This is a genomic window from Allobosea sp. 2RAB26, assembly GCF_052115465.1.
Lineage (GTDB): Bacteria > Pseudomonadota > Alphaproteobacteria > Rhizobiales > Beijerinckiaceae > Allobosea.
The window spans coordinates 1-45,729 of record NZ_JBFRGS010000031.1 but is presented as its reverse complement, the minus strand read 5'-3'; the positions used below and the strand labels follow the sequence as shown (position 1 = coordinate 45,729).

The following is a 45,729-nucleotide window of genomic DNA, read 5'->3' as shown; positions in this document are numbered from 1 at the left end:
AGGCAATGATGAGATGGACGAGGTCTCGGGCGACGGATGGGCCAAACTTCAAACGGACGGCTCCCTCAAGGGCGAAATCCGCGTCCACAACGGTGACGATTCCACCTTCATCGCCCGCCCTAGGACGACTTCTTCAACAGCCTGCTAAATACTGCGCTACGCCATCAGGAGATCATAGGCGAGGAACGGTACGAGGGTTCCCGCCTCGATACGTGTCAGCTCCTCCGCGAACTCCACCAGCCCCTCCGTGCGCGTCAGCGAGGTCATGACCCCGGCCCCGTCTCGTAGATGCTTGGACGCGATCATGACACCGTCCGCTCCAGCAGCGAGCGAAACACCGACATACTCACGCCGCCCAGGCTTCTTTCGATAGGGGAAGCCGAGCCTTACAGGCAGCGGCACCGGAGCAACATGGGCCGAGCCGGCAAGCCGTGCCATGACCGGGCGTGCGACAAAGGCGAAGGTGACGAACACGGCAACCGGATTTCCCGGCAGGCCAATGAACGGCACGCCTTCGATGACGCCCATGGCCACCGGCCGGCCGGGCTTGATGCCGATACGCCAGAAGACCAGCGCGCCGACCTGTTCGACCGCCGCCTTGACGTGATCCTCCTCTCCGGTCGAGACGCCGCCGGAAGTCAGGATCAGGTCGCAACTCCGGGCCGCGTCGCGCAGCCGCGCAGCCAGGCTGCGCGGCTCGTCACCCAGGATGCCGAGATCGACCACATCCGCCCCCGCCCGCGCCACCATGGCACGCAGCGCAGCGCGGTTGGCGTCGTAGATCGCGGCCGGCGGCAGGGGCAGGCCCGGCTCCGCCAGCTCATCGCCTGTCGAAAAGATCGCGACACGCGGCCGGCGGCGAACGTCGACCGAGGCATGACCGAGCGCAGCCAGCAGCGCGAGATCCTGCGGCCGCAGGCGCCGGCCTGCCGACAGGGCGGTCTCTCCGCGCGCGATATCCTCGCCGGCCGGTCGGGCATTGGCTCCGTGTTTGAGGCCCACGGGCAAACGGACGAAGCCTTCTTCCGCCGTTACATCCTCCTGCATGAAGACGGTATCGGCTCCTTCCGGTATCGGCGCGCCCGTAAAGACCCGGACGGCCACGCCTGCGGTTGCAATGCCCGCCGCGTCAGTGCCGGCGGCGACCCGGCCTGAGAGTGCGAGGCGGGTCTCTCCTGCCGACGCCAGATCGACGAAGCGGACCGCATAGCCATCCACGGCAGAATTGGCGAAGGGCGGGAGATCGAGGCCGGCCACGACATCGCTGGCGAGAACCCGACCATCGGCGTCGGCCAGGGCGACCTGCTCCGTGCCCTCCACCGGCCGAATCCGCTGGCCCGCAAGCTCAGCCGCTTGCTCGATGCTCATCAAGGGGCCACCGAAGGCGAAAGTATCCTCGCTGAGTTGCGCCATTCTGCCCTCAACCCTGTTGCTGCACGCGAGCCAGAATGGCGGTGAGCGGCTCGGCGCAAGAAAGCACAATCTCTGCGATTGCGCCGATGTCGTCGAGATCCACGACAGGGCAGCCCGCCTCGGGAAATGCGCTGTCGCAGGCGATCGCGACGATCATGGGGTCGCCCGGGTGCAGCGGCGGCTTGCCGTTGGCTGCGCGATGCACCTCGATCTTGAGATGCGGCTCGCGCTTGAACCCCTCGATGATCACCAGATCGACCGGGGATAGTCGCCGGAGCAGATCCGGCAGATGCGCTTCCGGCTCGCCGCGCAGTTCATGCATCAGCGCCCAGCGGCGCTCGGACGAGATCAGCACCTCATGCGCGCCCGCCTGACGGTGTTCGTAGGAATCCTTGCCGGGCTTATCGAGGTCAAAGCCATGGTGCGCGTGCTTGACCGTGGAGACCGAGACACCGCGGCGTGCAAGTTCCGGGATCAGGCGCGTCAGCAAGGTCGTCTTGCCGGCACCGCTCCACCCTGCCAGGCCGATCACACGCATCAAAGCTGAATCCCCCAAAACACGATCGGGCACAAAGGCACCCTGTTGTCATCTGGCACGCCCCCTCCCCGGTCAAGCCAAGTGGATGGGACCGCCACGGCTCATGCCCGCGATCATCGCGCCCCGTGCGATGCCGACAGGGCAGCAAGGCCTCTCGCGCTCCGCTGCGGCGAAGGGCCGGTGGTTGCTCCCGCGCAAGAAGCCATCATATGAAGCACTGCGTATTCGACAGGCTCGGCCCATGATCTCGATCCCCCTCAATCTGCGCGGCTTGAAATGCCCCTTGCCGACACTGCGCGTGCGCAAGGCGCTGAGGAGCGCCGACGCCGGAGCCTTGTTCGTCGTCGAGTGCACCGATCCCATGGCGGCGATCGACATTCCCAACCTGATGCGCGAGACGGGCGACGCAATCGAGCTCAGCCGTTCCGAGGGCGAACTTCTCGTCTTCCACATTCGCAAAGCTGCGGCCTGACGCCGCGCCAGCCGGAGTACGCCTTCGTGGCCCTGACCGAATCCGACATTCTGCGCGCGCTCGAGCTGGTGAAACTGCCCGCGAGCGGCCAATCGCTGCGCGCTTCCGGCCGTATCGCGGAAATCCTGATCGACGGCGGCAAGGTGATCTTTGCGATCGGCATCGACCCGACCGAGGCTGAAGCGATGGAACCCGTGCGAAGGGCCGCGGAAAGCGCGGTCGGCGGTATTCCGGGCGTCACCCAGGTTCTGGTCGGGCTCACGGCAGACAAGGCGCCGTCGCGACCGGCGCCCTCTGCCGCCGCGCAGGCACGCCAGCAGGCGCACGGCCAGCCAGGTCCCGGCGGGCCGATGCCAAAGGCCGCCGGCGTGCCCGGCGTGAAGCAGATCATCGCGGTGGCCAGCGGCAAGGGCGGCGTCGGCAAGTCGACGACCACGGCCAATCTCGCGGTCGCGCTCGCGATGCTCGGCCTCAAGGTCGGCGTACTCGACGCCGATATCTACGGTCCCTCCGTGCCCAAGATCTTCGGCATCACCGGTAAGCCGCGCCTGGTCTCCGGCCGGACGCTGGCACCGATGGAGGCCTATGGGCTGAAGATCATGTCGATCGGCTTCCTGATCGACGAGGAGACGCCGATGATCTGGCGTGGGCCGATGGTGATCTCGGCCATCACCCAGATGTTGCGCGAGGTCGCCTGGGGCGAACTCGACGTGCTGGTCGTCGACATGCCGCCCGGCACGGGTGACGCGCAGCTCACCATGGCGCAGCAGACACCGCTCGCGGGCGCAGTGATCGTCTCGACGCCTCAGGACCTGGCTCTGCTCGATGCCCGTCGCGGCGTCGCCATGTTCAAGCGCGTCGAGGTGCCGATCCTCGGTATCGTTGAGAACATGAGCTATTTCGTCTGCCCGGAATGCGGCCACCGCTCCGACATCTTCGCCCATGGCGGGGCGCGGCACGAGGCAGAGCGGCTGGGCGTGCCCTTCCTTGGCGAGATCCCGCTTGCCATGCCGATCCGCGAGACCTCGGACGCCGGCCGGCCGATCGTGGCAAGCGACCCAGAAAGCGCCCATGCCAAGGCCTATCTGGCCATTGCGCGGCAGGTTCAGGCGGGCCTGAGTGGCAAGACCCGGGCCGCGCCGCGCATCGTCATCGAATAGAGACGCCGCCCCCGGCCCGAAATCAGAACTCGGCGGCGAGCGGACACTCGCCTCCGGCCTCATGCCGCGAGCGTGGAGGCGGCCAGACATCGCGAGCACGTGGTTGACCCGGCCCCTGGGACCGCCCCGATAAGGGCAGCGGTCAGCCGGCAACGAGGTGATTCGTGAGCTCTTGCACTCCATTCCTGAACCCAGCCGAGGCGGCCAGGCGGCTTGGTGTTTCCGCCAAGGCGTTGCGCATCTACGAGCAGCGCGGACTGGTCGCCCCGGTCCGCACCATGGCCGGGTGGCGCGCCTATGGTCCCGCTGAGATGGCCCGTGCCGCCGAGATTGCCGCATTGCGCGCGCTTGGGCTGAGTCTCGTCCAGGTGGCGCGCGTGCTTGGAGGCGATGCCCAGGAGCTGGAACCGGCCCTGGCTGCTCACCAGGCTTCGCTCGAGGAGCGTGCCCGTCAGCTCGCAGGAACGCTGGAGAAGGTCCGCAGCCTGCGGGCTGACCTTGCCAGAGGTCAGGCTCCCGCGGCCGGAGAACTGGTGCGCCTGCTGGAGCCCGCAATCGAACGCGGCGTCGCCTTCGATCTGCCCTGGCCCTGGGGCGGCGAACGGTTTGAGCTGCGCGAAATCCTGCCGCTGACCTACATTGTCGGCCCGCTCGGCAGCGGCAAGACGCGGCTGGCCCGGCGCCTGGCCGAAGTCTTGCCCGATACGGCCTTCCTCGGGCTCGATCGGATCGCGGCTGACGGCGCAATCGGCCGGGCAGACATGGATTCCGATCCGGCATTGAAGTCTCGGGTCGCCAGGACCCTGGCCCGGCTCGTCGACGACGGCGCCCGGATGTCTGGTGCGCTGGCCGCCCTGGTCGCCGAACTGGAAGCGGAGGGTCCCGCGGTCCTGGTCGTCGACATGATCGAGGACGGGTTGGATCAGGCCACCCAGCAAGCCTTGATCGCCCATTTGCGCGGCCGCGGGCCGCATGGACGGCCGCTCTTCATGCTCACGCGCTCCTGCGCGATTCTGGATCTGGCAGCCGTGGGGTCCGACGAGGCAATCATCCTCTGCCCTGCCAATCACAGCCCGCCGGTCCGTGTCGCCCCCTATCCCGGCGCTCCCGGCTACGAGGCCGTCGCCACCTGCCTCGCCTCACCCCAGGTGCGTGCCCGGGTCGCATGCCCACCCCGGCAGGCGTAATCAATCGGCCCTCCGCACCGGCGCCCAACCGCCCCGGCCGGATACGGGGGCGGCTCGAGGCATTTGCCAATGTTCTTCTTTTGTTCTAGTTTGACTGAAAGGAGGTCATTCCATGCCCGTTCAGCCCGCGCGCCATATCAGCATCTCGATCGGCAGGCCGATCGAGCAGGTCTACGGCTTTCTGGCAGAGCCCAGGAACTTCCCGAAATGGGCCGAAGGGCTGGGCCATAGTTTCAGGCATATCGAAGGCATGACCTGGGCTGCCGAGACCCCATTGGGCCTGATGCGCATCCTGTTCAGCGAACCCAATCCTTACGGTGTGCTCGACCATGCCGTGATCCCCGATCACGGGGAGCCGATGCACAACCCGATGCGCGCCCTCGCCAATGGCGATGGCAGCGAGGTGATCTTCACTCTCTACAAGCGGGCCGAGATGAGCGACGACGATTTCGCCCGCGATGCCGACTGGGTCACGAGCGATCTGGGGCGTCTCAAAGCGCTGCTGGAAGGCTGACGAGAGCGATTGGCCCGTGCCGACGCCATCGGGCGCAGAAACCTGAGATCCATGCCCGGCCCCGCCTGATTGACGCTGTTCGATGGTTTCCAATGCACCTTCGCGCTTCCGTCGCGAAGCCGGCACGCGCCTTCAGAGCCGTGTTCTGCGGCAAGCTGGGATAGCGGGCGCCCCAACCACCATCACGCATCGCTCAGCCGCGCGTGAAGCTGCTCGGCCTCAACCAGGTCATCAGGGCGATTGGCATTGAAGAAGGGGTCAACCGGATCGACCGGCCACTCCGCCGCCGCAACACCATGGCGCGCCGTCCAGCGGCCGATCTTTCGCTCATCCTCGACCGTGAGTGCATGCCGCAAGTCGTCACGCAGCGCGACCGGCCACAGCCCGATCACCGGATGGTCCCAGCCGCCCGATGCAGCGCAGGCCAGCGGAACATTGCCCGCTGCGCGCGCCACATGGAGCCGTTGCACAAGATCACGCGGGATGAAGGGGGTGTCTGCCGCAACGCTGACCATCCAGGCATGTCCGGGGCGGTTCGCGGCCATCCAGTCGAGCCCGGCCAGGATGCCGGCCAGCGGCCCGGCGAAACCGGGCACGCTGTCGGCGACCACCGGCAGGCCGAATTCAGCGAAGCGCGACAGGTCGCCATTGGCATTGATCAGAAGTCCGTCGCATTGCGGCCCCAGGCGATCGACGACATGGGCGAGAATGCTGCGCCCGGCGATCAGCCGAAGCGGCTTGTCGCCACCGCCCATGCGGCGCGCGAGCCCGCCGGCGAGGAGGAGACCAAGCGTTGGAGGGATGGTCATGCCATGGCCTGCAAGCGTCGCATCTCGCGTTCGCGATCGGCGGCGCCGGGCCTCACGCCGGCACACCGAGCCGATCCGCAGCCCAGGTCTCCACCGCTCGGCCCTCAGGCGGCAATGGGGTCCAGTCATCGCCGGCAAACTCACGCCAGGCCGAAACGAAATCCTCGCGAACGGCGATCAGCACCGGCAGGCCCGATAGCGCCGCGGCCGCTATCTCCTGGCGCAGGCCCTGACCAAGCTGCTCCTGCCGCCCGAACTTGTTGACGATCACGAGATCGATGTTTCCCGTCAGAGCGGCCGCGACCGCTCCTCCCGCTGCCGCAAGGCCGGCGACGTCGAGCCGGCAACCCGACGCGCCCGCGCCGCGATCCTCGCTGATCGGAAAGCGCCGGCCATTCGCGAGGTCCTCCAACGCCATGGAGTGACACCCATCCCCGCAATCATCGCCGTTGTGCTGGACGACACCGCCGAGCTTCAGCCCCTGCCGCTTCATCTGGCTGGCAAGGCCAGCCATGAATGCATCGATCTGGAAACCGGAGGAATAGACGATTGCGGCAAGCGTGTTCATCGTCCCTCCATCCCACGAAACATCATCCGCAGCCAGAACCGTGACAGCAAGGTGCTATGATGGCGTCATGGCCCTGCGTCAGATGCCGGCTCACTGTTGCAGCGCACCTACAGTCGCGCGGGCTGCCACAAGCTAGGGTGCTGCGGGGCTGACGTCCGGCGTGTTCTCCGGTCAAAGCCGTTTGTTCGGTTGCCGTCCATGATCCGCCACAACGCCAATGCCCCGATTGACCCCGCCGCGGACGCAGCCTTGCTGCTGCGTCGCATCGGCTTCGCCACGCTTGCGCTGGCGCTACCGATAGCGTCGCTGGTGTCGCGTCGCGCGGCCGTCGTGCTCGCGCCGATCGGGGTTGCGTTGCTCATCATTTCCTCGCTGATCGAGGAGCGTGGCCAGTTCGGCAGGAATCTGAGGGATTCCCTGCTGAGCCGGCCGGGCATGATCCTGATGGGGCTCGTGGCCTGGGCCCTGCTCTCGCTGGTCTGGAGCCCCTACACGCTTTCGGCGACCGAGAAGGCCACCAATCTGGTTCTTGCCGTCGCGCTCGGCTTTTGCGGTGCCGCGGCGCTCCCGGAACGCATGCGCGCCTCGAACCTCAATCTCGTGCCGCTCGGCACCGGCATCGCCGCGCTGTTTGCTCTCGCGCTGCTGGTCGCCGGGAACATGAGCGCCGCTGGCGTCTCTCCGGGCGTCGAACGCGGCGTCAGCGTCGTGCTGATCATGTCGTGGCCCGCCTTCGCCTGGCTCCTCTCGCGTGCGCGCGGCTTGAGCGCGCTGGGCCTCGCTCTCGCCGTCGGCCTGCTTGCCATGACCCGCTTCGAGGATGGCGAGGCGGTGGCGATGATCTGCGGCACGGTGGCCTTCGGAGCGATCAGCGCCAATCGTGCCGTCGCCGCTCGCGCCATCGCCATCATCGTTGCCGGGCTGATGTTGCTGGCGCCGCTCCTGCCCTTCCTGCTGATGCCGATCGCCTCGCGCTTGCCCGACGATCTCGCCCTCACCCTCGGCATCTGGGCCGACATCGTCAGCCGCGAACCTGTTCAGCTGATCACCGGGCACGGCCTCGACACCGTGCTGCGCGGCCGCCTGACGGGTGGCCTGCCTCAAGACACGCCGACGACCATTCTGTTCGAGTTCTGGTACGAGCTCGGCCTTGTCGGAGCCGCTTCGGCCGCGATCTGCCTGTACTTTGCGATCAAGGCCGCGGGCCAGATGGCGGGAGCGCTCGCCGCCGGCGTCACTGCTGCCTATGTCACGGCCTTCGCGCTTGCCGTTCTGGGCTTTGCCACCTTCCAGACCTGGTGGCTGATGACGCTCGCCTCCGTCGCCCTGATGTTCACGGCGATTGCCCGCGGGCAATACCGGACCGAGCGACCGCTCGCGCCATTGATGCCGCAGCCTGCAGCGAACAGCAGGCCAAAGGCCGGCGGGCCTACTTCCTCCTGATCGCCCCCTGAGCGGCGCGGCTCAGGCCGCTGCCGCCCGGTCGCCGTTCACGGCATGGCAGGCGACACCGTCGATCACCGGCGGATTCTCGATCTTGCAGCGGTCGAACGCCAGCGGACAGCGCGGATGGAAGGTGCAGCCGGAGGGCGGGTTGATCGGGTTCGGGATTTCCCCCTTCACGCCCTCGCGCGCCATGCCGACCATGGCGAGATCCGGAACCGCATCGAGCAGCATGCGGGTATAGGGATGGCGCGGGGCTGAGAAGAGCTGCTTGCCCTCCGAAACTTCCACAAGCCGGCCGAGATACATCACGCCGATGCGCGTCGCCATATGCCGGACCACGGCGAGGTTGTGCGAGATGAAGAGATAGGTCAGCCCGAATTTCTGCTGCAGATCGCGCATCAGGTTGAGGATTTGCGCCTGCACGGAGACATCAAGCGCCGATGTCGGCTCGTCGCAGACGATGAACTCGGCATTCGAGGCGAGCGCGCGTGCGATCGCGATGCGCTGGCGCTGCCCCCCGGAGAACTCGTGCGGGAACTTCTTGGCGTCATCGGGATGCAGGCCGACCAGCGTCAGCAATTCGCCGATGCGGGCATTGATGTCGCCTTCGCCCTCGATGATGTCGAAGGCGCGGATCGGCTCGGCGATGATCCGGCCGACACGCCAGCGCGGATTCAGGCTGGCATAGGGATCCTGGAAGATCATCTGGATGCGCCGACGCATCCGCTGACGCTCCTGCGCGACCGCAACGTCGTTCATCGAGATGCCGGCGATGCTGACAGTACCGCCCGAGGGTGGCAGCAGGCCGACCACCATGCGCGCGACGGTGGACTTGCCCGAGCCGGATTCACCGACGAGCGCGAAGGTCTCGCCCTTGCGGATATCGAAGGAAACCCCGTCGACGGCCTTCAGATATTGCTTCGGCGCGTGTTCGAGCATGCGGTTGAGCCAGGGCTTCGACACGTCGAAGACGCGCTTCAGGTCGCGGACCTGGACGAAGGCGGCGTCAGGCGGAGGGAGCTGGCTCACGCTGCGATCTCCGCATTGGGCTGGTCGTAGAGATGGCAGGCGACCTGCCGGTCGCCGACCCTGGTCAGCTCGGGCCGCTCGACATGGCAGCGGGCGAAGGCATGAGCGCAGCGCGGATTGAAGGCACATCCCCGCGGAATGGCCGAAAGCCGGGGCATCGCGCCGGGAATCTGCACGAGGCGGTCGGCATCACCCTCGATCGACGGGATCGCGCCCATCAGCCCCTTCGCATAGGGGTGGAGCGGGTCCTTGACGACATCGCGGACCGGGCCGATCTCGGCGATCCGGCCGGCATACATCACCGCGACCCGGTCGGCCGTTTCGGCGATGACGCCCATATCATGGGTCACCAGCATCACCGAAGTGCCGCGCTCACTGCAGAGGCGTTTGATCAGCGCGATGATCTGGGCCTGGACCGAGACGTCGAGCGCAGTCGTCGGCTCGTCGGCGATAATGAACTCGGGCTCGGCGCAGAGCGCGAGCGCGATCACGACACGCTGGCGCATGCCGCCGGAGAATTCGTGCGGATAGCCGTCGATCCGCCGCTCCGGCGCCGGGATGCCGACCTCGTCGAGCAGGGCGATGGCGCGCGCGCGGGCATCCGCTGCGCTCAGGCTCGTATGAGTCCGGATCGTCTCGATCAACTGCTCGCCGACCCGGTAGAGCGGGTTCAGGCTGGTCAGCGGATCCTGGAAGATCATGCCGATCCGCTTGCCGCGGATCCTGCGCATCGCCTCGGGCGGCAGATTGTCGACGCGTTCGCCCGACAGCACGACCTCGCCACCGGCGATGCGCCCCGGCGGATCGATCAGGCCGATGATCGCGGAACCGGTGACGGACTTGCCCGCGCCGGATTCGCCGACGACACCGAGCACTTCGCCGCGTGCGATATCGAAGGAGATCTTGTCGAGCGCGCGCAAGGTTCCGCGCCGCGTCACGAACTCGACGGTCAGGTCACGGACGGAAAGAACGGGGACGGTCATCGGGTCACCTCAGCCGCGGATTGAGCGCATCGCGCAGCCAGTCGCCGAGCAGGTTCACCGCCAGCACCAGGATCGCCAGGGTCACGCCGGGAAAGGCGACGATCCACCAGTCGCCGGAGAACAGGTAGCGGTTGCCGATGCTGATCAGAGTGCCGAGCGAGGGCTGCGTCGGCGGCAGGCCGACACCCAGGAAGGAAAGCGTCGCCTCGGTGATGACGGCGAGCGCCAGATTGATCGTCAGGATGACGAGTACCGGGCCGATCACGTTGGGCAGGACATGGCGCAGCATGATCAGCGGCGCCGGCAGGCCGACGAGGCGTGCCGCCTGAACATAATCCTTATTGCGCTCGACCAGCGTCGAGCCCCGCACGGTGCGGGCATATTGCACCCAGAAGGACAGGCCGATCGAGATGACCAGAACATAGATCGCGGTGTCCTCGCGCGAGGCACTCTTGAAGATACCGCGGACGACGCCATCGATCAGAAGCGCGATCAGGATCGCCGGGAAGGTGAGCTGGACATCGGCGATGCGCATGATCAGCGAATCGACACGTCCGCCGAGATAGCCCGCGAGCAGGCCGAGCGTGATGCCGATCGAGGCGGCGAGGATCACTCCGAGGCCGCCCACCACCAGCGAGACGCGCAGGCCGTAGAGAATGGCCGAATAGAGATCCCGCCCCTGGTCGTCGGTGCCGAAGATGAAGCGGGCCTCCCCGCCCTGCTGCCAGGCCGGCGGGATGTTGGCGTCGGCGAGGAAGACGGAGGCAGGGTCGAAGGGATTGGTCGGTGCGATCCAGGGTGAGAAGGCCGCGCCGATGAACAGCAGCAGCACGACGAAGGAAGCGACCATCGTCACCTTGGAGCGCAGGAAGCTGGCCAGAATGTCGCTGTCGAGGAAGCGTTCCCAGCGGGTCGGGATCTTCTCGGGCGAAGCGGGCGGCTGAGTGGTCATGCTCATGGTTTCAACTCTCCGCCAGCTCAGTGCGCACCGATCGTCGCGCGCAGGCGCGGATCGACGGCGGCATAAAGCAGGTCGACGACCAGGTTGATGCTGACGAACAGGAAGGAGATCAGCATCAGATAGGCAGCCATGATCGGGATATCGACGTTCTGGACGGCCCGCAGGAAGAGCAGGCCCATACCCGGCCACTGGAACACCGTCTCGGTGATGATCGCGAAGGCGATGATCGAGCCGAGCTGCAGTCCGGCGATGGTGATGACCGGAACCAGCGTGTTCTTGAGCGCATGGCCGAAATTGACCGTCCGGGTGCGCAACCCACGCGCCCGGGCGAACTTGATGTAATCGGCCCGCAGCACTTCGAGCATCTCGGCGCGGACGAGGCGCATGATCAGCGTCATCTGGAACAGGCCGAGCGTGATCGAGGGCAGGATCAACGCCTTGAGGCCGGACACGGTCAGCAGGCCCGTCGTCCACCAGCTGCCGATCTTCACGACCTCTCCGCGCCCGAAGGATGGCAGCAGGCCGAGCGTGACCGAGAACAGGTAGATCAGGAGGATGCCGATCAGGAAGGTCGGCAGACTGATACCGATCAGCGACACGGCCTGGAAGATCTTGGCGAGCCAGCTGTCACGCTTCAGCGCGGTGTAGACACCCATCGGGATGCCGACGAGGAGCGAGAACAGGGCCGACATGAAGGCGAGTTCGAGCGTCGCCGGCGCGCGGTCACCCAGCAGCGAAATCACCGGAAGCCGGAACTGGTAGGACACGCCGAATTCGAGCCGGGCGGCGTTGTAGATATAACGGAAGAACTGGACGATGACGGGGTCGTCGAGGCCGAGCGAGCGCCGGATCTGCTCGACCTGCGCCTGTGGCGTGTCGAGGCTGACGAGTTGGTTCACCGGATCACCGACGAAACGGAACATCGCGAAGGCGATCAGCGCCACGCTCAGCATGACGAGAAGCGACTGAAACAGCCGACGCAGAATGAAAGCTAACATGGCCGCCTTGAATCCCCGGTTTGCCGAGGTCGGATAAACACGCGGCCATCCCAGGCCGGGGGACGCGGAGATCCGGAATCCAGCAGGAGCGCCATGCGCTGCAACGATCCTGGGTCCGGCGGCTGCACCAACTGTCCGGGATGACGATGAGGATGAAAGAAGGCGCGCGGATCGCTCCGCGCGCCCCTCACGTCACTCCTTGGTGGCGTAATAGAGCAGGACCGAGTTGTCGGCGCGCTGGGTCAGCTTGACCTTCTTCGAGACACCCCAGGCGAGAGCCTGCTGGTGCAGCGGGATATAGGCGAACTCATCCACCGTGATCTTGAAGGCTTCCTTGATCATGGCGTCGCGCTTGGCCCTATCGGGCTCGACCAGGATCTTGTCGGTCAGCGCGTCGACCTTCTTGTTGCAGTAGCCGCCGAGATTCGACTCTCCGCGCGACGAGCCGGCGACATCGCGGCAACCCAGGATGTCGTTGAGCACGTTGTGGCTGTCGAACGTCCCGGGGGTCCAGCCGAGCAGGTAGAACGAGGTCTTGTAGCCGCCCGACTTCAGCACCTTGGCGAAGTACTGGCCCTTCGGCTGGGCGTTCAGGTTCACCTTGATGCCGGCGCGAGCCAGCATGCCGACCACGGCCTGGCAGATCTGGCCGTCATTGACATAGCGGTCGTTCGGGCAATCCATGCCGACCTCGAAGCCGTTGGGATAGCCGGCCTCGGCCAGGAGCTTCTTGGAGGCCTCGGTGTCGAACTTGGCCCGCGTGAACCCGGCGTGCGGGAAAAGTTCCGGCGCGATCATCAGCGGCGACGGGGTCGACAGGCCGCGCATGACGCGGCTCTTGATCGTCTCGATGTCGATCGCCTGGTAGAAAGCCTGCCGAACCTTCGGGTCCTTGAAGGGGTTCTTGCCCTTGACGTTGGATTCGAGCAGTTCGTCGCGGGTCTGGTCCATGCCGAGGAAGATCGTGCGCAGTTCCGGCCCGGTCATGACCTGGACATTGCCGGCGCTGTTGACGCGCTGGATGTCCTGGATCGGAACCGGCTCGATCACGTCGACCTCGCCCGAGAGCAGGGCCGCGACCCGGGTCGCATCAGAAGCGATCGGCGTGAACACGATCTCCTTGAGATTGTGCTCGACCTTCTTGTTCCACCAGTTCTCGTTGACCTTGAAGACGGTCTTCACGCCGGGCTGATGGCTCTCGATCTTGAACGGTCCGGTGCCATTGGCATTGAGCGAGGCGTGGCTCGGCGTCGTCGCCGCTGCCGGTGTCGGAGCGACGGCGTTATTCGCCTCCGCCCACTTCTTCGACATGATGTACCAGGTGTCCCACTGGGCATTCAGAATCGGGTTCGGCGAACTCAGCGTCACGTCGATCGTGTAATCATCGACCTTGGTGAACTTGGCGTCGGTCGGAATGCGCGTGGTGAAGTTCGAGCCGGGGGCGCGAACGCGCTCGGCCGAGAAGATCACGTCATCGGCGGTGAAGTCCTCGCCATTGTGGAACTTCACGCCCTTGCGCAGGAAAAAGCGCCATTTCAGGCCATCATCTGAGACTTCCCACTTCTCGGCGAGGGCCGGCTCGATCTTGAGGTCCTTGCCGCGCGCCGTCAGGCCCTCATAGGGGTGGCCGAGGTGGGCGTTGGTGGTGGTCTCGTTGACGGTATAGGGATCGAGCGACTTGAGCTCGCCTTGGTTGGCATAGCGCAGTGTCTGTGCCTGCGCGGCGCCGCACATCAGCGCCAGAGCCGCAACCGCGGCGAGGCAGTTCGTCTTGAATGACATAATTCGATCGCTCCCAATCGTTTTTGCTACCCACTCCTCCCGGGAGCGGCTCCCGCCCGGCGCCTCCCAAGCGCCCGGCGAAAGAAGATGGCAGATTAATGACGCTTCGCGAGCGGCGTCCAGTACGGCTGATGAGAAACGCTCCAGATTGCATTTTCTTGCGCACCGAACCCAAGGCTCACACGCAACCTGCAAAATCGACGCCAGGAACGGACGTTCATGGCGTCGGATATCTCTCAGCGTGCCAATTCGGCGATTACGCCACGGATGAACCGCGCCCCGGCATCGAGCTGGGCTACCGTAATGAACTCGTCGGGCTGGTGAGCCTGGGCGATATCGCCCGGGCCGCAGACCACCGTCGACCAGCCTGCCGCCTGGAACAGCCCGCCCTCGGTGCCATAAGCGACGACATGGCTGCCATTGTCGCCGGTCAGCCGGCGTGACAGGGCCTCCGCCTCGCCACGCTGCTCCGGTCCGAGCGCGGGCGTGAAGGAGGTGACTTCCATCTCGATGCCCGTCTCGGGCGCGATCGCCTTCATCCCGGCCTCGAGTTCGGCGATGCGGGCGCGGTAGCGCTCGACGTAATTCTGGTCGCGCTCTCCGGGAATGACGCGCACCTCATGGGTGAAACTGCAATGTTCAGCCGTGATGTTGACGGCCGTTCCGCCCTGGACCACGCCAACATGCAGCGTCGTGTAGGGCGGTTCGAAACCGTTATCATTCGGGGTCCGGGTCTTGTTCTCAGCCATGACCTCGTCGTGCCAGGCGATCAGCTTGCCGGCGATCATGACGGCCGGCACGCCGATGTCGACGCGGCTCGAATGCACCGCATGGCCGCGCACCGTCGTCTTCATCCGCGTACCGCCCTTGTGGCCGGTGACGACCTGCATCATCGAGGGCTCGCCGACGATCACCGCCGACGGCGTGAGGCCAGCAGTGACCATGGCGTCAATCATGATCCGCGCGCCGAGACAGCCGACCTCCTCGTCATAGGAGAGCGCGATATGGACCGGGCGCTTCAACCCAGCCTCGATCATCTCCGGCACCAGCGCCAGCGCGGTCGCGTCGAAGCCCTTCATATCGCAGGCTCCACGACCGTAGAGCTTGCCGTCGCGCTCGGTCAGCGTCCAGGGATCGGAGCTCCAGTCCTGCCCCGCGACGGGAACGACGTCGGTGTGCCCGGAGAGCACGACGCCGCCGGCAACCGCCGGTCCGACCGTCGCATAGAGATTGGCCTTCTGGCCGTCGGGGCTCGGAACGATCGTGCTCTCGACACCGAGGCTGGCGAGGTAATCACGGCAGAAATGGATGAGCTCGAGATTGCTGCGCTGCGATTCCGTATTGAACGAAACCAGCTTCGCCAGCATTTCCTTGGGGGTGTATTTCACGGGGTCGGATCTCCAAAGGCAGACGGGAACGCAGGTTTCATGCCGACACGCTAGGCAGCCTGACAGCCAGGTCAATCGTCAGCTGTGGCTTGACCGGCCTGCGCCGGACGCGTTGATGTGCGCGCCGAGACGCCGGCGCCGCCGGGCCATGAGAGAAGTCCAGTCCCATGAATTTCGACGTCACGCTCGCCGATATCCAGGCTGCCGCCACCCGCATCTCCGGCAAGGTGCGGCGCACTCCGACCTTCCATAGCGCCGGCCTCTCGGCGCGGCTCGGCGTCGAGACCGTGGTGAAGGTGGAGAGCCTGCAGCTCGGCGGTTCGTTCAAGGTGCGCGGCTGCTTCAACAAGCTGATGGCGCTCAGCGAGGACGAGCTGAAGCGCGGCATCGTCACCGTTTCCGGCGGCAACCACGCGATCGCGGTTTCGATGGTCGCCAAATCGATGGGCGCCCGCGCGCTCGTGCTGATGGCGAAGAATGTCGCGCCCTTCAATGTCGAGCTCACCCGGCAGGCCGGCGGCGAGGTCGAACTTTGCGAGGACGCGATCGAGGCCTTTGCCAAGGCCGACGAGTACGCGGCGAAGGGCATGACCAATGTCCACTCCTATGACGATCCGGCGATCATCGCCGGGCATGGCTCGCTCGGCCTCGAACTGGCGAATGACGCCAGCGGGCGCCTCGACCATGTCTTCATCTCGATCGGCGGCGGCGGCTTCGTGGCCGGAGTCGGCACGGCTCTCAAGGGGCTCGACCCGGCGGTGCGCATTCATGGCGTCGAGACGGAGGGGGCAACGACGATGACCCAGGCGCTGGAGGCCGGCAAGCCGGTACCGATCCGGCCGACCTCGATCGCCCGCGCGCTCGGCGCCCCCTTCGCGACCGAACGCACCATGGCGGCAGCGCGCCAGTATCTGGAGGAGATCGTCACCGTGCCCGATGCCGAGGCCGTGCGCGAAATGGCCTGGGTGCTGCAGAACGGGAGGGTGCTGATCGAGCCGGCGGCAGGCTGCGTGGTTGCCGCAGCCGTGGCGCGCAAGGAGATGTTCAAGCCCGGGGAGCGCGTCGGCCTGATCCTCTGCGGCTCCAACGTCTCGCTCGACGATTTCGCGGCGTGGCGCAAGGAGTACGGGGTGTAAGGCAACCTCGTTGCCGCCGGGTTTGATGCTTGACCTTACACGAGGGAGCCGACCGGTTAACGATGAGTTGACCTGCGCGATGAGCTAGCGTTGTCTTGGGCGGCGATACCCTGCCGTTCGAGGGAAGACCATGGCCGTCTTGCTCGCAGTGCTCATCGGGGTCGTGGCCGGGCTGCGCACCATGATGGCACCGGCCGCCGTCAGTTGGGCCGCCCATCTCGGCTGGATCAACCTCGGTGCCAGCCCCCTGGCCTTCCTGGGCTATGCCTGGACGCCCTGGATCCTGACCGCGCTGGCCATCGGCGAACTGATCACCGACAAGTTGCCGTCGACGGCGAGCCGCAAGGTCCCGACGCAGTTCGGCGGCCGCATCGTGACAGGCGCCCTGTCCGGCGCGGCCATCGGCGCCGCGGCCGGATCGCTCGCGCTTGGCGCGATCGCGGGCGCGGTTGGCGCCGCCGCCGGTACGCTTGGCGGGGCCGCAGCCCGGGCGGGCCTCGCAGGAGCTTTCGGTCGCGACAGGCCTGCCGCCCTGATCGAGGACGTGGTGGCGATCCTCGCCGCCTGGCTGATCGTGGTGGCCGCGCGATGAGCCGGACTTTCGACGCCATCATCATCGGGGCCGGCCAGGCCGGACCTTCACTGGCAGGCAGGATGACCGGTGCTGGCCTGTCGGTTGCGATCGTCGAACGCCATCTCTTTGGCGGCACCTGCGTCAACACCGGCTGCATGCCGACCAAGACGCTGGTCGCCAGTGCCTATGCTGCGCATCTCGCGCGCCGTGGCGCCGAGTACGGCGTCATCCTGGATACGCCGCCGCGCATCGACATGCCGAAGGTCAAGGAGCGAGCCGCCCTCGTCTCCGCCAATTCGCGCCGCAATATCGAGACCTGGCTGCGCGGGATGAAGGGCTGCACCGTCCTCACCGGGCATGCGCGCTTCGAGAGCGCCGACCGGATGCGGGTGGGCGACGATGTGATCAGCGCACCCCGCATTTTCCTGAATGTCGGCGGGCGCGCCGTCGTGCCGGACATGCCCGGGATCGGCGACATCTCCTACCTGACCAACACCTCGATCCTTGGTCTCGACACGGTGCCGAAGCATCTCGTCGTCATCGGCGGCAGCTATATCGGCCTCGAATTCGCTCAGATGCACCGCCGCTTCGGTGCAGCCGTCACTGTTGTCGAGAAGGGGCCACATCTCGTGTCCCGCGAGGACGAAGAGGTTTCGGAGGCGATCCGCGATATCCTTGTCGCCGAAGGGATCGAGATCCGGACAGGCGCGGAGTGCATTCGCTTCGCTCCCCACCCGGAGGGCATCGCGGTCGGCGTGGATTGCACTTCCGGCGCACCCGAGATCATCGGGTCACATGTCCTGCTTGCCGTCGGGCGCCGCCCGAACACCGACGATCTCGGTCTCGACAAGGCCGGGGTCGCAACGGATGCGCGAGGCTATATCGAGGTCGACGACAGCCTGGCGAGCAATGTCCCCGGCATCTGGGCGATCGGCGACTGCAATGGCCGCGGCGCCTTCACGCACACGGCCTATAATGATTTCGAGATCGTCGCCGCCAATCTACTCGATGGAGAGACGCGCAAGGTCAGTGACCGCATCCCGGCCTATGGGCTCTTCATCGATCCGCCGCTCGGGCGGGTCGGCATGACGCTTGCCCAGGCGCACGCCAGCGGCCGGCCGTTGCTGGTTGGCCACCGGCCGATGACGCGCGTCGGCCGCGCCATCGAGAAGGGCGAGACGCTTGGTTTCATGAGCGTCATTGCCGATGCCGAGACGCGCCGCATCCTCGGCGCTGCGATCCTCGGGACGAGCGGCGACGAGGCGATCCATGGGATCCTCGACATGATGAATGCGGGCGCGCCCTATGACAGGCTGCTGCGCGCTGTTCCGATCCATCCGACCGTATCGGAGCTCATCCCGACGATGCTTGGAGACATGCGCGCCCCAAACTGACCTCAGAAATAGCGCGCCAGGTTCCGGCGGATCCTGTCCACCGGCGGCTCCTGGCCGGCAGGGGCCTCAAACGCCTGGCCTGTAATGGTCTCGAAGGCGCGGATATAGACCTGCGAGGTCTGCGCGATGAGCTCGTCCGGGATCTCGGGGATCGGCTCGTTGTAGGGATCGCAGCGTGCGGCGACCCAGTTGCGCACGAAATCCTTGTCAAAGCTCTCCGGCCGCTCTCCCTCCGCAAAGCGCGCCGGGTAGCTCTCGGCGAACCAGTAGCGGCTGCTATCGGGGGTATGGATCTCATCGGCCAGCATGATCCGGCCCTGCCGATCGGTACCGAACTCGTATTTGGTATCGGCAAGGATCAGCCCGCGTCCGTGCGCGATGTCCTGCCCCCGGGCGAACAGGGCCAGCGCGTAGCCGGACACCGTATCCCACTGTTCCTGGGTCAGGAGCTTGCTGCCGACGATCTCGTCCGGGGAAAGCGGCTCGTCATGGCCGCCGTCGAAGGCCTTGCTGGTCGGCGTGATGACGGCATGAGGAAGCGCCTCGTTGTCGCGCAGGCCATCCTGGAAACGGATGCCGTAGAGATCCCGCCTGCCCTGCTTGTACATGGTCAGCACCGACGTGCTGGTCGTGCCGGCGAGATAGCCGCGCACCACGATCTCGACGGGAAGGATATCGAGCTTCTGGCCGACGACGACGTTGGGGTCCGGATATTCCAGCACATGGTTCGGGCAGATATCCGCGGTCTTCTCGAACCAGAACCGGGCTGTCTGGGTCAGCACCTGCCCCTTGAACGGAATGCAGGCGATAGCGCGATCGAAGGCGCTGAGGCGGTCCGTGGCGATCAGAATGCGGCGCCCGTCCGGCAGATCGTAATTCTCGCGGACCTTGCCCCGATAGTAGTTCGGCAGCTCCGGGATGACCGCTTCGCGAATGGGTTGAATCTCGGACATGGTGGACATCACTTCATCAAGGCGAGGAATCATGCAGGGAGAGAAACCCCGGCGCTGCGTTCCTTGTAGCCAAGTGGATCGATACGCACCATTGCGCTCTCGCTGTCGCCCCTGCGCGATGCTAGGGAGCACCATGACGAAGGGCGAGCGCCGGAGGTGAGCAGCCATGTTTCAGGCACAAGCAATCGCGAGCAGCGACAAGGCCGGCTTCTATCGCGAGCTGACCTCGCAGCTTGAGGGCCTGCTGGCGGGAGAAAGCGACCCGATCGCCAACGCGGCCAATACCTCGGCACTGCTGTTCCAGATGATGCCGGATCTGAACTGGGCCGGATTCTACATCATGCGGGACGGCGAGCTCGTGCTCGGGCCCTTTCAGGGCAAGCCGGCCTGTGTCCGCATTTCCGTCGGGCGCGGCGTCTGCGGAGCGGCGGTCGCCCGCCGGCAATCCATGCTGGTGGAAGACGTCCATGCGTTTCCTGGCCATATCGCCTGCGATACAGCCTCGCGCTCGGAGCTGGTCGTGCCGCTGATCCGCGACGGTGAGGTGATCGGCGTGATCGATCTCGACAGCCCCCACCCCTCCCGCTTCGACAGCGCCGACCAAGCCGGAATCGAACGGATCGCCGGGATCTATCTCGCTGCGAGCGCCCGCTAGACCGATCCACCCTCCGGCTGCGGGCGGAAGCGCGATGCGCCAATCAGCAGGCCTCGGCGGAGAGGCTCTCGTTGGTGTCCGCCACCGGAGGCACGACTCCGTGCGGCCCAGGTGCGGGTGGGACCGGGGCCGGCGCTGCCACCCATCTCGCCAGAGCCGTGCGGCCGGCGTCGGTCAAGGCGTAGACGCCGCGATCGGCTCGCTCGAACCAGCCATAGACGTTGCGGTGCAGGATCTTCTGTGCGTCCGGGCATGACTGTTTGAGATCGCGCGGCCGCTGCGGGCCTGCCGTCATGGCTGCTGCGCAAGCGAGCGCCTGCTGCCGGTAGGCCGTCATGATCGGTGCGCGCGAACCGCCGCCTGCGACAGGGTCTCCCCGACGCCGCTTGTGCTCCTCCACGAGCTTCGAACGCCGCTTGGCATCCTTGCGCGGCGTCGCCGCGGCCGGGGAAACGAGGATATCGACGCGACCGGACAAAGCGACCCCGAGAAGGCCGAAACCGAGATGCCGGCACAGATTACGGTAGCGGGAATCGCTCTCGCGTCCCTTCCCCCGCGCCGACAACCGGGCTGCAAGCCAGATCTCGTCACCGAGCTTCATCCGGTCCACGCCCTGCAGGATGAGTTCGAGATTGAAGGTCAGTTTCAATTCTCCCACCACGACGACAGCCGGATCATCGCCCTTGAGACCAACAAGGTCGCAGCGCCCGACCTCACCCTTCACGGAATAGCCCAGGCCTTCGAGGAAGTGTTTGACCGGCAGATAGAGGGAAGTTTCCACGCGAGATCTCCGGTGCATTCCGATGCCGGACCGTTCCAGCAAGTCCGTAGCGCTGACCGCTACACCAAGGTGCAGCGGCGGTCGTTTCGGAATGGCAAACGGGAGGCAAGCCGGATGAGATCGACGGGCAGGCGTTCTGACCGCGGCACCTCAAAAGGCCGATGGCAACGCAAGGGGCAGCCCCCCTGTCCAGGCGGCCACCCCTTGGGAATTCGTCACCGCGTCGATCCCGAGACGGGACCGACCTGCCATGACGGCTGGATCAGTGCGCCAGTCGCAAGGCGCCGCGGATTTCGGACTTCGCTCCTTCGAGATCCCTTTGGAAATCGGGGTTCCGGTAGGCGAGAACCGCGATCATCGCGGCCATCTCCCGGCCCGCCTGGATGTCGCTTGGGTAGTGCACTCCGCCGATCACCCGGTTCTCGCCGAATTCGACGGCACGCCCGAAGATCGCCTCGCCCTTCTCCGGCACGATATCGGCCAACACGATCGCGGTGAGGTACGAGAATGCAGCGTGACCGCTCGGATAAGAGCCGCTGTTCGCATATTTGGCGACCGGCTTGAGACGAGCGTCCACCACCGGTGGCCGCTGGCGATCCCATTTTTCCTTGCCCTGCTTGTTGAAGGCGCTCTCCGTCTTGTAGACCTTCGTGAAGAATGCCGCCGCTTTCGGCAGTTTTTCGGCCGTGAATTCGGGTCCCATCACGTCGGCGAAGCGAAAGACGCTCTGCTCAAGGTCCGCGACCGACCGCTCGGCTTGTTCGGCTGTTCGCTTCTCCTGCAGGCTTAGCATGATCTCGAGCTCCCGCCGGGTCGTATCCGCTGATGGCGGCGGCGCCATGAACCGGGTCGTGTCGAGTTGCTCCGGCGACACATAGTATTTGCTGCTCTGGACCTCCGCGCCGGCATAGCCAATCGCAAGAAGCGTAAGTCCGAGAGTCAGGCCCGCGAGTCTTTTCATCTTGTTGTCTCCCGATAAGCGTTTCTTCCCTGCTGCGGGAAGCAAGTCCGCGCAGCGCTCGATGCTGATCAAGAAACACGCCAGTCGTGCCCGCACCGCATGACCGCAATAGAATCAGAGGGTTGTCACGATTTCGGCGCCGAGCGGCGCGGGTAGTGTCAGGGAACGATGAGTAAAACCCGTAACATCGGCCGCGAGCATGGGTCATCGAAGATACCTCCTTGCAGCGCGGCCACTGATGCAGCCGGCAGCAAGAGGCGCCGGCATCCCCGGCAAAAGGACAGCAATCTGGCCCTACGTCATTCGTCGCCTCGCCCCCAAGCGAAGGCATCGACGACAACACTCGCACGAAATGAAGGTGAGCTGCCTACCGGCTCATGGCCTCGAACACATTGCGCATCGATGTGCTTGGGATGCCGAACAGGCCGCCATAGGGCGAGTTCAGGTCAACGATCACGAACATCACGCTCGATATCGAAACCACACCGATCGCCAGGACGATGGCGGCCAGCAGCTTGCGGGGGACCTGCAGGCCGAAGCTGACGAAGACCAGCATCAGCCAGAACGTCAGGACGTTCGTGAACAGCCGCGACGCCGGGTCCCTCGCATCTTCAATCACCGCCCAACGACGTTGTTGCAGGCTCATGAAATTCGCACGGCATTCCGTAGCCAGGTTCGCATGCAACCCGTCGACAGGGGCGAGGCCATTGATCTCGAGGCCGATCTGATTGACCAGCACGCTGAGCGTCGGGCTTTCCCCGTGGCGTCCCATGGTGCTGGGATCAGGATAGGCAATGCCGGTCGGCCTTTCCTCGTCGGGCCAGGTGCTCGCGATCACCGCGGCGGTATAGCTCCGGAGATTCTCGCGGGCCTTCTCAGCCCCCGGGCCGAAATTGCGCAGGCACTGATCGAGCTGGGCCAGTTGCCCGGCATCCGCGTTCCTGTCCCGGTACGCCATGTCGAACGCGCTCTTCACGCTCGACAGCTGCAGGCTGAGGACAAGCGCCGCAAAGGTAACGAGGAGGCTCGTGATCAGCCGCAGCGCTTCCATGTTCCTTTCGGTCAGGTGCTCCTCGGGCAACCGGCTCCGCAGCAGGAGGCCGAACACCGCGGCTGCGCTGAGCAGCGAGCAGAACGTGAAGGCTGAAAGCCACTCCACCATGACAGATCCTGCTCTCCTGGAAGCCCGCGACACGGACACATGCAGTCATCTCGACCGCGAGAACGATCTGCCGCCGACACCAGCCATCGATCCAGAATGATGCGAGGATTGCAACCATACGCGGTCGCGACGCCATTCCTCCGCTTCTGCCCCCTCATGCCGCAATCGGCTTGGACAGACCCGGTCGGACCGCGCTAGCTTGCATGACTTGGCAACCCGATTTCTGCCAACCTTCCCTCTCTGCCCGAGGACATGATGCCGAAGTCCGAACTCATCGCGGCGCTGACGCCCGAGCTCACCGCGATCCGTCGCGATTTTCACCGCCATCCCGAACTGCTCTTCGACGTGCATCGCACGGCGGGCATCGTTGCCGAAAAGCTCAGGGCCTGGGGCGTCGACGAGGTGGTGACAGGCATTGGCCAGACCGGCGTCGTCGGCGTGATCAAGGGCAAGCGCCAGGGTTCCGGCAAGGTAATCGGCCTGCGTGCCGACATGGATGCTTTGCCGATCCACGAGGAAACCAATCTCGAGCACCGCTCGACCGTGCCCGGCAAGATGCATGCCTGCGGTCATGACGGCCACACCACCATGCTGCTCGGCGCCGCGAAATATCTCGCCGAGACCCGCGATTTCGACGGCACCGCGGTCGTGATCTTCCAGCCGGCAGAAGAAGGCGGCGGCGGGGCCAAGGTGATGTGCGATGAGGGCCTGATGGAGCGCTTCGGCGTGCAGGAGGTCTATGGGCTGCACAACAAGCCTGGCATGGCGATCGGTCAATTCTGCATCCGCAAGGGCCCGCTGATGGCCGCTGCCGATCGCTTCCTGATCAAGATCGAGGGCAAGGGTGGCCATGCCGCCGCGCCGCACGACACCAAGGATCCGGTGGTTGCCGCCTGCCAGCTCGTGACCGCGCTGCAGACTGTCGCCTCGCGCAATGCCGACCCGCTCGATTCTGTCGTGGTCTCGGCGACAGCGATCAATGCCGGCGAAGCGTTCAACGTCATTCCGCAGACCGTCGAGATCAAGGGCTCGGTCCGGACGCTAACGCCTGCCATGCGCGACCTCGCCCAGAAGCGCATCCTCGAGATCGCCGACGGGCTGGCGAAGGCGTTCGATCTCAAATGCGACGTCGACTACGACCGCGGCTACCCGGTGACCTTCAATCACGCCGGGCAGACGGATTTCGTGACCAGCGCCACGCGGAACGTTTTCGGCAAGGACGCGATCGACACCGAGATCCCGCCGGTCATGGGGTCGGAGGATTTCTCCTTCATGCTCGAGGAGCGCCCCGGCGCCTATATCTTCATGGGCAATGGTGACTCGGCTGGCCTGCACCACCCGGCCTATGAGTTCAACGATGCGGCGATCCCGGTCGGGGTGACCTATTGGGCGAGCCTCGTCGAGATCGCCATGCCGCCGCGCGCAGCCTGATCGCAGGATCACGATGGCCGATATCGATTGCCTCGTCATCGGGGCCGGCGTCGTCGGCCTCGCAACGGCGCGCGCGCTTGCGCTCGCCGGACGCGAGGTCGTGATCGCCGAGGCCGCCGACGGCATTGGCACTCAGACCTCCGCGCGCAACAGCGAGGTCATCCATGCCGGGATCTACTACCCGCCCGGCTCGCTCAAGGCGCAGGTCTGCGTCGAGGGCCGTAAGCAGCTTTATCGCTATCTCGGCGAGCGCGGCCTGCCGCACAAAGCCTGCGGCAAGCTGATCGTCGCGACAGCTTCGGGCCAGCGCCCGGCACTGGAAACGATCGCGGCGCGCGCGAAAGCCTCGGGCGTGGACTCGCTGCGCTATCTCGACACCGCCGAAGCGCGGGCGCACGAGCCCGAGGTCGCCTGCGAGATCGCGCTGTTCTCGCCAGAGACCGGCGTGGTCGACAGCCACGCCTTCATGCTCTCTCTGCTTGGAGAGTGCGAAGCTGCAGGCGGCTCGCTGGCCCTGAATACGCCCATCACCGGCTGGCGCCGCGAGGGCGAGGCGTTCAGCGTCGATTTCGGCGGCGACGATCCCGCAACCTATTCGGTCCGCAGCATCGTCAATTCGGCCGGCCACGGCGCGCCCCGCCTTCTCGGCAGGCTCGACGGCTTTCCTGCCGCCTATGTGCCAAAGCAGTCTTTCGCCAAGGGCAACTACTTCGCACTGCTGGGGAAGCAGCCCTTCTCGCATCTGGTCTACCCGATCCCTGAAGCAGCCGGGCTCGGCATCCATGCCACGATCGACATGGCCGGGCGGGTCAAGTTCGGCCCGGATGTCGAATGGGTGGATGACGACCAGGATCTGGTCGTCGACCCGGCCCGGGCCGAGCGATTCTACGCGGCGATCCGAACCTACTGGCCCGGTCTGCAGGACGGGGCGCTGGTCGCGGATTATGCCGGTATCCGGCCGAAGCTGCACGGACCGACGGAGCCGATGCCTGATTTCCGCATCGACGGACCGGCCATCCATGGCGTACCCGGACTGGTCAACCTGCTCGGGATCGAGAGCCCCGGGCTGACGTCCTCGCTCGCGATCGCAGAGCTGGTGGTGGACAGGCTGCCGGCATGACGGAGGGCGTTTCACGCTATGTCGGCCGCATCATTGCAGTCGGCAGAACGCCTCTCGGAGACTTGGTTTCGGCATACCGCGTTTCGAGCAGATCGTTTCCGAACAGAGATGCAGAGCGCTCTGGCAACGCGATCCGGATCGTGCCGCGTGCGAACAGCGCCGACGCGGCATCGGAGAGCCCCTACATCGCCTATGAAAGTCTACTCTGGACCGAGCGCTACGTCGTCGCGAGCAATGGCACCCAAACCCGACCCATTTTCGAGCGGTTGCGGGCGGGTCACACGGTAAGAGATGCGCTGATCGGGGTGCTTTCCGGCCTCGACCGGGAGTTCGATGCGCATGATACGCCACGCATCTGTTCGGTGCTCGATCTCGCCAATGACACGGCTTATCTCGGAAGCATCACGGCGGAAGCGCTGTCTGTGACGCCGGTGCATATAGCTCCGGGGCAGGCGACCTACATCACGACCTATGGATCGCCCCTGGCGGCAGCCGACAGGGTGGATCCGCACTTCACCGCAAGGACGGCCGAGGACGCCTGCCAGCATGTCGTGGGTGGATCAATCTTCGCCCACCTCGACAGCCCGGTCTGCTCTGCGGCGCTTCATGCCGGAAAGTCCGGGCTGGAGGCAGCCGTCTTCAACATCAGGGATGACGCTTAGCCGCGGATCGCCTTCACGGCTTCCCGCGCTTCCCTGGCAAGCTCAGTCACACGCGCCCAGTCGCGTTTCGCAACCGCATCCGCCGGCACGAGCCAGGATCCTCCGACGCAGATCACCTGCGGCAGGGCAAGGTAATCGGCGAGATTGGCGAGGCTGACACCGCCGGTCGGGCAGAACTTCAGCTGCGGGAAGGGTCCGGACAACGCCTTCAGCGCCGGCGTGCCGCCCGCCTGCTCTGCCGGGAAGAACTTGCAGGTGATCCGTCCGGCCGAGACCGCGCGCATGCAGTCGGACGCCGTCGCCACGCCAGGCAACCAGGGCAGCCCCGCCGCGCGCATCGCCTCGTCCACCGCCTCGCTGAAGCCTGGGCTGACCACAGCCTGCGCGCCCACCCGCTTGACCTCTGCGACCTGCAAGGGCGTCACGACCGTACCGGCAACCGAAAGGATTTCCGGCACCTCGTGGGCGATCCTCTCGAGCGCGGCCAGTGCAGCAGGGCGGCGCAGCGTGACCTCGATCACGTCGATGCCACCCGCAAGCAGCGCCCGGGCCAGCGGGACCGCGACCTCGGCCTCGTCGATCACGACGACCGGGACAACGCCACAGGCCTTGAGGCGTGCAATTTCGGGTTCGCCTGACATTGGCTCGATCTCCTCGCTGAGCACCTTCGCTTAAGCCCTGGCCCAGTAAACGTCGAGCCCCTGCGGCCGTCGCAGCAGGATGCCGACCGGATAGGCCGCCGGAAGGGCCTGAGCCGTCGCCAGCGTCGTTTCCTTCTCCTTGCCGGCAATGAGCAGGGTTGCCCAACCTGCCTTCGCGATTCGCGCGGCCGAGAGTGAGATGCGAGGTGGCAGGCCGGGCGGACGGGCTGCGACTGCGTGGATTGCGTCGTCGCTGCGCGTAGCTGCAGCGTCGCCTGGAAAGAGCGAGGCGATGTGCCCATCGGCGCCCATGCCACTGACCAGGATGTCAATCGCAGGCAGGCGCGAGAGCACGGCATCGAGGCTACGCGCTGCCGCGGCGAGATCGTCGCCGGCATTGTGGAAGGACACGAAGCTGGCCCGTTCGTCACGCAAAGGGGAGAAGGCGTCCCGGATCATGCGCTCGTTCGAGGCGGCATCGTCCGGCGCGACGAAGCGCTCGTCGGTCGGCATCAGGGTAACCCTGTCCCAGGCGAGGTCGTGCGCGCCGAGTGCCGCAAGAAAACGTGCCGGCGTAGTACCGCCGGGGACCGCGAGCAACGCGCCCCCGCGGGCGGCTATGGCGGCACGCAGGCGCACTGCGACAGCTTCGGCCAGCGCTTCCGATGCGCCGGCCAACGTCTCGAAACGATGCCAGGAGAGCGGCCCCACCGCGCTCATTCCATCAGTTCCGGGTCGGCCCAGGATCGCCCTTCGCGCTCGATCAGACCGATCGCCTGAGACGGCCCCCAGGAGCCGGCGGCATAGCGATGCGGCTGCGGATAGTACTCCTGCCAGCCGGCAATGATCGGATCGATCCAGGCCCAGGCCTGCTCGACCTCGTCACGGCGCATGAACAGGGTCTGGTCGCCGCGGATCACATCGGTGAGCAGCCGCTCATAGGCGTCAGGTGAGCGCACGCCGAAGGCGGTGTCGTAGCGCAGATCGAGCTGGCGCGGGACGATCTTGAGCTTGCCGGAGCCTGGCACCTTCATCATCAGCTGCATCTGCACGCCATCATTGGGCTGCAGGCGGATGATCAGGCGATTGGCATCGAGCCGCCCACAATCGGCAGCGCTTCCGAAGATCGAGTGCGGCACCGGCTTGAAGGTGACGGCGATCTCGGAATAGCGCTGCGCCATGCGCTTTCCGGTGCGCAGATAGATCGGGACGCCGGCCCAGCGCCAGGTTTCGAGTTCGCAGCGGATCGCGACGAAGGTTTCGGTGTTGCTGGCATGGCCGAGTTCCTCGGCATAACCATGGACGCGAGCGCCACCGCTGACGCCCTGGCCATATTGCCCGCGCACGGTCGCCCGCAGCACATCGGGGCCGACGATCGGCTTGAGAGCCTTCAGAACCCTGACCTTCTCGTCGCGGACGGCATCGGCTTCCAGCAGGTTCGGCGGCTCGATCGCAAACAGGCAGAGCAGCTGCAGCACGTGGTTCTGCACCATGTCACGCAGGTGTCCGGCCTTGTCGTAATAGCCGGCGCGCGACTCGAGGCCGACCGTCTCGGCAACCGTGATCTGGACATTGTCGATGTCGCGACTCGACCAGGAGCGTTCGAACAGGGTGTTGGCGAAGCGCAGTACCAGAAGGTTCTGGACCGTCTCCTTGCCGAGATAATGATCGATCCGGTAGGTGCGGCTTTCCGGAAGGATCCTTGCCACGGCGTCGTTGATCTCGCGGGCGGAGGCGAGATCCCGCCCCAGGGGCTTTTCGAGAATGACGCGCGAGGTCGGCGTCAGGATGCCGGCACTGGCGAGGTTCTCGCAGATCGGGATGAAAAGATCGGGCGGCGTCGAGAGATAGAAGGAGCGCACACGCTCCGAATCGCCGAGCTCCTGCCGCAGGCCGGCATAGGTCTCCGGCTTCAGCGCATCGACCTGGACCACGGAGAGCCTGCGCAGGAATGTCTCGATCCTGGCGGCGGAAAGCCCCTCCTCGGTGAGCTTCCGGCTGATCTCGCCGGGCAGTCCGGCGACATCCTCGCTCTTGCGCACCATCGCCAGGATGCGGCTTTCCTCCGGCAGAACGCCTTCCTGATTGCGCTGGGCCAGCGCCGGAAAGAGTTTGCGCAGGGCCAGATCGCCGCTGGCACCGAAGATCACGAGATCGAAGGGCGGGACCGGAGTGCGCTCCGGCGCAGCTTCGAGCTTTACGACATGATCGGCGACGGCATCCATGGGCATACACACTCCGCAGCAGCGAATACGGGCCAAGCTAGCCGATCGCTGCGACGAGAGTTAGACGGTTTTGGCGCTCCACCCAAGCAGGCAGGACGCGCAACCGCCCTGCCGCTCAGGCGGTCTGGCGGCGGAAGCCTTCGCTCGCGATCAGCAATTGCTGGGCATAGGTCGTCTGCGGCGAGCGCGCCGCCAGCGTCTCGGCCGTCATCTCCTCGACGCCACGGCCGAACTGCATGACCAGCAGCCGCTCGCACATATGAGCAACGACCGCGAGATCGTGGCTGACCAGGATATAGGTCAGATTGCGCTCCTTGCGCAGCGCCTGGAGCAGGTTCAGCACCTCTGCCTGGATCGAGACGTCGAGCGCTGAAGTCGGCTCGTCGAGCAGCAGGATCTTCGGTTCGAGCACCAGTGCGCGCGCAATCGCCACGCGCTGGCGCTGGCCACCGGAGAGCTGGTGCGGGAAGCGGAAACGGAACGAATTCGGCAGCCCGACATCCTTCATGGCGCGTTCGATGCGCGCCTCGGCATCGTCGATGCCGTGAATGGCCAGTGGCTCGGCCAGCGTATCGTCGACCGTCTTCTTCGGGTGGAGGCTGCCATAAGGGTCCTGGAAGACCATCTGCACGGCGCGATAGAAGGCCTTGTCGCGAACCTTGGGCTGCTTGCTGCCCAGGATCGTGACGTCACCACTCCATTCGCGGTTCAGGCCGGCGAGGACACGCAGCACGGTCGACTTGCCCGAGCCGGATTCACCGACGATGCCGTAGCTCTCGCCGGATGCAACCGAGAAAGAGAGGTCCTTCACGACATGGGAATCGCCGAAGGAGACGTTCAGCTTCTCGACAATGATGGCGGGGTTCATGTTCATGCCAGCCATGCCGGGTCACGTTTCAGGGTGGCGAGCTTGTCCTTGCGATGATCGAGATCCGGCAGGCAGTCGAGCAGGCCGAGCGTATAGGGATGGCGATGGGCGCGTGCGCTCTCGTCGGCAAGTTCGGCGGCCGGCAGCGTCTCCATCGCCTTGCCGCCGTACATGACGATGACGCGGTCGCAGAAGGACTGCACGAGATGCAGGTCGTGGCTGATGAAGATCAGCCCCATGCCGCGGCTGGTGACGAGGTCGTCGAGGATCTTCAGCACCTGCAACTGCACGGTGACGTCGAGGGCCGACGTGGGCTCGTCGGCGATCAGGATGTCGGGTTCGGCGATCAGCATCATCGCGATCATCACGCGCTGCCCCATGCCGCCCGAGACTTCGTGCGGGTAGAGATCGTAGACGCGTGCCGGCTCGCGGATCTGGACCGCTTCCAGCATGGTGAGGCTGCGTTCCCTGGCCTCACGCGAACTCGCCTTGTGATGGACGCGATAGGCTTCGGCGATCTGCTCGCCCACGGTCTTCACCGGATTGAGCGAGAATTTCGGGTCCTGCATCACCATCGAGATATGGCGGCCGCGCAGCTTGCGGCGCGCGCCCTTGTCCATCGTCAGCAGGTTCTGCCCGCGATAGACGAGCTTGTCGGCCTGAACCTCGCCGGGATGGGGGATGAGGTCGAGAATGGCGCGGCCGGTCATCGACTTGCCGGAGCCGGACTCGCCGACAATGCCGAGCCGTTCGCGGCCGAGCGTGAAGGAAAGCCCGCGCACGGCGCGGACAATGCCGGTCGCGGTGTGGAAATTGACCCGCAGATTGTCGAGTTCGAGCAGCGGCTGTTCGATCGGGCTATCTGGTGCGCGCATCATCTCACCTCGCATCCATGACGTCGCGCAGGCCATCGCCCAGCAGATTGAAGCCGAGCGCGACAACGCAGATGGCTAGGCCGGGGAAGGTCGCGACCCACCACTGGTCGAAGATCTGCTCGCGGCCGGCTGAGATCATCGCGCCCCATTCCGGGATCGGCGGCTGCGCGCCAAGGCCGAGGAAGCCGAGCCCGGCAGCGGTCAGGATGATGCCGGCCATGTCGAGCGTGGACCGCACGATCAGGGATGGCAGGCACATCGGCACGACATGCCTGAGTACGATCCGCCATTGCGACGCCCCCTGCAGCCGGACCGCGGAGATGTAGTCCTGGTTGCGGATGATCAGTGTCTCGGCGCGGGCGACGCGCGCATAAGGCGGCCAGGCCGTGAACGCGATCGCGATGACCGCATTTTCAAGTCCGGGGCCGAGTGCCGCAACGAAAGCGAGCGCGAGCACCAGGCGCGGGAAAGCCAGGAAGACGTCGGTGATGCGCATCAGGACGCGATCGACCCAGCCGCCGAGATAACCTGCAGCAGCGCCGATCAGGAGGCCGATCGGCCCCACGGTGATGACGACGAGCAGCACGATGACAAGCGTGACGCGCGAGCCGTAGACGACCCGGCTGAAGATATCCCGGCCGAGTGAATCCGTGCCGAACCAGTTCGTTGCCGACGGCGGCAGCAGGCGCTTGTCGAGGGCCTGCGCCAGCGGATCATAGGGCGCGAGCAGCGGCGCGAAGGCTGCAGCAAGTAGCAGCAGCAGGACGATGGTCAGCCCGATGACGGCTGCGGGGTTGCGCCGGAACGCGAGCCATTGCCGGTAATACTGGCCAAGCCGTGCCTGACGGCGCGACGCGGGGGAATCGGTGATGAGCCAGGCGGCCCAGCCGGACGAAGTCTGTTCGGTCATGGCCATGTCCTCAGCGCGCCCGCGGATCGGCCAGGCGGCCAATGATGTCGGAGAACAGATTGACACCGATGAAGACCGCGCCAACCACCAGCGTGCCGCCGAGCACGGCGTTCATGTCGGCATTGAGAAGGGAATTGGTGATGTAACGACCGAGGCCGGGCCAGGCGAAGATGGTCTCGGTCAGCACCGAACCTTCGAGCAGGTGCATGTAGGAGAGTGCGATCACCGTCACGAGCGGCACGACGGCGTTGCGCAGGGCATGGCCCCAGATGACCTGCCACTCCGACACGCCCTTGACCCGGGCGGCGATGACATATTGCTGCTGCAGCTCGTTGATCATGAAGCTGCGCGTCATGCGGCTGATATAGGCGACGCTCAGCAGGCCCAGGACGGAGGCCGGCAGGATCAGATGGGAGAAAGCGTCCCAGAACGCATCCCACTCACCTTGCATGGCGGCATCGAGCATGATCACGCCGGTGATCGGCGTCACGAAATCCTGATACGCCACCGAAATACGCCCGGGTCCGCTGACCCATCCGAGCTTGGCGTAGAACAGCAGAAGACCCATGAGGCCAAGCCAGAAGACCGGGATCGAATAGCCGATCAAGCCGATGACGCGGGCGATCTGGTCGGGCCAGCGGCCCTGGTGGACGGCAGCGACGATGCCAAGCGGCACGCCGAGCATGATGCCGATCAGCGTGCCCAGCGTCGCCAGCTCGAGCGTCGCCGGGAAGACGGTCTTGATGTCGTCGACCACGGTGTTCGAGGTCAGTACGGAGCGCCCGAGATCGCCGGTGAAGACCTTGCCGATATAAATACCGAATTGCTGCCAGAGCGGCTTGTCGAGGCCGAGGTCCAGCCGCGCCTTGTCGTAGACATCGGCGGGAGCGCGATCACCGACCACGGCGAGCACCGGGTCGATCGGCATCACGCGCGCGATCAGGAAGGTGACGAGCAGAAGCCCGAACATCGTGATGGCGACCGTGCTGAACTCTCGCCCGGCAATCTTGCCCCAGCGACCCGATTTGCCCGCCCATGTCTCGCGCGATGACGCCATGCAACCAACCACTGTACAAAAGCCCGAAGAAGGGCGCTTCCGGAAGCCACGGCGCGCGGGAATGCAATCCCCTCGCCCGTGGCGCTCAACAGAAAAGAATAGAAATAAGCCCGCCGCAGCCATTTAGCCGCGGCGGGTTCCGTCAGAAGACGTGTCTCAGTTCTTGGAGATCGGCCAGTAGAAGTTGGTGTCGGAGCTCGGTCCGATCACCCAACCCTTGACGTTCTTGCGCTCGGCCGTGACCTCGACCTGCTGGTACATGATCACGAAGGGCGAAACCTTCTGGTGCTCGCGCTGCAGGACTTCATAGGTCGCCTTGCGCTTGGCCGCATCGGTCTCGAGCACGGCGGCCTGGGCGACCTTCGTCATGTCCGGGATATCCCAGGCATTGCGCCAGGCCAGCGTCTTCGACTTCGCATCTTCGCCATTGTTCTCGTTGATGGCGAAGGTCTCGGCATTGGTATGCGGATCGAGATAATCCGGACCCCACTGGCCGATATAGATGTCGTGGGTGCGGGCGCGATACTTGGTCAGCGTCTGCTTGCCGTCGCCCGGGATCAGCTCGAGCTTGATGCCGGCCTGGCCCCAGCTCGACTGGATCGCCTGCGCGATATCGGTGATCGGAGCGACCGAGCGAACGTCCATGGTGACGGTGAAGCCATTCGGCAGACCGGCCTTGGCGAGCAGCTCCTTGGCCTTGGCGGGATCGAACTTGTAAGGCTTCTCGTCAATGGCTCCCAGGAAGCCCTTCGGCAGGAAGGATTCGTGGTGCTTGTAGGTACCCTCGACGATGTTGCGCTCGATCGACTGGTAGTCGACCAGCCACTTCAGCGCTTCGCGGACCTCAGGCTTGTTCAGGTTGGCGTTCTTCTGGTTCAGGCCGAGATAGAGAATATAGCCCTTGTCGCCCTGGACGATCTGGATGTCGGACTTCTCCTTCACAGCGGCGAGCTGGTCCTTGGAGAGGTTGCGGGCCATGTCGATGTCGCCCTTCTCGAGCAGCAAACGCTGCGAGGCCGGCTCGGCGACATGGCGTACGATCACGCGCTTGTTCTTCGGCGCACCCTTGTACCAGGTCTCGTTGGCATCGAGCGCATACTGCTCGTTGGGACGATATGCGCGGACCTTGTAGGCACCGGAACCGGCCGAGTTCAGCTTGAGCCAGGCATTGCCGAAATCGCCATCCTTCTCGTTCGCCTTGACCAGCTTGGAATCGACGATCGAAGCCACGCCAGAGGTCAGGCAGTTCAGGAAGAAGGTCGGGGCGAAGGGCTTGGAAACGGTGACGACGACGGTGCTGTCATCGGTGGCCTTCACCTTCTCGAGGACATTCTCCTTGGTGAGGCCGAATTGGGTGAGGATGAAGCCCGGAGACTTGTTGAGCGTGACGGCGCGCTGGAAGGAATAGACCACGTCGGCTGCCGTCAGCGCGTTGCCCGAATGGAACTTGACGCCCGGGCGGAGCTTGAACGTGTAGGTGAGATTGTCCTCGCTCACAGTCCATTTCTCGGCAAGCTCGCCGACGAGGTCGTTGTTCTTGGCCAGATCGACGCCGATCAGCTTGTCATAGACATTCGCGCCGACTTCGACACCGGAGAATTCGAAGGCTTCGGCCGGATCGAGCGTAATGATGTCGTCGATCTGCTTGGCCATGACCACCGTATCCTTCGGCGTCTGGGCCATGGCTGTCGTCGCCATCAACGCCGTAAAGGCGGAGGCAACCATCAATTTCGCAACGTGACGCATGGACTATCCCCATTGGTTCATAGGGCGGCCGTTTCGCCGCCGCTTGGGCGCTATCTGTGGCCAGAACGAGCCCGATGTCCAGCGGCTCGGAAATTGCACAGCGCACTGTTCACAAGCCTGCACTCTTCTTGCGCAACGAATTGATAGACCGACGCATTCTTGCGCAGCGACAGCTTTGCGAGCAATCGAAGCTGGGGCTATCCTCAGGGAGAGCCGTGCCGCGGGCACGCCCGACCGAGCAGGTGTCGCCCTTGGCCATCATCGCCGCGCTGAACCACGTCACCCATTACCGCTACGATCGCCCTGTCGTGCTCGGCCCGCAGATCATCCGGCTGAGGCCCGCTCCGCATTGCCGCGCAGCGATCAAGAGCTACGCGCTCAAGGTCTCGCCAGCGCAGCATTTCGTGAACTGGCAGCAGGATCCGAGCGGCAACTGGCTCGCCCGCTACGTCTTTCCCGAACCGGTGAGCGAATTCCGCATCGAAGTCGATCTCGTCACCGAGCTTTCGATCATCAATCCCTTCGACTTCTTCGTCGAGACCAACGCGGAGGTCTTCCCCTTCGTCTATCCCGAGGAACTCCAGGCGGAACTCGCTCCCTATCTCGTCACCGAACCGGCCGGGCCGCTGCTGATCGACCTCCTCGCCAGGGTTCCGCGCGAGCCGGTCAACACCGTGAACTTCGTCGTTGATCTCAATGCCCGGCTGCAGGGCATGATCGCCTATGGCATCCGGATGGAACCCGGCGTGCAGGAGCCGGAGCACACGCTCCAGATCAAATCGGGCTCGTGCCGCGACACAAGCTGGCTGCTGGTCCAGATCCTGCGCCAGCTCGGGCTCGCCGCTCGCTTCGTCTCCGGCTACCTGATTCAGATGAAGGCGGATATCGACCCGCTCGAGGGGCCGCGCGGGACCGACAAGGATTTTACCGATCTCCACGCCTGGGCCGAGGTCTATATTCCCGGCGCGGGCTGGATCGGGCTCGATCCGACATCGGGGCTGCTGACCGGCGAAGGCCATCTGCCCCTCGCGGCGACACCGCATTTTCGCTCGGCCGCGCCGGTGAGCGGCGTTGCCAGCTATGCCGAGACGACCTTCGACTTCGCGATGAGCGTTGAGCGCGTGCATGAAGTGCCGCGCATCACCCTGCCCTTTTCCGACCAGTCGTGGCACCGCCTCGATGCGTTGGGAGAGAGGGTCGATGGCGATCTCGCAGCGCAGGATGTGCGCCTGACGATGGGCGGCGAGCCGACCTTCGTCGCGACCGATGATCAGGAGGGCGCGGAGTGGAACACCGCCGCGGTCGGCCCGACCAAGCGCCGGCGCGCTGACGAACTGATCCGCCGCCTGCGCAGCCGCTTCGCGCCGGGCGGCATGCTGCATTACGGCCAGGGCAAGTGGTATCCGGGCGAAAGCCTGCCGCGCTGGGCCTTCGCGCTCTATTGGCGCGAGGACGGCGAGCCGATCTGGCGCAATGCCGCATTGATCGCGCGCGAGCCCGGCGCCGTAACCGGCGGCGACCGTGAACTGGAAGCGGCAACCTCGACCCGCGATGCCGAGGCGCTCGCATCGGGCCTTGCGGAGAAACTGGGCGTCGGTGCCGACCATGTCCTGCCTGCCTATGAGGATACCGGCCACTGGCTGCTCAAGGAGGCGCAGCTTCCAGACAATGTCGACCCGCTCGACCCGCGCCTCGCCGATCCGGAGGAACGCGCCCGCATGGCCCGTGTCTTCCAGCTCGGCCTCGGCAATCCGCGCGGCTATGTCATCCCGGTGCAGCGCTGGCAGAGCCAGGCAGGCGACCGGCGCTGGCGCTCCGAGAAATGGACGCTGAGACGCGGCAAGCTCTTCCTGGTGCCGGGCGATTCACCGGTCGGCTATCGTCTGCCGCTCGGCTCGCTGCCAGCCGTGCCGGAGGCGGAATACCCGCATATCCACCCGCAGGATCCGATGGAGGCGCGCGGCCCCCTGCCCTCGCCCGGCAGCGCGCCTGCGGCGCTCGCGGCAGAGCCCGCGCCCACGGTGCACCGGCATGCCCAATTCTCGATCCCGGGCGAGGCCCCCGCAGGCGCTGCGGCCCAGGATCGCGTCGAGCAGGAGATCGGGCGCGAGCATGTGCGCACCGCGCTGAGTCTCGAAGTCAGGGACAATGTGCTCTGCGTGTTCCTGCCCCCCGTCGAGCGCCTGGAGGACTATCTCGACCTGATCGCCAGCGTCGAGGCCGTGGCCGAGCAGACCGGGATCGCCGTCCATATCGAGGGTTATGCTCCGCCCTCCGACCCGCGCCTCAATGTCATCAAGGTGACGCCCGACCCCGGCGTGATCGAGGTCAATATTCATCCTGCAAAGAGCTGGCGCGATGCGGTCGAGATCACGCGTGGCGTCTATGAGGAGGCGCGTCAGGCCAGGCTCTGCGCCGAGAAATTCATGGTGGACGGCCGCCATACCGGAACGGGCGGTGGCAACCATGTCGTGCTCGGCGGTGTCACGCCGTCCGACAGCCCCTTCCTGCGCCGCCCCGATCTGCTGAAGAGCATCATCCTCTACTGGCAGCGACACCCCTCCCTCTCCTTCCTGTTCTCCGGCCTGTTCATCGGGCCGACCAGCCAGGCGCCACGCATCGACGAAGCCCGGCACGACCAGCTCTACGAGCTCGAAATCGCCCTTGCGGCGGTGCCGAAGCCGGGTGAGAAGTCGATTCCGCTCTGGCTCGTCGACCGCCTGTTCCGCAACCTGCTGGTCGATGTTTCCGGAAACACCCACCGCACCGAGATCTGCATCGACAAGCTCTATTCGCCGGACGGGCCGACCGGCCGGCTGGGCCTGATCGAGTTCCGCTCCTTCGAGATGCCGCCGGATGCGCGCATGTCACTGGCGCAACAGCTTCTGGTGCGCGCGCTGATCGCCTGGTTCTGGCGCGAGCCGCAGCAGGGCAAGCTGGTGCGCTGGGGCACGAGCCTGCATGACCGCTTCATGCTGCCGGAGATGATCTGGCAGGATTTCCGCGAGGTGCTCGCCGATCTCGCGCATGCCGGCTATCCGTTCGACCCGGTCTGGTTCGAAGCACAGCAGGAGTTCCGCTTCCCGTTCTACGGTAAGGTCAACCATGGCGGGGTCGAGCTCGAGCTGCGCCAGGCCCTCGAACCCTGGCACGTCATGGGCGAGCAGGGAGCGATCGGCGGCACCGTGCGCTATGTCGATTCCTCGGTGGAGCGGCTGCAGGTCAAGGCAAGCGGGCTCGTTCCCGGTCGTCACGTCATCATCTGCAACGGACGGCGCCTGCCGATGACCCCGGTCGCGGGCTCCAGCGAGGCGATCGCAGGCCTGCGCTTCAAGGCCTGGCAGCCGGCCTCAGGGCTGCACCCGACAATTCCCGTGCATGCGCCGCTGACCTTCGACATCGTCGATAGCTGGGTCGGCCGGTCGCTCGGCGGCTGCGTCTACCATGTCGCCCATCCCGGTGGGCGCAATTATGAGACACCGCCGGTGAATTCCTACGAGGCCGAGGCACGCCGCCTCGCCCGTTTCGAATCCATCGGTCATAGTCCCGGCGCGCTGGTGATTCCGGTGGAAGAGCGCAGCCCGGAATTTCCGATGACCCTCGATCTGCGCCGTCCAGCAGGACTCTAACCAAGGCCATGGCTTTGCAGGGCCGATCGCCGTCGACACGTCTCCGAGCGGAGCGGCGCAATGCGCTGCTGGCCGATTATCGCCCCTTGCCCGGAGCCTATGACGAGTTCATGGCGCCCGATGGCAGTGTACGTCCGCATTGGGAACCGTTTCTCGCCGAGTGGAGCGGGCTCTCCCAGGATGAACTCGGCCATCGCTTCGGGCTCGCGGATCGCCATGTCCGCGACACCGGCGTGTCCTATCGCGTGCATGGCGATCTCGATGCGAGCGACCCGCTGGCCGGGGAACGCTCCTGGCCGCTGAATCATGTCCCGCTCATCATCCCCGGCGCGGAATGGCAGACCATCGCGGCCGGCGTGGCGCAGCGTGCGACGCTGCTCTCCTCCCTGCTTGGCGACATCTATGGACCCGGCGAGATGATCGCCAAGGGCCTGCTGCCCGCGGCGGTCGTAACCGGCAGCCCGGACTATCTGCGCCCACTGCAGGGCACGGCCAATGGTGGCACGCTCCAGCTCTATGCCGCCGATCTCGGACGCGGGCCGGATGGCCGCTGGTGGGTGCTCGGCGACCGTACCCAGGCCCCGTCCGGAGCGGGCTATGCGCTGGAGAACCGGCTGGCCCTGGGCCGCGCCTTTCCGGACCTGTTCCGGACCATGAATGTCGAGCGGCTGGCCTCGTTCTTCCAGGGTTTCCGGGCCGGTCTCGCGGCAAGCTCGCGCCGGGTCGAGCCGCGGATCTGCCTGCTGACGCCGGGCGCGCTCAACGAAAGCTATTTCGAGCACGCCTATCTCGCACGCTATCTCGGCTTCCTGCTGGTCGAAGGCGGCGACCTCCTGATGCGCGACGGACGCGTCCATGTCCGCACCATCGCGGGCTTGAAGCGTGCCGACGTGATCTGGCGGCGGATCGACGGCGATTTCTCCGACCCGCTCGAGCTCAACTCAGCCTCCGCGCTCGGCGTCGCCGGTCTCGTCCAGGCGGTGCGGCAAGGCAATGTCCAGATCGCCAATGGGCTCGGCTCGGGCGTCGTCGAAGCGCGAGCCCTCATGGGCTTCCTCCCGGCCCTCGCCGAACATATCCTCGGCGACGAACTGATCCTGCCGCATATCGCGACCTGGTGGTGCGGGCAGCAGCGCGCGCGATCCGAGGTGATCGACCGGCTCGATGAGATGAGCATCTCGTCGGCCTTCCGCGCCTCGATCGATGGCCTCAATGGCAACACGATCCTGCCCGGCGAGTTTTCGCCTGAAGCGCGCTCGGCGTTGCAGGCGCGGATCGAGGCACGCGGGCTCGACTATGTCGGGCAGGAGATCGTGCGCCTCTCGACCATGCCGGTCTTCCAGGGCGGCCGGCTGCAGCCGCACCCGATGACGCTGCGCGTCTTCGCGGCTGCGACGCCCGACGGCTGGAAGGTGATGCCGGGTGGCTTCTGCCGCATCTCCGAGGATGTCGACGCACGCGCCGTCACGCTTGGCAATGGCGTGCGCTCCAGCGATGTCTGGATCACGTCCGACACGCCCGTCGAGCAGGTGACGCTGCTGCCAAGCGCCGACCGCATCAGCATCCGCCGCATCATCGGCACCATGCCGAGCCGCGCGGCCGACAACCTGTTCTGGCTCGGACGCTATCTCGAGCGGACCGAGGCGACCTTGCGGCTGGTGCGCGCATTGCTCGGCCGACTGATCGACGCCGACGATGCCACGCCCGAGCGGGCGGAGACGCTGCGCCGCCTCGCCAACCTGCTGATCGCCTGGGGCGCCGCCCCGACGGGCAAGGAGCATTCCACCGCCTCCCAGGCCTCTGACGCGCTGCACAGCCTTGACCAATATGGCTCCGCCCTTTCCTCCGTCCGCGAAGCGCGGCGTACGGCGTCGGTCATTCGCGAACGCCTGTCGATCGACGCCTGGCGCCTCTTCGGCGACCTGCAGCGGCAGCTGACGCTCAACGGCGACAAGCCCAGCGAGGGCGATGCCTATGAAACGGCGGACACCGCCCTGAAGACGCTCGCCGCCTTCTCGGGCCTGAGCCAGGAGAACATGGTGCGGGGTGCGGGCTGGCGCTTCCTCGATATCGGGCGGCGGCTGGAGCGTGGCATCGCGACCTGCCGCTTTGCCCGCCATTTTGCCGACTCGTCCGCGCCGGGCGATTGCCTCGACGCTCTTCTCGACCTGACCGATTCGCAGATCACGTACCGCTCCCGCTATCTGCTCGGCCCCGCGCTCGCGCCCGTGCTCGATCTCGTGATGCTCGATCCTTATAATCCGCGCTCGGTCGCCTTCCAGATCGATCGCCTCGATGTCGAGATCGCCGCGCTGCCGACGCTGAGCGAAGACGGCATGCTGGAAGCGCCGCGCCGGCTCGCGCTCAAGCTCGCTGCCGAATGCCGCACCGCCGAGGCAAGCCGCCTCGACCGCACCAGCATCCTGCTGTTCGAGCAGTTGCTGATGGGGTTGGCCAGCTCCGTGGCGGACCGCTACTTCCTGCAGAACAGCGAACCCGAAGGCTCGCGGATGACAGGCATCGCGTGATCTACGACGTCCGTCATGTCACGACCTATGCCTATAGTCGGCCTGTGCCCTTTGCACGCTGCATCCTGCGGCTGCTGCCGCGTGACGGCGTTGGCCAGAGCGTGCGCAAGAGCAGCCTGAGCGTGACGCCGCGCACCAGCGAGCGCAATGACGGGATCTGCTTCTTCGGCAACCACATGACGACCTTGACCATCACCAAGCCGCATCGCGAGCTGAAGCTCGACATGCGGGCGCGGGTCGAGGTGAACCGGCCGGCGGCGCCCTTTCCCGGGTTGACGCGCGGCTGGGAAGAGGTCGGTGCACTGGCGCTGGCGTCCAACAGCCTCGCGCCGAATTCCCCGGCGCATCAGCTTTTTCCCAGTCGGCTGGTGCCGCCGGTCGCCGAGGTGGTCGACTATGCGCGCTCCAGCTTTGCGCCGCAGCGCCCCGTGCTGGAAGCAGCGAGCGAGTTGATGCGCCGCATCCGCACGGATTTCGTCTATGATCCCGAGGCAACCGAAGTCTCGACCCCGCTGGCGGAAGCCTTCCGCCAGCGCCACGGCGTCTGCCAGGATTTCGCGCATATCATGATCGCCGGCCTGCGGGGGCTCGGCCTGCCGGCAGCCTATGTCAGCGGCTATATCCGCACTATTCCGCCGCCAGGCGAGAAGCGCCTCGAAGGGGCCGATGCCAGCCATGCCTGGGTGCATCTCTGGTGCGGTCCGGAGACGGGCTGGATCGGCCTCGACCCGACGAACGACCTCGTCGTCGCCGACGATCATATCGTCACCGCGATCGGCCGCGACTATGCCGACGTCTCTCCGCTCGATGGCGTGATCGTCGGCCCCGGCACGCAAAAGGTCGGCGTCGCCGTCGATGTCATTCCGGTGCAAGACGCCTGACCATGCTGCCGCTGCGTGGACTGCTCTTCGACAAGGACGGCACTCTGCTCGACTATGGTGCGAGCTGGCCGCCGATCAACCGCGAGGCCGGACTGCTGGCGGCCGACGGCGACGCGATGCTGGCCGCCGACCTGCTGCGGCGCGCTGGCGCCGATCCGGAGACCGGCCGGGCGGTGGCCGACAGCCTGCTTGCGGCCGGGAATACCGAGGAGCTGGCGCAAGCCTGGCATGAAGCGGGAAGCCCGCTCGGCATTGCCCCTCTGGTCGAGCGTCTTGATGCTCTCTTTCAGGCTGCGGTCGTGCGGATGGTTCCGGTCTGCGAGCTATCCGCGCTGTTCGAGCGCCTGCGCGCCCGCGACCTCGCGCTCGGGATCGCTTCCAGCGACAGCGCCGCAGCGGTCTCGGCCACAGCCACGCATTTCGGCATCGCGCCGCATCTCTCCTTCGTCGCGGGCTACGATTCCGGCCACGGCGCCAAACCGGGCCCCGGTATGGTGCAGGCCTTTTGCGCCGCCTGCGGGCTTGCGCCTGGCGAAGTTGCCGTGATCGGCGACAACGCCCATGACATGGAAATGGGCCGAGCGGCCGCTGCCGGCCTGCGTATCGGCGTGCTGACGGGAACTGGAACGCGCACGACGCTGGAGCCGATCAGCGATCTATGCCTCGGCAGCATCGCGGAACTGGAGATCGCGCTTTTCCCGTGATCGTTGCTATGGCAACTTAATTGCGGCTCGCCGGCTGAGTGCGAGGGTTGCAGGGAACGCTCGTGCGCACGCAGGTCGCCATCATCGGCTCGGGCCCGGCCGGGCTTCTGCTCGGCCAGTTGCTGCACAAAGCCGGCATCGACACCATCATCATCGAGCGCAAGAGCCGCGACTATGTGCTTTCACGCATTCGTGCCGGCGTGCTCGAGCAAGGCATGGTGCGGTTGCTCGAGGAGGTCGGCGCCGCGGGCCGGCTGCATGCCGAGGGCCTCAGGCATAATGGCTTCGACCTGCTCTTCGGTGGGGCGCGCCACCATGTCGACCTCGCCCGACTGACCGGCGGCCAGCACGTCACCATCTATGGCCAGACCGAAGCCACGCGCGACCTGATGGACCTGCGCGAGGCGTCCGGTGCCGCGACCGTCTTCGAGGCTGAGAACGTCGCCCTGCATGATTTCGACCGCGACAAGCCCTCCGTCACCTTCGTCAGGGATAGTCAGGCGCATCGCCTCGATTGCGAGTTCATTGCCGGTTGCGACGGATATCACGGCATTTCGCGGGCCAGCATTCCTGAGGCTGCGCTCCAGAGCTTCGAGCGGGTCTATCCCTTCGGCTGGCTCGGCATCCTCGCCGAGGTAGCACCCGTCTCGCATGAGCTGATCTATGCCGGTGATGAGCGCGGCTTCGCGCTCTGCTCGATGCGCTCGCCCCACCGCAGTCGCTACTACGTGCAGTGCTCGCTCGACGACGATGTCGGGAACTGGTCGGATCAGCGCTTCTGGGACGAATTGCGCCGGCGCCTTGATCCCGCAACCGCCGAGGCGCTCGTCACCGGCCCGTCGTTCGAGAAATCGATCGCGCCGCTGCGCTCCTTCGTCGCCGAGCCGATGCGGTTCGGGCGCCTCTTCCTGGCCGGCGATGCCGCCCATATCGTGCCGCCGACCGGCGCCAAGGGGCTCAATCTCGCGGCCAGCGACGTGCATTACCTGTCGCAGGCGCTGATCGAGCGTTTCACGGAGCGCTCATCGGCCGGGATCGACGACTATTCGGCCAGGGCCCTGGCGCGTGTCTGGAAAGCCGAACGATTCTCCTGGTGGATGACCTCGCTGCTGCACCATTTCCCGGAGAACGGCGCCTTCGCACGGCGGATGCAGCGGGCGGAGCTCGATTATCTCGTCTCGTCGGACCACGCCATGGCGGCACTGGCCGAGAACTATGTCGGCCTGCCCTATTGAAGCTCAGGCGGCTGCTTCGACCGGCGGCACATTCCGCAGATTGGCTTCGCCCCAGGCCTTGAGCGCCAGGATGATCGGCTCAAGGCTCCGACCACGCGCGGAGAGGCTGTATTCCACCCGAGGCGGCACTTCGGGATAGACGACGCGAATGATCAGGCCATCGGCCTCCAGCTCGCGCAGCTGATTGGTGAGCATGCGCTGGGTCACCTGCGGCATGCGCTTGCGGATCGCGTTGAAGCGCATCGTCCCGTCCATCAGGAAATAGAGGATGATGCCCTTCCACTTGCCGTCGATCAGGGCGAGCGTACTCTCGACCGGACAGCCCGGCAGGCAGTTCAGGGTCTTGTGGCGCGCCCGGCGCATGACGGTATCCTTTTCGATACTATATGCGAAAATTGTGCGTTCTTGCGATGAACGAGTGTATCTCTCATCTCAGAGCTCCCGCAATCAAGGAGCCCGCCATGCGCGCCATCGGCTATCGTAAATCCCTCGCCATTTCATCGGCCGAGGCCTTGCTCGATCTCGATCTGCCCGAACCTGTGGCAACCGGACGAGACCTTCTCGTCGCGGTGAAAGCCGTCTCGGTGAACCCGGTCGACACCAAGGTGCGTATGCGCAGTGAGCCGAAGCCTGGCGATACCAAGGTCCTCGGCTGGGACGCTGCCGGCATCGTCAAGGCGGTGGGGCCCGAGGTGACGGGCTTCAAACCGGGCGATGCGGTGTTCTATGCCGGGGCGATCGATCGCCCCGGCAGCAATGCCGAGTTCCATCTCGTCGATGAGCGCATCGTCGGGCCCAAGCCCACCACACTCGGCTTCGCCGAGGCCGCTGCGCTGCCGCTGACCGCGATCACCGCCTGGGAGACCCTGTTCGACCGGCTCAAGGTCAAGGATCCGGTGCCCGGCGCGGCCAAGGCGATCCTGATCATCGGCGGAGCCGGCGGTGTCGGCTCGATTGCGATCCAGCTCGCGCGTCAGCTGACCGATCTGACGGTGATCGCCACCGCCTCGCGCGCGGAGACGCAGGCCTGGGCGCTGGAACTCGGGGCCCATCACGTCGTCGACCATACACAACCGCTCGCCGCGCAGGTCACGGCACTGGGGATCGGCGCGCCGGGGCTGGTCTTCTCGACGACCCATACCGACACGCATATGCCGGCGATCCTCGAACTGATCGCACCGCAGGGGCGGATCGCACTGATCGACGATCCAAAGGCACTCGATGCCATGCCGCTCAAGAGCAAGAGCCTGTCGCTGCACTGGGAGATGATGTTCGCGCGCTCACTGTACCAGACGGCGGACATGCAGGCACAGGGCGATCTGCTGGCGGAAGTCTCGCGGCTTGTCGATGCCGGCAAGGTCCGGACCACGCTGAGCGAGAGTTTCGGGACGATCAACGCCGCCAATCTGAAGCGGGCGCATACCCTGATCGAGAGCCATCGCGCCAAGGGCAAGATCGTGCTGGAAGGTTTCTGAAACGAAGAAGGGCCGCGCCTTGCCGGCGCGGCCCTTCTGTCGGACATCAAGGGCGATCAGGCGAGCGTGTAGGCCGTCTTCACCGTGGTGTAGAATTCCCGGGCATAGGCGCCCTGCTCGCGCGGGCCGTAGCTCGAGCCCTTACGTCCGCCGAACGGCACGTGATAGTCGACGCCGGCGGTCGGCAGGTTGACCATCACCATGCCGGCCTCACTGTTGCGCTTGAAATGCGTCGCGTGCTTCAGCGAGGTCGTGCAGATGCCGGCGGCAAGGCCGAACTCGGTGTCATTGGCGATTGCCAGCGCCTCATCATAGTTCTTGGCGCGGATCACGCTCGCAACCGGACCAAAAACCTCTTCACGGGAGATGCGCATGGCATTGCTCGCCTCGGTGAACAGAGCCGGCTGCATGTAGAAGCCGGGGCTCTCGCGCTTAAGCACTTCGCCGCCCCAGGCGAGCTTGGCACCCTCGTCCTTGGCGATGGCGACGTATTTCAGGTCCTGGTCGAGCTGGCTCTGATCGACGACCGGGCCGATATGGGTGCCGGCCTTCAGGGCATCGTCGACGACGAGGCCCTTCATGCGCTCGATCGCAGCCTCGACGAAGCGATCATGGATGCCTTCGGTGACGATCAAGCGCGAGGAAGCCGTGCAACGCTGGCCGGTCGAGAAGAAGGCGCCGTTGACCGCGGTCTCGACCGCGAGCGTGAGATCGGCATCGTCCAGCACCACGAGCGGGTTCTTGCCGCCCATCTCGAGCTGAACCTTCTTCATCGGGTTGGAGGCGATGCAGGCGGCCGCAACCTTGCGGCCGGTCGAGACCGAGCCGGTGAAGCTGATCGCATGCACATCCTTGTGCTCGAGCAGCGCCTGCCCGAC

Annotated in this window: 42 protein-coding genes; 18 read left to right on the top strand and 24 right to left on the bottom strand. The window is 65.7% G+C overall.

Annotated features, from left to right (window positions below; genetic code table 11):
- Positions 1 to 156 precede the first annotated feature (156 nt).
- Both AB4118_RS32115 and mobB read right to left on the bottom strand, forming a co-directional pair.
- Positions 157 to 1,413, bottom strand: a complete 1,257-nt coding sequence (locus tag AB4118_RS32115; protein ID WP_441493553.1) for a molybdopterin molybdotransferase MoeA — start codon at positions 1,411 to 1,413, stop codon at positions 157 to 159.
- Positions 1,414 to 1,420: 7 nt separating this feature from the next.
- The gene (gene mobB, locus AB4118_RS32110) at positions 1,421 to 1,951 is read right to left on the bottom strand and encodes a molybdopterin-guanine dinucleotide biosynthesis protein B (RefSeq protein WP_441493552.1); all 531 of its coding nucleotides are present in this window, start codon (positions 1,949 to 1,951) and stop codon (positions 1,421 to 1,423) included.
- A gap of 241 nt (positions 1,952 to 2,192) precedes the next feature.
- Between mobB and AB4118_RS32105 the strand changes: the two genes are divergently transcribed.
- The 4 genes from AB4118_RS32105 (at position 2,193) to AB4118_RS32090 (ending at position 5,284) form a co-directional block, all read left to right on the top strand.
- On the top strand, positions 2,193 to 2,423 hold the full coding sequence (locus AB4118_RS32105; protein WP_441493551.1) for a sulfurtransferase TusA family protein: 231 nt from the start codon (positions 2,193 to 2,195) through the stop codon (positions 2,421 to 2,423).
- A gap of 26 nt (positions 2,424 to 2,449) precedes the next feature.
- Positions 2,450 to 3,583 carry an Mrp/NBP35 family ATP-binding protein gene (locus tag AB4118_RS32100; protein WP_441493550.1) on the top strand — a complete coding sequence of 378 codons (1,134 nt, stop codon included), beginning with the start codon at positions 2,450 to 2,452 and terminating at the stop codon, positions 3,581 to 3,583.
- Positions 3,584 to 3,747: 164 nt separating this feature from the next.
- Entirely contained in the window at positions 3,748 to 4,770 is a 1,023-nt protein-coding gene (locus AB4118_RS32095) for a MerR family transcriptional regulator (protein ID WP_441493549.1), read from the top strand.
- Positions 4,771 to 4,882: 112 nt separating this feature from the next.
- Positions 4,883 to 5,284: an SRPBCC family protein gene (locus tag AB4118_RS32090; RefSeq protein ID WP_441493548.1), complete on the top strand. Its 402-nt coding sequence runs from the start codon at positions 4,883 to 4,885 to the stop codon at positions 5,282 to 5,284.
- Between the two features lie 182 nt (positions 5,285 to 5,466).
- Here AB4118_RS32090 and mobA read toward each other — a convergent pair whose 3' ends face one another.
- Both mobA and AB4118_RS32080 read right to left on the bottom strand, forming a co-directional pair.
- A complete protein-coding gene (gene mobA, locus AB4118_RS32085) occupies positions 5,467 to 6,093 on the bottom strand; it encodes a molybdenum cofactor guanylyltransferase MobA (RefSeq protein WP_441493547.1) in 627 nt (208 codons plus the stop codon).
- Between the two features lie 52 nt (positions 6,094 to 6,145).
- Positions 6,146 to 6,661, bottom strand: coding sequence for a DUF2478 domain-containing protein (locus AB4118_RS32080; RefSeq protein WP_441493546.1), 516 nt, complete (start codon positions 6,659 to 6,661; stop codon positions 6,146 to 6,148).
- A gap of 198 nt (positions 6,662 to 6,859) precedes the next feature.
- Between AB4118_RS32080 and AB4118_RS32075 the strand changes: the two genes are divergently transcribed.
- Positions 6,860 to 8,104, top strand: a complete 1,245-nt coding sequence (locus tag AB4118_RS32075) for a peptide ABC transporter permease (RefSeq protein ID WP_441493545.1) — start codon at positions 6,860 to 6,862, stop codon at positions 8,102 to 8,104.
- Positions 8,105 to 8,125: 21 nt separating this feature from the next.
- Here AB4118_RS32075 and AB4118_RS32070 read toward each other — a convergent pair whose 3' ends face one another.
- The 6 genes from AB4118_RS32070 to argE all read right to left on the bottom strand — a co-directional run bounded on the left by AB4118_RS32070 (position 8,126) and on the right by argE (position 15,248).
- A complete protein-coding gene (locus AB4118_RS32070) occupies positions 8,126 to 9,046 on the bottom strand; it encodes an ABC transporter ATP-binding protein (RefSeq protein WP_441493556.1) in 921 nt (306 codons plus the stop codon).
- An 86-nt stretch (positions 9,047 to 9,132) separates the two neighbouring features.
- Positions 9,133 to 10,119, bottom strand: coding sequence for an ABC transporter ATP-binding protein (locus AB4118_RS32065; protein WP_441493544.1), 987 nt, complete (start codon positions 10,117 to 10,119; stop codon positions 9,133 to 9,135).
- Between the two features lie 4 nt (positions 10,120 to 10,123).
- Positions 10,124 to 11,077, bottom strand: a complete 954-nt coding sequence (locus AB4118_RS32060; protein WP_441493543.1) for an ABC transporter permease — start codon at positions 11,075 to 11,077, stop codon at positions 10,124 to 10,126.
- Between the two features lie 20 nt (positions 11,078 to 11,097).
- The gene (locus AB4118_RS32055; RefSeq protein WP_069882170.1) at positions 11,098 to 12,078 is read right to left on the bottom strand and encodes an ABC transporter permease; all 981 of its coding nucleotides are present in this window, start codon (positions 12,076 to 12,078) and stop codon (positions 11,098 to 11,100) included.
- A gap of 192 nt (positions 12,079 to 12,270) precedes the next feature.
- On the bottom strand, positions 12,271 to 13,860 hold the full coding sequence (locus AB4118_RS32050) for an ABC transporter substrate-binding protein (RefSeq protein ID WP_441493542.1): 1,590 nt from the start codon (positions 13,858 to 13,860) through the stop codon (positions 12,271 to 12,273).
- Between the two features lie 236 nt (positions 13,861 to 14,096).
- Positions 14,097 to 15,248, bottom strand: a complete 1,152-nt coding sequence (gene argE, locus AB4118_RS32045) for an acetylornithine deacetylase (RefSeq protein WP_441493541.1) — start codon at positions 15,246 to 15,248, stop codon at positions 14,097 to 14,099.
- 167 nt (positions 15,249 to 15,415) lie between these two features.
- Here argE and AB4118_RS32040 point away from each other — a divergent pair, with 167 nt between their 5' ends.
- From AB4118_RS32040 to AB4118_RS32030, 3 genes are all read left to right on the top strand, one after another.
- Positions 15,416 to 16,384 carry a threonine ammonia-lyase gene (locus AB4118_RS32040; RefSeq protein WP_441493540.1) on the top strand — a complete coding sequence of 323 codons (969 nt, stop codon included), beginning with the start codon at positions 15,416 to 15,418 and terminating at the stop codon, positions 16,382 to 16,384.
- A gap of 130 nt (positions 16,385 to 16,514) precedes the next feature.
- Positions 16,515 to 16,976 (top strand): DUF4126 domain-containing protein, encoded by a 462-nt coding sequence (locus tag AB4118_RS32035; protein ID WP_441493539.1) that lies wholly within the window; start codon positions 16,515 to 16,517, stop codon positions 16,974 to 16,976.
- Positions 16,973 to 18,352, top strand: coding sequence for an FAD-containing oxidoreductase (locus AB4118_RS32030; RefSeq protein WP_441493538.1), 1,380 nt, complete (start codon positions 16,973 to 16,975; stop codon positions 18,350 to 18,352). The genes AB4118_RS32035 and AB4118_RS32030 overlap by 4 nt, the downstream gene beginning before the upstream one ends.
- Before the next feature lie 2 nt (positions 18,353 to 18,354).
- Here AB4118_RS32030 and AB4118_RS32025 read toward each other — a convergent pair whose 3' ends face one another.
- Positions 18,355 to 19,305 (bottom strand): phosphoribosylaminoimidazolesuccinocarboxamide synthase, encoded by a 951-nt coding sequence (locus AB4118_RS32025; protein WP_441493537.1) that lies wholly within the window; start codon positions 19,303 to 19,305, stop codon positions 18,355 to 18,357.
- 166 nt (positions 19,306 to 19,471) lie between these two features.
- Here AB4118_RS32025 and AB4118_RS32020 point away from each other — a divergent pair, with 166 nt between their 5' ends.
- Positions 19,472 to 19,960: a GAF domain-containing protein gene (locus AB4118_RS32020; protein ID WP_441493536.1), complete on the top strand. Its 489-nt coding sequence runs from the start codon at positions 19,472 to 19,474 to the stop codon at positions 19,958 to 19,960.
- Positions 19,961 to 20,003: 43 nt separating this feature from the next.
- On the opposite strand, the gene AB4118_RS32015 is transcribed toward AB4118_RS32020, so the two are convergent.
- The 3 genes from AB4118_RS32015 to AB4118_RS32005 form a co-directional block, all read right to left on the bottom strand.
- The gene (locus AB4118_RS32015; RefSeq protein WP_441493535.1) at positions 20,004 to 20,741 is read right to left on the bottom strand and encodes a DUF2161 domain-containing phosphodiesterase; all 738 of its coding nucleotides are present in this window, start codon (positions 20,739 to 20,741) and stop codon (positions 20,004 to 20,006) included.
- Positions 20,742 to 21,003: 262 nt separating this feature from the next.
- Positions 21,004 to 21,774 (bottom strand): acid phosphatase, encoded by a 771-nt coding sequence (locus AB4118_RS32010; RefSeq protein ID WP_441493534.1) that lies wholly within the window; start codon positions 21,772 to 21,774, stop codon positions 21,004 to 21,006.
- 295 nt (positions 21,775 to 22,069) lie between these two features.
- Positions 22,070 to 22,864: a bestrophin-like domain gene (locus tag AB4118_RS32005; protein ID WP_441493533.1), complete on the bottom strand. Its 795-nt coding sequence runs from the start codon at positions 22,862 to 22,864 to the stop codon at positions 22,070 to 22,072.
- Positions 22,865 to 23,119: 255 nt separating this feature from the next.
- Here AB4118_RS32005 and AB4118_RS32000 point away from each other — a divergent pair, with 255 nt between their 5' ends.
- The 3 genes from AB4118_RS32000 to AB4118_RS31990 are packed head-to-tail and all read left to right on the top strand — an operon-like array spanning position 23,120 to position 26,077.
- Entirely contained in the window at positions 23,120 to 24,295 is a 1,176-nt protein-coding gene (locus AB4118_RS32000; RefSeq protein ID WP_441493532.1) for a M20 aminoacylase family protein, read from the top strand.
- Between the two features lie 13 nt (positions 24,296 to 24,308).
- Positions 24,309 to 25,415: an NAD(P)/FAD-dependent oxidoreductase gene (locus tag AB4118_RS31995; RefSeq protein WP_441493531.1), complete on the top strand. Its 1,107-nt coding sequence runs from the start codon at positions 24,309 to 24,311 to the stop codon at positions 25,413 to 25,415.
- Positions 25,412 to 26,077 carry an IMP cyclohydrolase gene (locus AB4118_RS31990; protein ID WP_441493530.1) on the top strand — a complete coding sequence of 222 codons (666 nt, stop codon included), beginning with the start codon at positions 25,412 to 25,414 and terminating at the stop codon, positions 26,075 to 26,077. The genes AB4118_RS31995 and AB4118_RS31990 overlap by 4 nt, the downstream gene beginning before the upstream one ends.
- Here the strand turns inward: AB4118_RS31990 and eda are convergent.
- The 8 genes from eda to AB4118_RS31950 form a co-directional block, all read right to left on the bottom strand.
- Positions 26,074 to 26,718, bottom strand: a complete 645-nt coding sequence (gene eda, locus AB4118_RS31985) for a bifunctional 4-hydroxy-2-oxoglutarate aldolase/2-dehydro-3-deoxy-phosphogluconate aldolase (RefSeq protein ID WP_441493529.1) — start codon at positions 26,716 to 26,718, stop codon at positions 26,074 to 26,076. The genes AB4118_RS31990 and eda overlap by 4 nt on opposite strands.
- Positions 26,719 to 26,748: 30 nt before the next feature.
- Positions 26,749 to 27,438 (bottom strand): 6-phosphogluconolactonase, encoded by a 690-nt coding sequence (pgl, locus tag AB4118_RS31980; RefSeq protein WP_441493528.1) that lies wholly within the window; start codon positions 27,436 to 27,438, stop codon positions 26,749 to 26,751.
- Positions 27,435 to 28,943, bottom strand: coding sequence for a glucose-6-phosphate dehydrogenase (gene zwf, locus AB4118_RS31975; RefSeq protein WP_441493527.1), 1,509 nt, complete (start codon positions 28,941 to 28,943; stop codon positions 27,435 to 27,437). Before zwf ends, pgl begins: the two co-directional genes overlap by 4 nt.
- Positions 28,944 to 29,058: 115 nt before the next feature.
- Positions 29,059 to 29,811: an ABC transporter ATP-binding protein gene (locus AB4118_RS31970; protein ID WP_441493555.1), complete on the bottom strand. Its 753-nt coding sequence runs from the start codon at positions 29,809 to 29,811 to the stop codon at positions 29,059 to 29,061.
- A 2-nt stretch (positions 29,812 to 29,813) separates the two neighbouring features.
- A complete protein-coding gene (locus tag AB4118_RS31965) occupies positions 29,814 to 30,689 on the bottom strand; it encodes an ABC transporter ATP-binding protein (protein WP_441493526.1) in 876 nt (291 codons plus the stop codon).
- 1 nt (position 30,690) lies between these two features.
- Positions 30,691 to 31,596, bottom strand: coding sequence for a nickel transporter permease (nikC, locus tag AB4118_RS31960; protein WP_441493525.1), 906 nt, complete (start codon positions 31,594 to 31,596; stop codon positions 30,691 to 30,693).
- A 10-nt stretch (positions 31,597 to 31,606) separates the two neighbouring features.
- The gene (locus AB4118_RS31955) at positions 31,607 to 32,653 is read right to left on the bottom strand and encodes an ABC transporter permease (protein WP_441493524.1); all 1,047 of its coding nucleotides are present in this window, start codon (positions 32,651 to 32,653) and stop codon (positions 31,607 to 31,609) included.
- A gap of 156 nt (positions 32,654 to 32,809) precedes the next feature.
- Positions 32,810 to 34,399 carry an ABC transporter substrate-binding protein gene (locus AB4118_RS31950; protein WP_441493523.1) on the bottom strand — a complete coding sequence of 530 codons (1,590 nt, stop codon included), beginning with the start codon at positions 34,397 to 34,399 and terminating at the stop codon, positions 32,810 to 32,812.
- A gap of 251 nt (positions 34,400 to 34,650) precedes the next feature.
- Here AB4118_RS31950 and AB4118_RS31945 point away from each other — a divergent pair, with 251 nt between their 5' ends.
- The 5 genes from AB4118_RS31945 (at position 34,651) to pobA (ending at position 43,376) form a co-directional block, all read left to right on the top strand.
- Entirely contained in the window at positions 34,651 to 38,028 is a 3,378-nt protein-coding gene (locus AB4118_RS31945) for a transglutaminase family protein (protein WP_441493554.1), read from the top strand.
- A gap of 8 nt (positions 38,029 to 38,036) precedes the next feature.
- The gene (locus AB4118_RS31940; protein ID WP_441493522.1) at positions 38,037 to 40,556 is read left to right on the top strand and encodes a circularly permuted type 2 ATP-grasp protein; all 2,520 of its coding nucleotides are present in this window, start codon (positions 38,037 to 38,039) and stop codon (positions 40,554 to 40,556) included.
- The gene (locus AB4118_RS31935; RefSeq protein ID WP_441493521.1) at positions 40,553 to 41,437 is read left to right on the top strand and encodes a transglutaminase family protein; all 885 of its coding nucleotides are present in this window, start codon (positions 40,553 to 40,555) and stop codon (positions 41,435 to 41,437) included. The genes AB4118_RS31940 and AB4118_RS31935 overlap by 4 nt, the downstream gene beginning before the upstream one ends.
- A gap of 2 nt (positions 41,438 to 41,439) precedes the next feature.
- Positions 41,440 to 42,141: an HAD family hydrolase gene (locus tag AB4118_RS31930; RefSeq protein ID WP_441493520.1), complete on the top strand. Its 702-nt coding sequence runs from the start codon at positions 41,440 to 41,442 to the stop codon at positions 42,139 to 42,141.
- Between the two features lie 62 nt (positions 42,142 to 42,203).
- Positions 42,204 to 43,376, top strand: a complete 1,173-nt coding sequence (gene pobA / locus AB4118_RS31925; protein ID WP_441493519.1) for a 4-hydroxybenzoate 3-monooxygenase — start codon at positions 42,204 to 42,206, stop codon at positions 43,374 to 43,376.
- Between the two features lie 3 nt (positions 43,377 to 43,379).
- On the opposite strand, the gene AB4118_RS31920 is transcribed toward pobA, so the two are convergent.
- Positions 43,380 to 43,739 carry a winged helix-turn-helix transcriptional regulator gene (locus AB4118_RS31920; protein WP_441493518.1) on the bottom strand — a complete coding sequence of 120 codons (360 nt, stop codon included), beginning with the start codon at positions 43,737 to 43,739 and terminating at the stop codon, positions 43,380 to 43,382.
- Between the two features lie 98 nt (positions 43,740 to 43,837).
- Between AB4118_RS31920 and AB4118_RS31915 the strand changes: the two genes are divergently transcribed.
- Positions 43,838 to 44,851: a zinc-binding alcohol dehydrogenase family protein gene (locus AB4118_RS31915; protein WP_441493517.1), complete on the top strand. Its 1,014-nt coding sequence runs from the start codon at positions 43,838 to 43,840 to the stop codon at positions 44,849 to 44,851.
- 56 nt (positions 44,852 to 44,907) lie between these two features.
- On the opposite strand, the gene AB4118_RS31910 is transcribed toward AB4118_RS31915, so the two are convergent.
- Positions 44,908 to 45,729 (bottom strand): aldehyde dehydrogenase family protein (locus AB4118_RS31910; protein ID WP_441493516.1); only part of this gene is annotated, 822 nt, incomplete at its 5' end.

Bases quoted from the DNA above. Each gene is read 5' to 3' on its own strand.
- AB4118_RS32075 (WP_441493545.1), top strand. From the start codon at position 6,860: ATGATCCGCCACAACGCCAATGCCCCGATTGACCCCGCCGCGGACGCA.
- AB4118_RS32020 (WP_441493536.1), top strand. From the start codon at position 19,472: ATGTTTCAGGCACAAGCAATCGCGAGCAGCGACAAGGCCGGCTTCTAT.
- AB4118_RS31965 (WP_441493526.1), bottom strand. From the start codon at position 30,689: ATGATGCGCGCACCAGATAGCCCGATCGAACAGCCGCTGCTCGAACTC.
- AB4118_RS31970 (WP_441493555.1), bottom strand. From the start codon at position 29,811: ATGAACCCCGCCATCATTGTCGAGAAGCTGAACGTCTCCTTCGGCGAT.
- pgl (WP_441493528.1), bottom strand. From the start codon at position 27,438: ATGAGCGCGGTGGGGCCGCTCTCCTGGCATCGTTTCGAGACGTTGGCC.
- AB4118_RS32025 (WP_441493537.1), bottom strand. From the start codon at position 19,305: ATGTCCGAGATTCAACCCATTCGCGAAGCGGTCATCCCGGAGCTGCCG.
- AB4118_RS32070 (WP_441493556.1), bottom strand. From the start codon at position 9,046: ATGCTCGAACACGCGCCGAAGCAATATCTGAAGGCCGTCGACGGGGTT.
- AB4118_RS32040 (WP_441493540.1), top strand. From the start codon at position 15,416: ATGAATTTCGACGTCACGCTCGCCGATATCCAGGCTGCCGCCACCCGC.
- AB4118_RS32050 (WP_441493542.1), bottom strand. From the start codon at position 13,860: ATGTCATTCAAGACGAACTGCCTCGCCGCGGTTGCGGCTCTGGCGCTG.
- AB4118_RS32005 (WP_441493533.1), bottom strand. From the start codon at position 22,864: ATGGTGGAGTGGCTTTCAGCCTTCACGTTCTGCTCGCTGCTCAGCGCA.
- AB4118_RS31920 (WP_441493518.1), bottom strand. From the start codon at position 43,739: ATGCGCCGGGCGCGCCACAAGACCCTGAACTGCCTGCCGGGCTGTCCG.
- AB4118_RS32065 (WP_441493544.1), bottom strand. From the start codon at position 10,119: ATGACCGTCCCCGTTCTTTCCGTCCGTGACCTGACCGTCGAGTTCGTG.
- AB4118_RS31915 (WP_441493517.1), top strand. From the start codon at position 43,838: ATGCGCGCCATCGGCTATCGTAAATCCCTCGCCATTTCATCGGCCGAG.
- AB4118_RS32000 (WP_441493532.1), top strand. From the start codon at position 23,120: ATGCCGAAGTCCGAACTCATCGCGGCGCTGACGCCCGAGCTCACCGCG.
- AB4118_RS31990 (WP_441493530.1), top strand. From the start codon at position 25,412: ATGACGGAGGGCGTTTCACGCTATGTCGGCCGCATCATTGCAGTCGGC.
- nikC (WP_441493525.1), bottom strand. From the start codon at position 31,596: ATGACCGAACAGACTTCGTCCGGCTGGGCCGCCTGGCTCATCACCGAT.
- AB4118_RS32035 (WP_441493539.1), top strand. From the start codon at position 16,515: ATGGCCGTCTTGCTCGCAGTGCTCATCGGGGTCGTGGCCGGGCTGCGC.
- zwf (WP_441493527.1), bottom strand. From the start codon at position 28,943: ATGGATGCCGTCGCCGATCATGTCGTAAAGCTCGAAGCTGCGCCGGAG.
- AB4118_RS32060 (WP_441493543.1), bottom strand. From the start codon at position 11,077: ATGAGCATGACCACTCAGCCGCCCGCTTCGCCCGAGAAGATCCCGACC.
- AB4118_RS32105 (WP_441493551.1), top strand. From the start codon at position 2,193: ATGATCTCGATCCCCCTCAATCTGCGCGGCTTGAAATGCCCCTTGCCG.
- AB4118_RS32090 (WP_441493548.1), top strand. From the start codon at position 4,883: ATGCCCGTTCAGCCCGCGCGCCATATCAGCATCTCGATCGGCAGGCCG.
- AB4118_RS31950 (WP_441493523.1), bottom strand. From the start codon at position 34,399: ATGCGTCACGTTGCGAAATTGATGGTTGCCTCCGCCTTTACGGCGTTG.
- eda (WP_441493529.1), bottom strand. From the start codon at position 26,718: ATGTCAGGCGAACCCGAAATTGCACGCCTCAAGGCCTGTGGCGTTGTC.
- AB4118_RS31955 (WP_441493524.1), bottom strand. From the start codon at position 32,653: ATGGCGTCATCGCGCGAGACATGGGCGGGCAAATCGGGTCGCTGGGGC.
- AB4118_RS32030 (WP_441493538.1), top strand. From the start codon at position 16,973: ATGAGCCGGACTTTCGACGCCATCATCATCGGGGCCGGCCAGGCCGGA.
- mobA (WP_441493547.1), bottom strand. From the start codon at position 6,093: ATGACCATCCCTCCAACGCTTGGTCTCCTCCTCGCCGGCGGGCTCGCG.
- AB4118_RS32115 (WP_441493553.1), bottom strand. From the start codon at position 1,413: ATGGCGCAACTCAGCGAGGATACTTTCGCCTTCGGTGGCCCCTTGATG.
- AB4118_RS32080 (WP_441493546.1), bottom strand. From the start codon at position 6,661: ATGAACACGCTTGCCGCAATCGTCTATTCCTCCGGTTTCCAGATCGAT.
- AB4118_RS31995 (WP_441493531.1), top strand. From the start codon at position 24,309: ATGGCCGATATCGATTGCCTCGTCATCGGGGCCGGCGTCGTCGGCCTC.
- AB4118_RS31940 (WP_441493522.1), top strand. From the start codon at position 38,037: ATGGCTTTGCAGGGCCGATCGCCGTCGACACGTCTCCGAGCGGAGCGG.
- AB4118_RS32055 (WP_069882170.1), bottom strand. From the start codon at position 12,078: ATGTTAGCTTTCATTCTGCGTCGGCTGTTTCAGTCGCTTCTCGTCATG.
- mobB (WP_441493552.1), bottom strand. From the start codon at position 1,951: ATGCGTGTGATCGGCCTGGCAGGGTGGAGCGGTGCCGGCAAGACGACC.
- AB4118_RS31930 (WP_441493520.1), top strand. From the start codon at position 41,440: ATGCTGCCGCTGCGTGGACTGCTCTTCGACAAGGACGGCACTCTGCTC.